Source organism: Levilactobacillus wangkuiensis (assembly GCF_016861605.1).
Classification (GTDB): Bacteria; Bacillota; Bacilli; order Lactobacillales; family Lactobacillaceae; genus Levilactobacillus; species Levilactobacillus wangkuiensis.
The window spans coordinates 173,015-230,685 of sequence record NZ_BOLM01000004.1; the positions used below are offsets into that span (position 1 = coordinate 173,015).

Here is a 57,671-nt window from a genome sequence, read left to right on the forward strand (position 1 = left end):
CCTTTTTCAGAGCCGGCGATGGATTGGAAGATCAGGCCGGCAGGAGCACCGCGCCGAATAGCTTCCATTTGCGTCGTCACATGAGCTAAGACGGAGCATTGCGTTGGCACATCCCATTGTGAACGGAATTCTTCGAACTTGTTCAAAATCTTGGTAACGCTGTCAACTGAGTCATCGTTAGGGTTCAACCCAATAACGGCATCCCCAACACCCCAGCTAAGACCTTCCATAACACCAGCCATGATCCCATCGATATTGTCGGTTGGATGGTTCGTTTGGAGCCGTGAGGAGAAGGTCCCTGGGCGACCAATCGTCGTGTTAGCAGTCTTTTCAACGTGAATCTTCTTAGCGGCAACGACCAAGTCCATGTTCGTCATCAGCTTGGTAACGGCTGCGGCCATTTCGGAAGTCAGGCCCCGACGAACGCGCTTAATATCGTGGTCCGTGGTGCTATCAGACAAGATCCATTCACGTAAGTCTGAAACTGACCAGTTCTTGATGCTATCGAAGATCCGGGTGTTCACACCGTCAATAATAATCCGGGTAACTTCATCATCCTCGTAAGGCACAACTGGGTTGTTGTAAATATCGTTCAACGTTAATTGTGCTAAGACAACCTTCGCTGCAACCCGTTCCGTGGCATCACTTGCGGCAACCCCGGCCAATTCATCACCGGACTTTAATTCGTTAGCTTTAGCCAAAACTTCTTTGACTGAGCCAAAGCTGTATAAATGATCAGATAAATATGTTTGTAAAATCATTCTGCTGCCTCCTTTGCAAATAAATTGCTTTTGAGTTTCTTATCCAAATACAAGCGTTTTCACAATTACTGGTAAGACTTCACCGCCAGCAACAGGTTCCCCGAGGTCAATGTAATCCCCATTTTCTACCTTGACGCTATCGATACAAACAAACGGATAACGGTCTGGTAACTTGGCGAATAAACTGTGACCCAGCGCCTTGGCCATGTCTTCATGCACCATGATAATCAGTGGCTCATGCTTATCGATTAGGACCTGTGCGCCCTTCACGATTCCGGCGGCGTACCGCTGAATATCGTTAAAGGAAGGACTGTGCTTGCCGGTAAAGGCTAATGCAACGTTACTTAACTCGTTTTGTACTTTGTACCAGTTGATCTTTTCTTCAACCGTCTTGGCTAACTCGTCCTCTGCTAGATCCTCATCGCTCTTAGTAATTTTCAGAATCGGTAAGTTCCGGAGAGGGAGGATGCCATCCGTGTAAGCAATCGTGCTCCCGGTGACATCCGTTGTGTGTGAGCCAGCACCCACAACGGTTGCGCGAATCGTTTCAACTGATGGGTAAATCGTCTTGTCCTTGAAGATGCGGGAATGCCGGACGCCATAACCGAGAAGCAACCCAATGTCTCCATAACGCAAGACATCCTGTGGCAACTCTTCGTTTAAGCAATCGGCCACCCCACCAGAGAAGGTGACACCGTCAATCTTGTGTTCCGGATGTAAGGCATGATTGGTGACAAACATATCGAAATAAGGACTCTTGTCCCCAACGCCAATACTGTTCTCCAATACGTTAACCAGCACATCAATGATTGGCTGTAATTGGTCGAGGTTGACGCGCATCCCCTCGTGGACGTCCAGCTTCAAGTCTTGGATCAGCTCCTTAACCTTCGGCGAGATATAAGTAATTTCTTTCGTGCTAGGGGTAATTTTGATTAACCGACCACCGATATCGAAGCAGGCCGTATCCAGAATATCTTCATCACTGAATAATCCCAGATTACTGGTCCCACCACCAATATCCATGTTGACCACGTTCCGCCGTTTCTTGCGGGCTGTGACGTTGGTCCCGGCACCTTTCCCAGCAATGATGCTCTCTAGGTCTGGTCCGGCCGTTGCCACCACGAAGTCACCGGCATAACCACTCAAGGCTTGCGTAACAGCGCTTGCATTTTCTTTCCGCGCCGTTTCACCTGTGATAATGACGGCACCCATTTGAATATCACGTTTGTCGATGCCCGCTGCCTGATATTGATCAGCTACGAATTTAGTAATCGCATCCGCATCGATTTCAGTCTGCGTAGCAAGTGGTGTGAATATGATGTCGCTTTGAAAGATGACCTCTTTTTTTGAAATATTGATTCTGGGGACTGAGAAGGCTGCAGCAAAGTTCTTCACCGTTAACCGAGAAAGAATCAATTGCGTGGTCGACGTCCCTAAATCAATGCCGACACTCAAAATTTGATCATCTTGCATATAACCTCCCTCCTTTCCAAAAAAATGGGGCTCAAAATCAAGCCACTTTTCCCGTGCAGAAGCCAGTGCTCCCGTAGAAAAAATAGTTTGATCTTAAGCCCCATTGCTTTTGCACAACGTCAGTGTTGTGTTTTTTGATCAAATGAGAAACAAACATCGGTACCTTGTGCCGACGATTCAATTTTCAAGCGACCCAACAGCTTATCCTTCACATAGCTCCGGATAATCGTTAAGCCCAAACTACCAGCCCGCGTCTTGTTGAGGTCGAAACCCACGCCATCGTCGGTAACTCGTAGGGTAATAATTTCTTGGTTTGTGGTTCCCGTGATAGCCACATGGCCGCATTTAACGCAACCATTAGGGTACGCATGGGAAATCACGTTTTGTAATAGCTCATTAATGATAATGGAAATCGTCACAACCTGTTCACTATCCACCGTGATGCGCGGATCAATTTGCAACTGCACATCTAACTCTTGATTGTCATCGTTGAGTTGTTTGAAGTGGGAAATCAACAGATGTAAAGCGGATTGGAGACTGGTATGATCGCCCAACTGTTTGGACATCAGTTCGTACGTTGACGAAATCGCCATAATGCGGCTGATGCTCTCGTTAAGTGCCTTCTTAGCCTCATCACCTTCCAGCCGCCGCTGTTGAATGCGGAGCAGGGAGATAACTGACTGGAGATTATTCTTAACGCGGTGATTGATTTCGCGAATGGCAACGGACTTGGAGATGATCTCAGCCTCTTTGGCTTTGACATCCGTCTTATCTTGAATCAATACCACCAATTGTTGGTTACTCTCATTCCAGAACTTCCGCTCCGAAAAGAAGTAGTTCAAGTAATTAAAATCAAATGTTATGGGCTGCTCTTCTTCACTGAGTCCTTGTAACTGTGTCAGAACATCCTTGAACCGGGACCCGTCTAACGATAAGTTTTCGTAGTCCAACCCAATGATGTTCCCAATGTAACCGACCTTCTTGTAGAGAGCCAACGCGGTATGGTTAGCCAAAACTAACCGTCCGGTATGGTCAAATCCCAAAATGGCATCCGCCAGCTGATCCGTAATCGTCGTGTCTAGCCGACCAAACATCTTAATGGTTGCTGAGACGTCAGAGTACCGGCTCTGGGTATCCTCACTTTGAAAGTCATCCAAAACGTCATGAGAGGCATCAGATTCAACGATAGTGACCCCAATTGTCTTCTTCTCATGCATGATGGGAAAAATCCGTTGGCGAATCAATCGTTGTTCCTGCGTTTCCGCTAGGAGATCCATCGAAGCCAACTTGGTTTCTAAGGTATGAAATACCCCGGGTTCGTTGGTTCGTAAGGCTTCTTTACCTGTGACTTTGCGATGATACAATGATGGGACATCTACTGGCAACTTGTGATAAATCACAACCGCCTGATTGTTATATTGATTGCGAACATCGATAAATACATCTGAGTTTCGATAGGCTGGCGTCTGCTCAATCTCTTTGGTTTCTGCCAAGAGCGTCGCAACGTCTGACTGATCTAAATTCGTATATTGTTGACACAACTCTTCGAATTCACTCATTAGGCATCCATCACAATCAATTCCGCAATCGCGTTCATGGACTGCCGCTTACTCATGCTCAAGTTCCGAAGCATCTTGTAGGCAGCATCTTCTGATAAATTGTTCTCTTCCATCAGAATCCCTTTGGCCCGCTCAATAACCTTCCGTTCAGCTAGCTTTGTATCCAGGTCTTCAACCTTTTTAGTAAGTTGTTGATCCCGTTTACCACTAGCTAATCCGACCTGAATAGTGGTTAATAAAGATCGTTCTGAAAGGGGTTTCACTAGATAGCCGACTGCACCAATGCGGCTGGCGGTATCCGTGTCTTCCTCATCACTATAGGCGGATAGGTAGACGATTGAGCGCGTTAAATGATCTGCCAAAATTTTCTTACCGGCCTTTAAGCCATCTAAGATGGGCATCCGAATATCCATAATTACGAGATCAGGCTTCTGTTCTTGACAAACATCAATGGCTTCAAAGCCATCACTACCCTCACCCACAACCTGGTACCCGGCCTGTTCAACAATGTCCCGGATATCCATGCGCGTGATCGGTTCATCATCGACAATTACAATACGTTCCTTCATGATAATAGCTCCTTGTCGTCATAATCATTCTTAAAAGTGACTATCACTGATTAAGTCATACCACACTCTCTACTATTAACAGTTCAGCACGAGTGCCTACTTCAAGATAGAGTTCCAATGGCATTATAAAGCGATTATCATGGGGGTGTCAATGTTAGGAAAAGCTGTCTTCCAAGATGCTCTTAACATCTGCGGCAACGGGAACCCGTGGATTCGCTGAAGTCGTCCGATCCTTTAAAGCCGCTTCCGAGATTTCATCCTTCGTTGATTCAAATAATTCTGAATCCAGACCATATTCTTGGAAGGTTGCTGGCATCTTTAACTTCCGTCTGAGTTGCACGATGGTGTTAATCAAGCTACGAACCGCAATCTTTGGATTAGCAACTTGAATGCCAATCAACCGTGCCAGGTTAGCGTATTTAACTGCAGCCCGGTTTGGTTTTTCCATGATGCCGGCATCCATCTCTGCGTTGTACGAAATGATGTGTGGCATCAGGATGGTGTTTAAGCGACCATGGGGAATGTGATACTGAGCACCCGCAGCATGCGCAATGCCGTGGTTCAGTCCCAAATTGACCATGTTGAAGGCCATCCCAGCAATACATGAAGCATCATGCATCTTTTGCCGTGCTTCCATGTCCGAGCCATCCTTGCTAACACGTTCCAGGTAAGTAAAGACCATCTGGAAGCCCTTTTCAGCTAATGCATCTGAGAAGTCGTTGGCATTAATGGAGACGTAAGCCTCTAAACAGTGCGTCAACACGTCCATCCCGGTATCTACCGTGATATTCTGTGGTGCTGAGGCAACCAAGTCGGCATCGAGTAACGCCACCTTAGGTAAGATGTCATCCGTCACCAGCGGGTACTTGATACCCTTGTCACTGTTCGTGATGACCGCAAAGTTGGTGACCTCAGAACCGGTCCCACTCGTTGTTGGTACGGCAATCAAGTCAAGGTCCGTTTCACCCTTCGTCATTTGCTTCAGGATGAACTTCATTGCTTTGGTGGCGTCAATTGCTGAACCCCCACCAACGGCAACCAATAAGGTAGCCTTGAACTTCTGTAATGCTTCAATTCCAGTCACAATCTTCGTCACTGGCGGATCGGGTTGAATGTCGGAAAAGACTTCCAGTTCGTTTTTACTTTCCAAATGAACCGTGATCTTATCCAAGCTTCCCGACTTCACCATAAATGGATCAGTTACCACAAAGATCCGCTCTCCACTGATATCTTCCAGACCCTTCAACGAGCCATCACCAGTCCAGATCTGAGTTTTAAACTGTATTTTCTCCAAACTCCCAACCTCCTTTACAACCATGCTCCGTAAATAGGCCTGAAAAAAAGATGCTTAAGAACACACAAATAAAGTGTGTTCCTAAGCATCATTGCTTTTATGTACGCCATTGTACGAATTTTTTCAGTTTTATTTACAAAACAAATATAGCGCTTACATAAGTGTTTGTCAACAAAATCACAAAAAAAGACCGCAATAAAATTGCAGTCCCCCGCAAACGCCATTGTTTACGTCCGAAATAGCACGCCATTGTGCATTTAATTGAACTTAAAGACATTCCACCTATTCCTCGAGGTGAAATGTCACACAAGTAGCCTAATAGAAAGATCTGACTTATAGCAGAGAGCACCCTGCTAATCACAGTGGCGGGACCGTATCGGGTTTACACCGATTTCCATCTAATTAAGTACTTCTTGTCAATTAGTAACTTAAGGTTAGCATACTTCACACTAACTTGCTACTAATTAGCTAATGAAAAACTTCCTTGCCATGTTCATAAAAGACTTCTGGCGTCCCCGTCCGGTAATTGATGACCCGGGCTAACGCGTAAAAGTAATCGGACAATCGGTTCACAAAGACCAGTAATTCTGGTGGCAACGTCGTGGACCAGGCCAACGTAACAATTTGTCGTTCAGCACGGCGGGTCACCGTCCGACAAATCTGGAACAGTGCTGATTCTTTACTCCCACCAGGTAGAATGAACCGAGAAATTTCAGGTGGCTCATCCTGATAGACGTCAATGCGTTTTTCAATCCAGTCCACGTACTTCGGGTCGAAGCGCATGTTATCCCAGTTCAACTTCGGGTTCGCAAAATCCGTTCCCAGGTCAAACAGGCAATGCTGTAAGCGCGTCAATTCAGCCTTAAGCTCAGTTTCCTTGTCGTCAAGTTCTGCAATTGCCAGACCTAAATAAGTATTGAGCTCATCGATGGTTCCGTAAGCCCAGACACGATCTGAATCTTTGCTGACCTTGGCGCCATCGACTAGCCGGGTCATCCCTTTGTCACCAACACCAGTGTATAGCTGCATAGTTACTCCTCCTTTACAAAAAGAAGGCACCAAATAACCCACTCATCGATGAGTGACTTATTTGGCGCCTTTGCCAAGTTCTCAAAATCAGTATAGCGCTTACATTATTTTAATTCAACACCCAGGTGCGTGGTTTTAAGGTAAACCTGTATCTTGACTCATCGTCCGCTGACTTCTTTTCCTAACAACGCAAATAAGGTGAAGCCAGCATCCCTAAAGATAGCAGCCTCACCCTATTTAACGAACAACTTTGCGGATTCATTTAGTCTCACAGCTGAGTTTAATACCCTTCAGTCGTAAAGTACCAGTGAACCTTATCGCCATTCTTAATTGCTTTCTTGTTGGCAGCCTTGTCAATAAACTTGCCATTGACGCGGTACTTCCAACCACTACCGACCTTGACGTCGTTTTGTGCTAAGCCATTCACGCTGCTAACAAAGACGACGGCACCATTTTGGTAATCCAGTTTCAGTTTGGAGGACTGAAGTACGGTAAATGCATTTGATTGACTGTTAATGGTGACGTTACCGTCAAAGAAGGTCTTCTTGTAGCCAGTGACTACTAAATGGGCCTTCTTGGCCGTCTGCGTCTTCTTGGCAGCTTTCTTAGCTGCTGCGTGATGCGTTGTGGTCGTAGCAGCCCGCGACTTGGTTGCCCGCCGATGAGTAGTCGCCGAACTGGCTTTCGCTGCTGAGTTCGCCTTAGTGGCAGCTGCCTGGCTAGTTTGATGGCTCGTTGCTGCGGCTGAGCTGGCATTAGATGCGTGATGCGTCGTTGCAGCCTTTTTCGACGACGAACTGGCCCGCTTATGATGCGCCTTCTTAGCTACTGAGCTGCTAGCCTTGCTGGTAGATTGGGCAGACGAGGAGCTACTCGTCGCAACCGTATCCGGTGCCGAGGTCGCCTGACTCTGATGACTTTGTTGTAGTGCGAGTGCCCCGCCAATCACCAAAATCGTGACGACGACCGCCGCGATGATCCATCTTGTCTTCTTCATGTTGACTACTCCTTAATCCAACGCTTATTTGAACGTGTAAACTAACTTCTTGCTGTAGTTCCCGTTGTTGGCAGCCGTTGCAGCTAAGCTAACTTGACCGTAAGCCAAGACCATGCTGTAAGCATCCTTCACGGAACCATCGGCCTTAACGTAACTGAACATCGTCTTCAATGGCGTTGCGGTTTGGCCCTTCTTTAAAGCCGTCTTGTTCACAAACTTGAAGGACGTCTTGGTGGTTGATAAGGCTAAAATTCCTTCGGCAGTTGAGTTGGCGTTAGGATTTTGCTTGCCCTGGTACGTGTAACCAAAGGCGCCACTCTTGTAGATGTTCTTCTTCAGGTAGCTACGACCAGCAATTTCGGCCTTCGTAACCTTTTTGTTGGTGCTCTTGCCCATCATTAAGGCGTTCACAGCAGCGGCAGTGGTATCGCTGTCGACACTGGCAACGGTGTTGTTGTAAGCCCAACCCTTGTTAGATTGTTGGCTCTTAGCAATCTTCAAGCTTAAGGAAGACTTGGAGAACTTCGCCTTGCTGGGCTTCTTGAAGGTCTTATTGGAGGAAACGGCAACCAGCGCTTGGCTTTGAACGTTAACCGTTTGCTTGCTCATGGATTGCTTGTACAACGTGTTGACCAGGTTCAAGCTCTTCTTAGCGCCGGCTGGCGTGTACTTGGTTGGGTTAACCCCAATGGCTTGCAGGCCGATAATGGCCGTGGCCAACGTTGCGGGATCACTCTTGCTGGACACAATCAGATTCTTCTTGACCAATTTCTTGTTAGCCTTGGTAAATTTGTAGCCCTGCTTCTTCAAGCCTAACAGGAAGTCGGAGTAACCAGAAGCGGCACCCGTCGTCTTGAAGTCAGTCTTGCTAAAGATTTTGGCAGTGCCGTTCACACCGTCTTTATTTTGTTTCATCATCTTTTTGGCATATGTATACATCGCCTTTTTCTTGCTCGTTTGCGAGCTCTTGGAAGCGACTTTGATGCTAGCGGCATTAACATCCATAACAGGTACAACTGCCCCTAAAGCCATTACGGCGGTCAATGAAGCTGCGATTAACTTATTATTCAACATGAATATATCCCCTTTTATAAAATATTGTATTTGGTAATCAAACGATCCATAAGCTTACGCCATGGTTGATACAAAAGCAGTAAACTAATCCCGTTCGTTGCGGCATGCATAGCATCAAACATGAGGCTGGCTGCAAACGACAGGAAGAAACTGGCGGGACGTAATGGCCGAACGTAGGCCAAGGCGTACCAGAGATCCATGATCCAGCCAAACCAGAGGCCCCACAGAGTCCCCCAGACGACCATCACCCAAAGGTTATTTTTCAACTGGGTGCGGCCGAGGAGTCCCGTAGTCAGGCCCATAAGCCCCCAAGCTAACATTTGCCAAGGTGTCCACGGTCCTTGACCCAAGAACAGGTTGGAGACCAACGCCATCATCGACCCGGAAACGAAGCCGAGCTCCGGTCCCAGGCTGACGGCACTGACGATGACCACAAAACTAGTCAACTGCACGTTGGGAATTGCGGCTAAGGGCACGCGCCCCATGACGCCCAGGGCCACAATGACCGCCAAAAAGACTAACAATCGCGTGCCCATTTGCCGTTTCTCAAAGTGCCAGTAGGCTGGCAAGAGACTGCAGGCCAGGCAGGCAAAGCTAAAAATCACAAAATGATGCCCCTTTAGCAGGAGCATCCCCGCTAACAGCACCAGAATTAATCCCACCGGCACAACCAGATTCCAATTGTTTTTCCACCATCCACGCTGTACGATTTTTCTCACCTCCTTAATCGGTTATCTGTGTGACGTCTTGACTAAACAATGCAGTTGGCACCTGTTGCCGCAGCAACCGGTTGACGGCCGTCGTGGATAAGAAGTTCTCCGTGAAGAACTGGCGGGTCGGTTGTGGCTCTGTCAAACACCCGTTAAACATGAACGTGCAGGTGTCAGCAAATTCCGCACAGAAGTCCATATCGTGGCTGGCCATGATCAGGGTCAACCCGGCTTGGTGCTTCTCTTGCAGGATGCGGCCCACCAGCAATTTGGTTCCCGGATCCAAGCCCTTAGTGGGTTCGTCCAACAACAGGACTTGGGGCCGTGTGATCAGCGCCAAGGCTAAGCCCAGAAGCTGCTGTTGACCCCCACTGAGATCAAATGAATTCTGCTCGGCCACCGCCTGCAACTGGAACGTTTCTAACGCCTTTTGCACCCGTTCGGTCACGTCGCCAGAAGCCAGCTTGGCTTGGGCCGTTAACTCCTCAGTGACCGTGTCGCCGTTGAACTGCTCCGTGGGGTTCTGTGACAAATAACTCAATTGCCGCAGTCGATCACGATTCTTCATCTTCCAAATAATCTGATGATTCAAGCGAACCTTGCCGTGTTGTGGCTTGCGCAGGCCCGCCAGCACCGTTAACAGTGTCGACTTGCCGGACCCATTTTTCCCAATGATGGCCAGCCAACTCGCCGGTGTCACGGTCAGGTCCAGCTGATGCAAAATATCACCAGTCGTTGGGTACCGTAGTGAGACATGTTGCGCCTCGAAGTGCCAGTTCGCTGGCCGCGCAATGGACTCGGGTTCCGCTAACGGTGCCGCTTTAAACCGCCAACCCCGCTGGGTAATCAACCGCCGACCAGCCGTCACGGTCAACGGCAACGGCGCCGCATCCAAGTGGTGCGCCAGGAAAAACTGCGGCACGGCCGGGACAAATGGCTGGAGTTTAGGTGCCGCCTGCATACGCTGCAGACCGGTCGAGACATCTCCGTCGTACGTGAGGTGCCCATCTTCCAGGAGGACCAGTCGATTGGCTAGAGCCAGGACCCGGTTCAACCGGTGCTCCGTCAAGATGATGGTAATCGCCAGTTCATCATGCACCTGCTGCAAAATGTTCAAAAAGTTTTGCGCCGTCGTCGGATCTAACTGGGCAGTGGGTTCGTCCAGCAGAATCACCTGGGGCTTCAACGCTAAGACTGAGGCCAGATTCACTAACTGGAGTTGTCCCCCAGAAAGGTCCTGAATCGGCATGTGGAGAAACTGATTTAATCCTAAGAAATTAGAGACCTCGGCGATGCGACTGTTCATTTCAGCCGTTGAATAGCCGAGATTTTCTAAAGGAAACGCTAATTCCTCGATCACCGTGGCCATGATGGGTTGGACTTGCGGGTCCTGAGCGACGTAGCCCAACTGTTGGGCACTGACGTTACTGGTGAGGTCGGCCACCGGGGTTCCCTGATACAGCACATCGCCACGCTGTTCACCAGCCGGCTTAAGCTCCGTCTTCAACTGTTTCAGTAAGGTGGTCTTGCCACTTCCGGTCGCCCCCACGATGGTGACGAACTCGCCGGCCGCAATCTTCAGGGAGATGTCTACCAGCGTTGGCTGCGTCTGCCCGGCATATGTAAATGATAAATTTGAACAGTTAATCAATTCTCGCATAACTTATATCCCCCCTCACCGACTAATGGTAATCCCACAAACGCTAGCAATGGGAGGAGTAACCAACCATCATGACGCCCGAAAATGGTAAATTTGGTGACGTCGCCGGTCCAACCAAGCCCTTGAAACCGGAAAACCATGGTCAGACTGAAAATGACTAAACTACCAACAATAAACCAGCCGTCCATGGCCTGCCACCGAAACGTCTGGTAATGACTGCGTTTCTTAGCACCAAAACCGCGAGCCTCCATTAAGACCGCCGTTTCCATGGCTGACGAAACGGAATCAATCAATAGGATTCGCAGCAACTGCCCGGTTTTCTGCAACCGCTCGCGCCAACTGCCCTCATTCAACACCACGTTGCGGGTCTTCTGGAGCATCAAGAGTCGGCGGAATTTCTGGGTAAACAGGTTGACCATTCGTAGTGAAATCGTCAGGAGCATGGCCAAACGCGGCACGACTGGGAATAGCAGGTAACTCAGCTTGGGCGTGGTGATGACCCCATTGAAGAGCACGAACGCCAGAATCATGCCACCCAGCGACAGGGCCATGGTCACCCCGTACAGCGTGGCGGTCTGCGTGATGCGGAAGGTCCAGCTGCCCAATTGCCATGACCACAACGTCTTGGTTCCAGTCTGATTTAAAATCACGTTAAAGGCAAAAATCATCAACATCAATGAGCCGACACCCTTTAACGTTCCCCAAACCTTTTGGCGACTGAAGTACCAACTACATAAGACGGCTAACCCAACAAATAAAACGCCCGTCACTAATAAATGGTTAAACACCAGTAAGAGGACAAAGAGTTCAACAAAATAAATGGTCGCCGTCAGGGGGTGTAAGCGACTAAAAAAATTCAGCTCGTCAAAGATCCCGACTCTCATGTTTTCTCCCCACCCATCCATCATGAAACCGTTTTCTAGTATTCTATGATAGCATCTCAGTTATTTCACAATCCCCAATATCTTGTTAAGGTTATCCTTTTTAATACTACGAGTTGTGTTTTATTGCTATTTTTATGTTTTCTTGTCGCTACTGGGTGAAATTATACCAGGAATGTTCCTGTCGCGTTTACCCAGGTCGCCTAAACTGCTCCCTTGACGACCGCGACGCCCCCATCAGGTCGCCCTTTCCCCAAGTCACCTTTATTTTCATTGCACGCAAAAAGCCAGCATTTCCCCCGCTGTTGCGAAGGAAATGCTGACTTCTGGTTAAGGTTATTTTGAAATGGTGCGCACGATTTGCTCACTGATTAGCTGGAGGTCTCGCTGCCTATCGCCCATAATGCCGGGAGCAAAGTTGGACTCGATGATGAAGCCCATCAATTGGCCGGCAATGATGCGGATGATTCCTGGGGCATCGATGTCGTCCCGTAGCTCACCCGTCTCGCGAAACATCTTCAGAAGTTCTGCCAGAAAATTAAAGTCGTCGGCTGCCAGTAATTTGCCAAACAAGTCACGCATTTCCTGACTGATCATCATTTCCATGGCCAGAATTTTAATTGCCTCTTTATTGCCCGTTATGAAGGCATATCTGTCGTGAATCATGAAGCTTACCATCTCTGGCAAGGTCTCACAGGCGCGGATACCATCAAAGAACTCATCCCGGTAATGGGGAAAGAAGTTTTCCATGACGGGTTCCACGATAGCTAACAGAAGATCCTGTTTCGTGTGAAAATACTTGAAAATGGTGGCCTGGCTGATGCCCGCCTTTTCCGCTACCTGAACGGTCGAGGTGCCATCGAAGCCCTGCTCCGAGAAGAGCGCCAGCGCGGCCACCAGCGCAGACTTCTTACCCTTTGGCATTTTTTCATGTTCTAGCCATTGGCGGTAACTACTAAATACATCCGGTTCCACACCCTTCACCCTTTCTAACTCTTTCGAACGTGTCGTTGTCTGTGCCTCCGGGTGCGTGAAAATAGGCCGTGACGCTGTGGGCGGACGCCCGGAGCCATAGTGCGGTCTCCGGACTTACTTTGAGCCGCTGTGCGTCTCAAAGATACCAATTCCCTAAGCGGCATAGCCACTAAGGGAATTCCCACGGCTGAGCCTATTTTCACCCACCCTGCGGCTTTACATCTGTTTGGCCCGTTAGAACGGGCTCGCTACTGGTTCAACTCATTGTTAGTTACAATCTATATCCAATTCATTATACGCGATTCACAACTTAATCTCTCGTACTTTCCTAAACTTTCCGGTACCGCTTCATACCGATAATGTTCAAGAACGTCAGCACAACCAGGAAGACCAACAAGACCAGAATGTTCCAGCCTTCGTTAAAGATGGACGTCCCCCGCATGATGATATCGCTAACAGCATCACCGGAGTATTTCAATGGGATGATGTAGGAAATGCCTTTGACCCAATCGGCCATAGAGTCCAGCGGAATGATTCCGGAGAAGAAAATCTGCGGAATGACGACCAGCGGAATGAATTGCATCATTTGGAACTCGGAGTTGGCAAACGTTGAGAGCAGAATCCCAAAGGCCAGGGCGACTAGCGCGAGAATCAGGTTGATTACAACCACACTGACCATGTTGCCGACCACTTCCATGCCGAGCAACCAAACCGTAATCAAAACGATGAGCACCGTTTGAATCACGGCCAGAATGCCATAGCTTAACATGTAGCCAAAGACGATGGACGACCGCTTAACTGGGGTTGCCAGCAACCGATCCAGAGTTCCCGTCGTCCGTTCCTTTAACAGCGCCATCCCAGAAATCAGGAAGACGAAGAAGAACACGAAGAAGCCCATTAGAATTGGCAACATTTTGGCAAAGTAGCCGGTATTCTTATCCCCATAAACGTAGTGATTGGTGATTTTCGGTGTCTTTTGGCTGGTACTCTTGGTGGCCGTGGTCGTTGACTTGGCCTTAGTCGCTGCGGCCTGCTTGGCAGCGGCGGCATTCCCTGTCGCGGCCGTGGTGCTAGCCGCCTGTTGCTTTTGCATGACCATCAGTTGCGCTTGAAGCTTGGCCATCCCGGTCGTGCTCTTCTTCAGCGCTGACTTTAATTGGTCAATGCTGGTAGCGGTCACGGCATTCTTAAACGACATTTTAACGGCAGCCGTCTTGCTAGAGTCGGTGTTGGCATAGGTCAGCTCGTAGTTATTACCAGTCTTCTTGATGATGGCATCAATTTTTTCATCCTGCAACGCCTGTTTAGCATCCGCCTTGGTGTCGTAGGTCTTCACGTCAACGTGCTTGATGTCGCCCATTTCCTGATTTAATTTCCGAGTGACGGCGACGGTTCCCACGTTCACGTCCGTGGTTGAGTTCGTGTTAAAGATCACACTCATTAGCAACATGATCAAAATGGGGGCGACAAACATTAACGCTAACGTTCGCTTATCGCGGATGAGTTCCTTCAGCACCCGATTCATAATCGCAATTGTTCTCATTATTCAACACCCTCCGCCTTTAAGAAAACGTCCTCAATCGTGTCCGCGCCGTACTGTTGCTTCAATGCTGCGGGCTTATCAAATGCCATGACCTTGCCGCCTAGCAACAGGGCCACGCGGTCGGTCAGCTCTGCTTCGTCCATCACGTGGGTCGTAATCAGAATGGCCCGCCCCGCATCACGAATCTTCCCCAGCTCTGCCCAAATTTGACGCCGGAGAGCCGGATCGATGCCGACCGTGGGTTCATCTAAAATTAAGAGTTCCGGATTCCCCAGCAGCGCGATGGCTAACGACAACCGCCGCTTCATCCCCCCGGAGTAACCAGCGACGCGCTTCTTCAGGTCAGCTGTCAAATCAACAACGCCAGCGGCATGGGCAATCTCTGCGGCCATACTGGCCTTTGCAATGCCCTTCATCACGCCGAAGAATTTTAAATTCTCTTCCCCGGACAGGTCGTCGTACAACGCATCCGTTTGGGCCATGTACCCAATCCGACCAAGCAACTTTCGGTCGGGCATGACGGTGTCAAAAACTTTGGCGGACCCGCCGTTAGCAACTTCCATCCCCAAGGCCACCTTGATGACCGTCGACTTCCCAGCCCCGGATGGCCCAATCAACCCGACGATTTCGCCAGCGTTAACGGTTAAATTAATATCCTTCAAGACGGTCTGGTCACCGAATTTCTTGGCTAAATGGGCTAAATCAATCATTGCTTGTGCCATAATAATGCCTCCCAAAACAAATTTTATGTTAGGTGAGTGATTAATCACTTACTCAATAAAGTGAGTATATACTCACCTCTGGCTTTTGTCAATAACTCTGAGGGAATTCTATCATCTTGAGAGGCCACTCTGACGGCCATCCCGTGTTTCCCTAGCGATTTAGCTAATTGTGGGCAGCAAAAAAAGTGGTCAACTTTCATCGTCGACCACCCGTCTAAAATCAGCTAACTTAATGAACCGCATCCCGCAGTGTCAGGCCACTATAGTCTTCCATCTCCGCCGTCGTCGGGTAGCCGCCCAGCTTCATGACTTTCTCGCCCACGATGGTCACGGGCAAGACTTCAATCCCGTAGTCCGCAATCAACTTGGCAACCTGCTTTTCTCGCACGAACGCCTGTGGATTCTGGGCTAAATTCCGCCGCAAGACCCGAACGTTATCGCTGTGATTGATCAACTTGGTCTGCGCAGTCAGCCGAATTAAGTCCGGATTGACGCTAGGGCCACAAACCCCTGTCGGACAGCAAAGCGCTTCTTCATAGATATTGATTTTTTTCATTTCGCTTATCTCCTAACTTTTCACTGGTTGGAGTCGCTGCGTTTCAAAATTGGCTTGCACACCAACCACCGCAAAGTGGTCAGCCGCGGCCGTGGCAACCCGGTCGATCCAGGGTTGCTCATTTTGGGCCCGGACTTGGAGAAACGGGCTCAATTGACCGTTGGTTCCGAGCAAGCTCTGATTGACGACCCACCACGTGTGGGCAATCTTCGCGCGGTCTAGGTCCCGTTGTAGCCGGAGTGTTTCGTACACCGGTGTGGCTTCTGGCAAGGTCACCATGATGGTTTCCGTCTGCTTCGGGTCCTGTAGCCGCGGCAACAACCGCGTGACTGCGGCGGGAACGGCCCCGGTCGTGCGTTTGACCTCGGCCGCATAGCTCTCCGTCGATGACAACAGGAGCAGTGTGTGCCCGGTTGGCGCGGTGTCGATGACCAGCACGTCGCTGTCGTCTTCGTCCACAATTTTGGCAAAGGCCTCGAACGTTGCGATTTCTTGGGTACATGGCGACTTCAAGTCTTCCATCACGTAGTCGACGTCCTCACTGCCCATGTCCTGTTTGGCTTGGGCAATCACGGTTTCCTGGTAGTCCTTGAGCACCTGTTGCTCATCGATGTGGCTGACCTGAATGGCCGGGTCTAACTGAAACCAGCTCAGGTGATCCGCGGGGTCGGTCGTGGTCAAATGCACGCGTTTGCCTTGGCGGGCCAGCTGTTGGGCCACCTGAACGGCGATGGTCGTTTTACCCACGCCGCCCTTACCCATGGTGAAAATGATGCGCTGATTCTGTAGCGCTTGCACAACGCGGTCCAGTCCCGGATAATCGGTTGCCGGTGGCGCTTCCTGGGTCAATTTTGGCTGTTCATCCGCCAGTAACTGACGCAATTGGGGCACGCCACTTACGTTGTAGGCGCGCAGGGGCACCTGCCAAGCAACGGGTAAAATATTAAACGGAATCGCTGCCAGGTCGGCCTGTTGTTGCTGATAAAGCTCTGGCGCCGCGGCCTGCTGGTCGGCGGGCAAGACGCCATTGATCACCAGTTGGTGATGCGTGATGCCCAGTTTGGCCAGCTCCGTGACCGTTCGACTGGCCTCCTGAAGCGTCGCCCGTTGTGGCCGCGCCACTAGGATCAGCGTCGTCTGTTGCCCATCCGCCAACACCTGGGTGGCCTGGTGGTAGCGTTCCTTCTCCTCGCCTAGCCCGGACAATTGGCCCAGGCAACTCGTGCCCAATTTATTCTCGTCGAGGTACTGGCTCCAAGCGGCGGGCAGCTGCAGCATTCGCAACGTGTGGCCGGTCGGCGCGGTATCAAAGAACACGTAATCATAGGTTTCGTTAACGGTTTGATTCGTCAACATATTCGCAAACTCATTGAAGGCGGCCACCTCGACCGTGCAGGACCCGGAGAGCTGTTCGGCCATGTTGGTCAGTGCCGCTTCCGGTAAGACATTCCGGTACGGACCAATCACGCTTTCTCGGTACGCCGCGGCGGCTTCGGTCGGATTGAAGTTGGCCACGTCCAGGTTGGGCACGGTCGCCACCGGCTGAAGATGATTGGTCAGCTCACCGGGGAAGATGTCCTGGAGATTACTGGCGGGATCGGTACTGATCAGGGCCACGCGTTTGCCCTGGTCTGCCAACTGAACGGCGGAGCTGGCCGCAATCGTGGTCTTGCCGACGCCCCCCTTGCCCGTGAAAAAGAGGTACTTGGTTAAATCAAGTTGATTTTGAACGTTTACCATGGCACTCACCCTTCCTTAGTCGTTGCCGGTTCCAGTTCACAAACGCAGCGCTGGTCGCTGGACAGAAGCGTCGTGGTCTGTTGGAAAAAGGCCGCCGCAAAATCTTCGCTGAGCGTGTAATGCTTCCATTTACCTTCTTTGTAACTGGTCACGATGCCCGCATCCGCTAGTACCCGCATGTGGTGTGACAGGGTCGGTTGGGTAAAGTCGAAGTGGTCCAAAATGTCACACGCACAGAGCGTGCCCTGCGACAATAACCCGATAATTTTCAAGCGATTCTCGTCGGCCATCGCCTTTAGCGCGGCCACGTAAGCTGCATCATCCATTTGCTCGCCTCCCTATTCGTGCGTCTAAATGTTAAAAATTGCTGGTCGTAGTCATCCCGTTCCCGACGGTGGGCTCAAGTTGGCCTGCTATGGGGACCGGCTCCAGCCTGAGGAGCGGTCTGGGGCCTTGCCTTGAAATCTCGCTGAGGTTCACGAGTTTCCAAGGTCATCCCGCGCTCTAGGCTGAGAAAGGACCTCAGCCAATACCGCCGACATAGCTGGCCAACTTGGCCCACCTTTGGTCACTGACATAAACCGGTAATTTCTACATCAAGTCACTGAATATTTAATATCTATGTTAGTTCAAAACTCATATTGACGTTTGTCTATATGATTATGATAACGCTTTCATAAGAACTCGACAAGGACTCACCCTCGCTATCTTACAAACTGTCCTCTAACCCGTCAGAAACCAAAAACACCCGCGCCGACAAAACAATCGGTAGCGGGTGCTCACACATTTATCTTTAGGTTAGCTGACCATTGTCATCAGCCGAAACGTGCTTACTAATAAAATCTAGCAAACGGAAGGTCAACGCCTCAGTCTCAACGGATTCATCGTGGTCGAGGATTTCTTGGGGCGTCTGCTGCAAGACGGATCCCGCCGCGTAATCGCCGTCGTTGACCACCATTTCGCGCACATTGTTGGGCTGCGGTTCGATGTGAAACTGTAGACCAATCACGTTGTCGCCTAGCAAGAATCCCTGATTTCGCAGATGCTGACTGGAGAATAACAGCTGGGCGCCCTGGGGAATCTCAAACATCTCCTCGTGCCAGTGTAAGACTTCCAGGCTGGCGGGAATCCCCGCAATCGCCGTGCTCTGCCGCGTGACCGGGGCCCAGCCCACTTCCTTAGCCGGGGCCTTTTTAACCGGGTAACCCAGCAATTTCGTAATCTGTTGGGCACCGAAACACACGCCGAAGATTGGCTTGTGCGCGGCTAACAGTTCTTGGATCAATGCGCGTTCTGCCTTGATCCACGGTTGATTGTCGTTAGGACTCATCGGTCCGCCTAGAATCACCAGCAGATCCGTTTCCGCCGCGGTCGGTAATTTGCCATACGTGGCCGGATGATAAGTATAAAGTTCATGACGGTTGGCGTTGGCCCAACTCGTAATGGCGCCGGGGCCCTCGTCGACCGCATGCTGTAACACGTTGATACGCATGAAAATCCCTCCTATAGTTGTCCTAACACTAGACACAGGATTGATTGGTCAGACCTTGACGCCCCGCTAGTTCTTGCAGTTAAACATTCATGGGATAGTAAACTTCGTTGCTAAAGTACCGTGGTCCCCGTTGCTTGGCGAGCTGCTTCGTCCGGTAGTAGTGTGCGCTGGTCCAGATGCCGGCACCGCCAGCCTGACTCAGGACGCTGATTTTTTTGCCATGATAGGTCTTGGTCATCACTTTGTAGTAATCGCCATCCCCCATGATCTGATTCCAGCCACGAACGTTGATCCATTGGGCTTGGTGCGCGGTTTTGTTTGTGACCGTACTCCAGGAATAGTGTTTCTTAAATTTCTTCGCGCTTAACTTGTGATGGTGAATGTGCGCCACGTACTTGGCCGCCTGCCCATCGTAATACGTCAGGCCAGAGATTCGCTTGGTACTAAACGTCAGCGTGTCCATCTTGCCATGTTCATAGTGGTACCACGTATGCCGGTAACGTTGCGGCACCGCTTTCAAAGTTGTCTTAGTTTTCGCCTGCGCCGCCACCGGTGTCCCCAGTGACACGCCCCCGACAGCCAACAGCGTGACGGCGGTCGCAACCGCCAGCATCATCTTTTTCATGTGTAAATCCTCCCCGAATAAGAGTGGGTCTGGCCCGTCTCTATGCCCTTAATTATACGCTTCTGGGCGGTTTTTCAAGCGATAAAATCTGGTGAAATTGAATTTGTAACAATTGAAGCGTGGGTGGGCCACTGAACATCATTTAGTCCTTCAAATCAGCATTTCTACAAGTAATTGACTACCGGTTGCAAACGTCGCCACTTTCGACTAATCTAAGTCGTAATCAATCCACTAATTAAGGAGTGACTCCATGGAAAACTTACTCATTCTACGGGCGGTAAATGCCGGGACCCGGCACACCGTCAAAATGGCCGACCTCCGTGACTGGCTCACGACCGCTGGCTTGCAACACGTGCAGACCTATCGCAATAGCGGCAATGCCTTCTTCACGAGTGCCCGCTCACGAGCCGACTGTTCTCAGTTGGTGGCCGATACGTTAGCGACACACTTAGACTTCACGCAACCCTTTGGCCTCTTCACCCGCGATGAGCTTCTTAGCACCTGCGCTCAAGCACCCGCGTGGTGGGACGGTCACAGCAATCGCCAGCACATGCTGCTATTCAAATTGACCACCTATGTCCCCGACCAGGACGCCTGGCTGATGAACCAGCTGACGCCCGTTGACCACGTCGTCTGCACACCGCAATTTATTTTCTGGACCGTCGACGGTCAACGTGGCTTTCAACGGTCCTTCTATCGTCAACTGATTGGGACGCCATTTTACCAGCAGACCAGTACCCGTAGCTATTCGACCGTTAAATATTTCATTCACTACTTTACCAAATGACCATGCTATAATAAAAACGACTTTAACGTTTAGAAAGGACTGACCCCATGGACTACCTACTCCTCCTGCGTGGCATCAACGTTGGTGGCAAGCACCGCGTGCCAATGGCGGACCTGCGTGATTACCTGACGGCCGCTGGCTTTACCCACGTGCGCTCATATATCAATAGCGGCAACCTGTTGGTCACTAGCGACCGGCCGCAAGTCGACTGCGAAATGGCTATCCAGCACGTGCTCACCAGTCATTTTGACTTTCCCCTACCGTTTCGCCTGTTAGCCCAGCCAGAATTTCTCATCGACCTCGCCCAAGCACCCGCGTGGTGGGGCGCTGACGACCAGCTTCGGCACAACGCGCTTTTCAAGCTAAATGACTACGCCAGTGCCAATGACGCCTGGCTGGTCGACCACGTCACCGCGGACTACGACCAGGTGCTGGTCACGCCCAACGTGATTTTCTGGACGTCGACGCTCAAGCGCCACTTTAGCCGCTCCTTCTATTCAAAAATTATGGGCACACCGCTTTACCAGCAGACCAGTACCCGCAACTACAACACGACCATGAAACTCAAACAACTTTTGGAGGCTTCCCATGATTAGACCCGTTGTTCACGACCAAACCCGTTTAGCACAAAAGAGCCGGCCCGCCACTAAGGCCGACGCCGCAACCGTTACCGACTTACTCGACACCCTCAAGGCCAACAGCGAAAACTGCGTGGGGATGGCCGCCAACATGATTGGCGTTAACCTGCGGATCATCGTGGTCGACATGGGCATTCTGCCCGTCGCCATGATCAATCCGGTCATCACCAAGCAGGCTGGTCCCTTTCAAACCAGTGAGGGGTGCCTCTCGCTGACCGGCGAACGGCCAACAAAACGGTTTAAGACAATTGAAGTTGACTTCCTTAATCAGGCCTACCAGAAACAGCACCAGACCTTCACCGGTTTCGTGGCGCAAATTATTCAACACGAAGTCGATCATTGTAACGGTATTATTATCTAAAAACCTAATTGACCGTAAAAAAATAACCCGGAGAAATCAGTGACGATTTCTCTGGGTTATTTCTTTTTGGCCGTTAACTTTAGCCAGCCCCAACCAATCAAGGCCAGGTTAAAGATCATAATCAAGGCCCATAGCCACAGGTAATCGCTGATGAGTGCCGGCACCTGAGCGTGCCACAGCGCCAAGGTCATGCCAACAATCAGGACGGCATTGATTACCAGACCAATGCGCTTGGCCTGCCGCTGTTTCGCAAAGGCCGTCGCCGCAATAATCAGGAGCATCATCGCCACCATGACAACATTGGCCTCGCCCCAGTCAAAGTCGACGCCAAAACTACTCATGGTGGATGGCTGAAGCGAAATAATCAGAAGAAACATCAAGCTCCCCACCGCATTTAACAGGGGGACACAGCCGTAGAGTCTTTGCATGATTGTCACCCTTCCGTTGTGATTGCCTCGACTGTAACGGAGTTTGAACGGAAAGTAAACCAATTCGCTGGGGGTAGGTTGTTTGGGATTACAAACAGAGTGCGGAGCTAGCCGTTTAGGTTCTGAGCATTAGGGAGACCTGGGGCTTCTGTTCGACAACGTCGGGCAGGAGTCACAGGTCTTTCTAAGCGCAAGGACCTGGCTAGCGTAGCACGTTTCAGAAACTGCCAGACTTGGGATTGAAAATGCGGGCGCTTAGCTGGTGAGCATTAACGTCACTAAGTGAATGACCCCGGGCTTGGGTCGTTTGCTTAGTGGGGTTAAGCACAACCAGCTGCCCACGGACGCACGTTTCAGAGGCTGTCGGACTTGGGATTGAAAATGCGGGAGACCAACTGCACTTGAGCATTAGGGAGACCTGGGGCTTCTGTTCGACAACGTTGGGCAGGAGTCGCAGGTCTTTCTAAGCGCAGGGACCTGGCTAGCGTAGCACGTTTCGGAAGCCGCCAGACTCAGGATTGAAAATGCGGGCGCTTAGCTGGCGAGCATTAACGTCACTAAGTGAATGACCCCGGGTCTGGGTCGTTTGCTTAGTGGGGTTAAGCGCAACCAGCTGCCCACGGACGCACGTTTCAGAAGCTGCCGGACTTGGGATTGCGAATTCGAGAGACTCTTTCAACAATCGTATTTTCCACTCATTCCCAACAAAAAAGGAACCCAGAAGTCTCCCTCCAGGTTCCATCAAACTAAGCTAAAAATTCTTTCAACTTCGTACCTAACGTTGGAAAAATCAGAATCTGCTTCTGCTGGAAATCCTTGGCAGTCAAGCCCAAGCCGATGACGCTCACCAACTGGTTCATGTCGTCCGTGGCCGTTTGACTGACCTCGGCCGCGCCCACTAGTCGTTGGTCGTGGTCAAAGACCCCAATCAGTTCGGCGTCTTGATCATTGGTCCCCGCATAGGCAAAGTCTGGGGACAAGCCCATTTTCTTCAAATGGTATCGGCTATCTGCGGTCGCTTCGGCCACTGGAACCCCGACTTGTGCCACTTGTGGAAAGGTAAAGGACCCCGTGCCCGTGACCGGGTAGTGGATGGGTTCGTCGTCAGTCGCGGTTAAATAGGCACCCTCGAACTGGGCAACCGGCGTGAGCTTCGGCGCAACTACGGGTGACTTAGCCACCACATCGCCGGCTGCGTAAATGCCAGCCACGTTGGTTGCCAAATGGTCATCCACGATGATGCCCTGCCGATTGGTCTCGACACCCGCCGCTGCCAGATTTAATTTAGCAATGTTCGGACGACGCCCGGTCGCGTCAATCACGTAGTCGGCCGAGTAGCTGTCGCCTTCCGCGGTCGTTACGCTAAAGTCCGTTCCGGTCTGCGTCACTGCGTTAACGGATTGGCCAAAGTGGAATTTAATCCCCCGCGCCTGCATTTGCTTGACCACCACGTTCACGTGTGGTTGGTAGAACGCGCCTAAAGCATGGGGTGCGTGCTCAACGATTTCCACGCTGGCACCCGCTGCGCTCAGCACCGTGGCCAATTCCATGCTAACGTAACCCCCACCAATGAAGAGGACGCGCTGCGGCAACTCGGCCAGGTCCAACACATCATTGCTGTTGTGGGTGAGTTCCTTACCCGGAATCGGTAATTGATTAGCCGTTACCCCAGTCGCAATCACGATTTTATCCGCCGTAAATTGTTCATCGTTGACTGCCACGGTGTGGGCATCGACAAAGCTGGCCGTACCCTGACGCGTGGAGACCGTTTCCGAATCAAACGCCGCCTGTGCATTCGCTGGGTATGGCGCAAAGGTAGCCTTCTTCGTTGCCATCAGTGTGGGCCAATCGATTTTAGCCGCCGTCTGAATGCCTCGTTGCTGAAGCTGTTGGGAGATCAGGACGGACCGCACGGCACCCTCTAGGAAAATCTTGGGTTCGCAACCGTAATTGGGGCAGGTCCCGCCAAACAAGTCGTTATCCACAATCAGCACGGTCTGAGAACTGTGGGCTTCCTTCAACGCGGTCACGAGACCGTACGCAGCTGGGCCACTACCTAAAACAATATAATCAAATTTTTGAGTCATCTAAGCACCTAACGCTTTCTTCAATTCTGCAGCAAACAACGGCTTGGGCCGAGCACCCACCAGGCGATTGATCACCTGGCCATCCTTCTTGATCAGGAAAGTTGGAATCCCCTGAACGTTGAATCGACTGGCAGTTTCCTGGTCATGGTCCACATTGATCGACGTGAAGGTCACCCGTTCACCAAATTCTTCGCTGGTCGACAAGCTTTTCAAAATTGGGTCCATCATCTTACAAGGTGGACACCAGTCGGCCCGGAAGTCGACAACGGTGACGCCGGTATTGGTTTCATTTTCAAAATTATCATCGTGGATTTCTTTAATCATATTAAGTTCCTCCTGGTTATATACCCCAATAGGCATTCATCTATTAATTAGCCAGCGTTCTAATCATTAATTTCATCATCAAGGCTTCTAAAACGTTGGTTAATTAACAACGAGACTCAATATACCCCCTTAGGTATATTTTAGCAAGCTTTTTTGCTTACTTTTTATAAAACGGAACGCAAAAACAGCGCTAGCACGCGAATGCTGGCGCTGAATTATTTTTTTACTGACACAACTGATCAATCCAATCAAACAACTCGGGTAGGTCATAATCCCCGCTGTGCGGCGTGGCCCACGGCATGGCGAAATCGACGTCATACCCCCGGTTACGAAGCTTCGTCGCCAGAATCATCGGAATGGCAAACGAGGTATCCCGGTCAGCGGCGCCGTGGCGAATCCGCCAGTGCGGGGCGACCTGCGACTGTTTCTTCAATAGATAGGTCAACGGATTAACCGCAGCTACCAGGTCGGCATCGGCCAACTGCGCCGGCACCGTCGTGTGCTGTTGGGCAAACGCCGTGAAGTGGCGGGCAGGCGTCAAGCGACTGCCGAAGAGGTCATTTTCAGGATTGTTCACCGCCAACGCGTCAAAGGCGGGCACGCTCTTCATTCGGGTAATGGCGCGCAGGTACTGGGGCCAGTCGATCCGTGTGACCGTGTGGCCTTTGACGATGGCGCCGGCATACTTGGTCACATCTTGCCCGGCATCTAATGCGCGCTGAGCGGAGGCCGTCAGCACGTGAATGATTTGCGTTTTAAAGCTGCCCTCACCTGCTGCGTCTAATGTCAGTGGGTTTCCCACCTGATCCGTCAACGCCAAACGATTCAGATACGCCGGAAAGGCCGCACTTAACTCCGGCGATAGGCGTTGCTCGTTGGGGGTCAGCTGGCCGTGAACCGGCGTACAAATTTTCCGACCGGCTTCGACCCGAACTCTCTGACGGTGCCATTGATTGATCCCCTTAAATTGCCATTCGTAGGCGGCATCGGCGTGCTCCAGGTTGTGAATCGGGCAGTAGGCCGAGACGGCAAAGATGTCGTCGGTTGCGGGAGCGGCGCCCAACTCCTGTAGGCGTGTTTCAAAGAAATCGGCGTTGCCACTAGCGCCCATCAACGCTGACGTGGCGCCGCCCGCGCTGGTGCCGTTGGTGATGATACGTTCGGGGTTGCCCGGTAACCAACCGGCATTGAATTTCACGTAACGCACGGCGGCCTTCATGTCCACAATAAATGCTGGGGCCTTCCCTGTATTCTGGCCTTGGCCATCGGTCGACGTGCGGCCGCGCAAGCCCGCTGAAACCACGACGTAGCCCCGTTGTAAGGCCTGCACAATCGTGTCACCGCGGCTAAAGGCATCCGGATTCCCCGGAAAATCACGCGGCCCGGGTAAATAGCCCCCCACGGTATTTGGCATAAAAATTGGCGCCGTCACCCGCTGATAGCCGTTGACCGTGCCACCATGGAAGTAGGCCTCCGGCACAAACACGTTCAGCTGTTGAATCGGGTCGACCGGCATCCTCACGTAATTAATATCCATGAACGCCCGGTAGGCCACCTTTTCGGCACCAATCGTCGCTGTCGCCGATTGGCCCTGAGTCTCATCGAATCGCAAACCTGTTGGCATCCTCATTCCTCCATTTCAAGTCATCTTCGTTGGCTCTACTTTAGTGGAAATGCCGGTCGGACGCAATTCATTTGCCGAAACACGTGGTTAATTACGCGGCAGATTCTGATTTTGCGTTTGAATCAAGGTGATGAGTTGCCACCGCTCCGTGGGCAACGGCGGCCGCGCGGGACTATCTTCGGGGCGACACACCTTGGTCGGCCAGCTGAGTTGATAGTCCAGGGAGAGCTCGCTGAACAGATTCAGCTGATGGCCCCGATAGCCTTTGACATAACTGTTCACTCGACCATTAAAGTGGATTACATCGCCCCGTTCGAGCTGACCCAAGCGTTGGAAGCCCTTGGTCAGGTTGAACCAGAGATGGTCCGTCAATAATTGCTCGGTCGGAATCAACCGCACCTGCCGCAGTAAAATTGTCGGCTCCTCCCCCTTGTACCCCGACTTGATGCCGTACCGCTCAAAAATCCCCTTGAATGGGTGTCGCTCCATGTTCCCTAACTCTGCCAACTTCTGGCGCTGACTCGGCCGTGCCTTCATGGCTGTCGCCCCCTTTTAGGTTAACTCCGTAATTAATCGCCAAATGTTTTTTTGAATTAAAGATAGTTTGGTCGCACCCTTTACCAACCCAGCGACGTTCACCAGCCGTTGGCGCTGTAATCCCGCAACGCTTGCACCTCCCCGCAACCTATTTGTGAAATTAGCGAGCCATATCCGTTGTTGTAAGCGCTATCATCAGGTAGAATGACTAAAGGAATTTCACAAGTACATACGACCCGAAACCATTATTTAGTTCAATGAAAGCGAGCGATAACTATGCAGAATTTGTCCCGTCACATTTCGTTTCCCCGCCTCCTGATTTTGGGTGCGTCCAGCGTCATCGGCAGTAGCTGGATCTATACCAATGGGATTTTCTTCGATAAGTACGGCGCCGGGGGCGAAATCTTCGGCTTCATGCTGGCCACGTTCATCACCGTGCTGGCCTCACTGTCCTTTGCGGAGCTCTCCTCCATCTTTCCGCGGAGTGGCGGACCCGTGGTGTACAGCTACCTGGCCTTTGGCAAACGCTGGGGGTTCGCGACCGGTTGGGCAATTCTGGGCGCCTATTTGAGCGCGCTCTCCTTCTACGTGACGGCGTCGAGCATGTTACTGGCGACGCTGGTGCCGAAAATTTCGACGGGACCGGGCTACACGATTGCCGGGGCCCACGTTTCGTTGATGGAACTGGCGATTGGGGTGGCGTTCACCCTCTTCATTTTCGCGTTAAATATCCGCGGCACCAAGCTGACAGCGGGCGTCCAGGCGGTCCTGTTCATTGGCCTGGTGATTTTGGGTGGCGCGCTGGTCGTCACCGGCTTTACGCAAGGGAGTCCGAAAAACTTCTGGCCGGCCTTCGCTACTGGGAGTGATCCGCTGGCCAACGTGGTGCGGTTCGTCCTGCCAGCCATGACCTTTTTGACCGGGTGGGAGGTCGTGACCATTCTGGCTGAGGAAGCGGCAATGCCGCCGCGGAAAATTGGGAAGGCCGTGGTCGGCGCCATCCTGCTAGCGGCCAGCTACTACATCATCGTGTTGCTGGCCAGCGCGTGGGTCTACCCGTGGCAAAAGACGGCGACCTTCAGCATGGGCTCCATCACGGCATTTACCGAAGCAGGCTTCCCGCTGTTGGGAACGGCGGCCTACCTGATTGCCTTTCTGGGCCTGCTGACCAGTTTCATCGGCCTGTTCACGGCGGCACCTCGGTTGATTTTGTCGTTGGCGCGAGCAGGCCTGTTGCCACCCAAGTTTGCCGAAATTAATGAAAAACACAATACGCCGGTCAACGCGACGGTGTTGGTTCTGGTCTTTGCGGTCGGCTTCGGCTGGCTGGGTAAGGGCGCGATGACCTACTTCCTAGACCTCGGTGGCTTCTTCGTGGCCATGGCCTGGGCAATCACGGCGGTCGCCCTCTGGCGGATTCGCCGGACTTACCCGACGATCAATGGTGGTTTCCGGCTGAAACGCCTATGGCCCAGCCTGCTGGGTGGCCTGTTGGCGGTCACGATTGCGGTAGCGACCCTCTATCCCAAATCACCAGTCGCGCTGGCCTGGCCGACAGAATACATCATGCTGGCGGTCTGGATTGGCCTGGGCCTACTGTTCTACGCGCTCGGCCGCAAGGAACACCAGCCCAAGGATCAGGCGCTCCACCATCTGTTGGGCGAAAAAGAATTTCAACGTTTGAAGGATTTGAAAAAATAGCCAAAAAAGACGGCCACCTCGCTATGGGGTGACCGTCTTCACGTTCAATTTACTTGTCCTGATCCTGTTTCAATAGCTTTAGCAAATCGCGATCCCGCTGCGCCACAATTTCAGCGCCGGCATCCCCGTCCCAGTCAAAGAACCCGTGGCCGGTCTTGAGACCGAGGTCATGGTCGGCCACCTTTTTCGCCAACGCGGGGTCTTCGCCCTGCGTCGCGCCGAGGTCAGCGTAGAGGTACTTGCTGATGTTGTCGAAGATATCTAGGCCACCCAGGTCGGCGCTGGCAACGGGCCCGACTAGGCTCCAGCGACGGCCCAGGCTGTACTTGATAATATCATCGACGGCCGCGGGTGAGGCGATGCCGGCGTCGATGATGTGCAGGGCTTCCCGCATGACGGCCAGCTGGATGCGGTTGCCGACAAAGCCTAGTGACTCGCGCTTCAGGCTAACGGCGTGCTTGTCAATGTGGTTCATCAGCGCCGCCGTCAGGTCGACCGTAGCTTGGTCGGTCTGCTTGCCGGGCACGACTTCAACCAACGGCATCAACTGTGCGGGGTTCCAGAAGTGGGCCACGACAAAGCGGTTCGGGTGCTGCAGGACCGACTGAATGGCGGTCGGACTGAGTCCAGACGTGTTGGTCGCCAGAATGGTCCCCTCGCTGACCAGGGACTCAACGCGTTGCCAGACCTGCTTCTTGACGTCGAGGTCCTCGATGATGGATTCAATTACGAAATCGGTGTCGGCCAGGGCAGCGGCGTAGTCTGTCGTGGGCGTGATGCGGTCCAGGATGGTCGCGTCGTCTTCGTGTAGTAGACCGGCCTCACGGAAGGTGGCAAGGTCATGCTTGATGGCGGTCAATCCCTGTTCAAGCGCGGTATCACTGGTGTCCAGCAAGCGAACGGGATACCCCTTCATGGCAAATTGTAGCGCCGTGGCGTGCCCCATGGTCCCCGCGCCGATGTTAGTAATGATCTTGATATCTTCTAGATTCATTTGAAACGCCTCCAAATAAGTTGTTAGTTGGTTTGCGTTCTCTTTCTGCTCTCTGGGTTTAGTTTAGCATGGATTGGACTACTCATCGTCAATTGCATCAAAAATAACGGAATGAACTAACGCAGCGGTACTCTCAATTCTGCGCTTCATCGTCGACTCATTGTAATCGGTGTTTAAATACGGTTTGACTTTGTTTGCCAATTCAAGCTTGTCGTCTAACGAGAGTGCAACCGTTCTTTTCTTAGGATTATCGAGGAAAAACTTGAAGATAATCCGGAAAGGCTGATGTTGCAATAGCAGCCCAATCAACGACAGTTTCCCTTCATTCGTATCTAGTTCCCGTAATAACTTCCGCCCACTATGATTAATGACATAAGTGTTTTTCACCTTTGTACATAGCCCCAAATACCAAACTAAATTACCGTAGTAGTCTCCTTGGCGTTCTGCGTAGCCAAAGACACTAGCAATATCTTGTTTGTGTAAGCCTTGACTATCAATATCATCATCGTGATAAGCATCATTTAGTAGACTGAGCGTCTTGACCAACTTAATGTACGAATTGGCTTGTGGGAAGACAATTTCAACAGGTTCAGTAACAACTTTGCTGGTCTTATAAATATCAACAACTTTTTTCTCAGTAATTGGTGAATTATCCAAGAATCTAAACGACCTCTGCCTAACCATCTGAATGGTCGAGTAGTTATGGGGATCGGTAAACTCGTACTCATTAAAGTAGTAATTTCCACCAAGTAAGGATAAGAACGCCGGACGTACAGGCTTTGTGACTCCTCGGTGATGAATCACATAATAAGGATAGTAGAGCTGGCGAACTAAGAAATCGGCTTCTGGTACAGCTTTGGCTTCAATAATAACAATTGACTGATTGTTCTCAAAGGTTGCGTCAATCTCAATTTGCGCACCGTTCACAGTTAATTTCTGTGGCCGATCAACCCCAATATTAAACTCCATCGGACCAGACCCCATCCGTCCATGCAGTACGGGCAAGAACTGGCTACCACCATCATCCAATGCCTTGTTTAGCATTCCGCTGGAGAAGGCCGCGTCAATATAGGTATTCTCTGATGGAATGGTATCCGGCGAAATGGTCTGAATATCTGGAAAGCGAATCAGCTCTGGCTGTTTAGTCTCATCAATCGCCAAATTGGCATAAGCATTGAATCTTCCCAAGCGATACGTATAAATCCCATCAACATACCCTAACGGCATAATGTTGATGTAATGTTTAATATCCTGTACACCTGCTTTAAACGGTGTTGGTAAGCTGTAAGAACGGTCAAACTTAGCCAGGTTACGGACATCTGGACCATTTATCTGGTTACTAAAATCCTTTAGTTCTGGAGCAGTGATATCAAAATACCCTTTTTCATCAACGGACTCTGTAATTTCATTACCAATCGTATCGAATATCCTTTGCCACACATCATTTTTATTTGCTTTATTCGTTCCACGTGCCATATAAACTCCCTTTCATCTTCAGATCTTTAACTTTCTATACAGTATAATCCAAAAATCACAGTGAGATAGTTATTTCGTAACACATACATACTAAATTACAACGGAAACTAATTGTTGGGTTTTATATGGTAAGTGTATACTATACTGAAGATAAGGAGATGGAAGATTATGAAAACTGGAGGAACAGGTGGTGCACACACCAATCAGACAGGTTTGAAATTTGAAAAGCAAACTGACCTTGCCTTCCGAATTAACAAGGAACTTAGCAATAAATATTTCTTAAAGCCCCACATCTTTAAAAATAATAATAAAAATAAATCCAAATTACTAAGCTTTGATCTTTACCGAATCAATGGCACAAAACGAATTGGCATCATTTCAAAAAAGAAACAATTTTACAATGTCTTGTCTGAAACTTATGGAATTGAAAATAAAGATCATAAAAACTGGGAACCGGATGAAGCCTTCTTCAACGAAGAAAGAAACACTGTTTTCATAGTCGAGAAGAAATGGCAATCACACACAGGGTCAGCTGATGAAAAAGTTTTAGGCTTTGTAAACAAACGTAGAATCTATCAAAGTATGCTCAATAATTATATAAAAAATGGCGAACCTAAACCAAGCGTTGAATTTTCAGCGCTCTTCAATTCTTCCTGGTGGTTACACGGGGCAAAAAAGGCAAACGTCAACATTTCAAATGAGCAAAGATATCAAGACTACTTTGATAGTTTACGAAGCGATGGTATCAAAATATTTTTCGATAACTACGATTATTGGTGGTTTGGCCTATAAACCATATTTAAACATGCTAAGCTCTAGACCACCAGTTATTCAAATTATACCGGCAATGTATATAAACATATCTCTTACTCAAATTAGTGCCAAAAAGCATGTCTTTCAAAGTCATGCTTTTTTTGGTAAAATAAAATTCAAACATACGTTCTCACGACACCATTCACTCGACACCTTATACTTATTCTTAATATCTAAAATAAATATTCTGAGGTGGCTCGTGAGACAACCATTCTATCAAAATAGCCTAATTCGCTTATACCAAGGTGATTCGCTTCAACTCATGCAAAAAATGGCAGATAATAGCATTGATGTCATTGTTGCCGATCCACCATACTTTCTTTCCAATGGTGGATTTTCAAATCGTGGGGGAAAGAAAGTTAGCGTAGATAAGGGTGCTTGGGATCAAGTTAATGACAAATATGCAACCTCTGAAATTTTTAACGATTTGTTCTTGAAGGAATCTAGGCGTATCCTAAAGCCTCATGGTACCATCTGGGTATTTGGTAGTTTACACAACATCTATGAGGTTGGTTACTTGATGAAGCAACATGATTATCGTATTCTGAACAATATCACTTGGCAGAAATTAAATCCGCCACCGAACCTTAGCTGTCGAATGTTTACCCATTCTACTGAGACAATCATCTGGGCCAGAAAGTTTGCTAAGCAGAAGCACTATTACAATTATGACTTGATGCGTGAGTACAATCACGGCAAACAGATGAAAGATGTATGGTCAACACCTGTTATTAAACAATCAGAGCGCAAATTTGGACGCCACCCAACGCAAAAACCACTTGCAATTATCACCAGAATAATTGAAGCCTCAACTACCGAAGAAATGCTAGTACTTGATCCATTTGTCGGTAGCGGAACCACAGCTGTTGCCTGCCAATTACTTAATCGACACTGTATCGGAATTGATTTGTTACCGGAATACCTAGAGATCGCTAAGCGACGTATCCACAATGAAGAAGGAGCCCTATTTTAAATGTGTGCAACAAACTCAGAGTTAACCGAGATATCTCCCATCATCAAATGGGCCGGTGGTAAGAAAAGATTAGCGCCCCTAATCGAGGAGATGGTCAGTCAAAAATTTAATTTAGCTGACATTGACACCTACGTAGAGCCCTTTGCTGGTGGCGCCTCACTTTTTCTCTACCTAGCAACTAAGTATCGATTTAAGAAGCAAGTCATTATGGACATTAATCCAGAACTAATTAACTTATATATTCAAGTGCGAGACAATCTTCAGCCATTAATAAATGGCTTAGACCAGATTCAAGATGCGTACAATATCTTATCCGAAGAGCATGACTTAGCCGAGAAGAAAGCCTACTTCTACCAAATTCGAGAAGACTTTAATCACTCACTTCTTTTAGCCCAAGATAGTTCTAGTGAGCTCGGTTCCGAGCAAAATATCGAACAAGCAATCCGTTTTATTTTTCTCAATAAAGCTGATTTTAATGGTCTTTATCGGGTCAATTCAAAGGGCACTTTCAACGTTCCTTTTGGTCATCGAAAACAGCTCAATCTTTTTGATGTTGATAATCTATCCAAGTTCTCAAACCTCCTACAAAATACTGAAATTCTACTTGGAGACTACCGTGACACGCAACGTTTTGCTGGTCCTAAAACCTTCTTTTACTTTGATCCCCCTTATAGGCCACTTAGTGATTCCGCCAGCTTTACTAGTTATGCAAAATCAAGCTTTAATGACGATTCTCAAATAGAGTTGGCTACCTTTACTAAAGAGATTACGCAATCAGGCGCACACTTTGCTTTAAGCAATTCCGATCCGCATCAAAGTGATCCAAACGATAACTTCTTTGATGATCTATATGCTGATTTTGATATTCAGCGCATTCAAGCCGCTAGAATGATTTCAGCTCGCTCAAAGGGACGTGGGAACGTTTCTGAGTTATTAATAATCAACTAATTACTGGGTATACCAATGAGTTCACTAAAAGATGCCACTGTCGATATGACAATGGCATCTTTTAGTGAACTCATTTATTACCTACAGAGCATCACAATCTCACTTATCTCATCTGAGCTATGAAGTCCTCATTATCCTGGAAGTACTCATTCATGCTATCCAATATTTGCCTTTTATCATGAATGCCATACTTAGCTATATCTTGATAACAACTTTCAATTCCGCCTAACATATACTCATAGAAAGTTGACACGTTCGGTAGTGTTGCATATTTTTCACCATTCTTATTATTAGCAAAGGCCATATGATTCAACACTTGATCATATGGCTTATCTAGATTATCAAGTATTGTGAGTAGACCAAAGGCGTCATCATAGTCCGGACCCCATTTATTATAAGAAACTCGTGACAGCGTCCGACTAATTCCACTTCCATCATCGGTGACCAAAGGAATTCTATTTTTCTGCTCAAGACCGCGTAATGCCAGCATTGTTTGAATCTTGACGATACTTAAATCATCCTCTGCACTAAAGAAAGTATAAACTTCATTGTACTCTTGTGCATGATACTTAATCGTAATATCTGCGCTTTTCATATCTTCCAAAATATTGTCTCCTAACTATTAATAAATTCGCGAAGATCTGCCAAGTTAATACTATCAACTTGGATTCTATCATTGTCATCAACACTTAGCTGATAGGCACGACCAACATCATTCGAAATATTATCAAAAAGTTCCTTGCGTAATTGACGTTTAAATGACAAAAAAATTAACTGATCGAACTTTGTTAATATTTCCTTACTACTCAGATCGATATAATGTTCATCCACGTTCGACAAGGCTGCATCCATAATTATTCCGTTTTGAACACCATCAAATTCCGAATGTTCTTGAATAGTCTGTAACAGCGAACTTAAAAATGACAAATAAACTAACACTGTTTGACCGGTTGAAGGAACATCGGTTATTTCAGTCCATTGATTTACCTCACCAATCGTTTGTTTGCGATATAGGCTCAATTTATACTCCGACGTTAAAGTCACCTTATACTCAGGACCCATTACATTTCCCACAACTGTTTTCAAATTATCCTGGATGGATTTTATTGCAATGCTTTCCTTTGTAGCGAACTCAGCTTGCACTTCATCCCGAAGATTTTGAAGACCTCTTTCTGCACTGAAAACACGTTGATTATAGTCCATATCCTTCTGCATCTTTAACATAATTTTACGATTTTTGCTAATTTCCTGTCTTGAATTCTCAATTTCAGTTCGATAGCGCTCTACTTTTACCTTATAGTTTCCAAGAGTTTTTTCCAACACATTTATATTCGTTTGCAAACTCTTTCTATTATTTTTCTTCTCCTTTTCTTCAACACTTTTTCCAATGTCTTCTTGCTTAATTTCTAATCTTTTAATTTCATTAAGATATCCAATTCTTTTCTCGATAAAGCTCTCAAATAAATCAAATTTTTGAGTTCCATCCTCCTTAGCTCTTCTTAATAAAGTATGTATATTTGATACATGAAAGGAATTATCATTCGGTAAAACCACCAAATCTTGAAGATGCCGATGTATTTCAGAACCATCTTCAACCGGCCGACCACAAATACAAATCTTCCGCTCAAATATTTCTTTTATGACGCGTTCGTATAAGCCGTCGAAGAAAACACTTTTTTCCTTTGATTCCTTTCCGCGATCTCTAAACTCCACAAATGATTGAAAATGTTTAGCTAACTCAATCTCATAATATAGTTTTTTTGCTACCTTGCTTTCCTTCGACAGACTATTTTTCACCTTCTGGTTCTGTATCTCAATATTTCCCGCAACAGAATCCAAATCTTTTATGAGCGCTTTAATCTCATTAGCTTTACGTTGCGTCTTCCTTTTATCTTCAATATCAGTCGACAGCTGTTCAATATATTTTTCGTGCTCAGACTTTTGCTTTTCGTCCTCCGAAATTAAATCATTTAACTCATTTTCGCGTTCTAGATAATACTTACTCTCCTCTGAAGCTGGTCTTTCCTTAGCTTTTATTTTCCCAATTATAGAACTTTTATGTTCGCTATCCCCTAAAAGTTTCTGTGCCCGTTCCAAACGATTTAAACCAACGACGCCAGTAATTGATTCTTTTAATGAATTTTGAAATTCTTTTGAATTTATTGGCTGTTCTACTCGCTCTCCATCAAACATATAGATATGTGCCAATCCTAATGGCATCATTTCCTGTATTCTAACACGAGCCTGCGACTTATCGATTTCATGATAAGCAGTCGCTCCTCCATCCTCCCACAATTCGAAATTGCTTTCTTTATTCTTTGCTCCAACCTTCCCTTTACGTTTAATAAAACCAATTTCCCTAGTGGCATAATATTTTTTATTTCCTTCAGAAAAGTAAACAGTTACAGAAACTGTTGCAGATCCTCCTTCTGTAAGTTCTGAGCTGATAGTTCGGTTTAACAATTTTTCCGGAGCTGGTAGTTTAAGCACATTAGCACTTTGTCCAAAAAAGCAAAATCTGAATGCTTGGAGTAAAGTCGTCTTTCCAACACCATTCTCAGCAATCACAAGTGTTATTTTTCCATCAGTACGGTCAAAATTCAATGTAATCTTCCCATAATATTGACGGAAATTTTGAATAACTATTTTATTAAATATCATATTCCCTAGCCACCTCATGCACAATTTCGGAAATTACCTGAGCATCAATTATTCTTTGTTCACTATATAACTGTTCATTAACTTTCTTTAACAACAGCTCCCTTATTTTTCCTCTTTTTCCTTGTTCTTTCAAATCCTCATCTTCAGCTTTTTCCAATCTAATCTTCCTCTCCGATACCATATTTTTCAAACCATTCACCATATTCTTTAGACAACGCATCATAATTTATTGCATCTTTGGCATACTGATACACACGTTTCAACTCCAGATGATTAATCGAGTCATAACCATCCTCATTTGATAAAGCCACCATGTCGTACAATATCGCTTTGGTCTTTCCTGGAGATGTTCTTAATAATCTTCCTCTACGCTGGATACATTCCCGCGGATTTCCCGAACTAGCTAACACAATCCCTGTCCTTATCTCAGGGATATCTACACCCTCATCTAAACATTTAATTGCAACCAATGTTGCCACATTACCCTTTCTAAATTGCTCGATTCGCTGTTTTCTTTCATCTCCATCTTCACTTTGCGTATATTGAGCAGCCACAATATTATTTTTACTTAACATTAAATTTACAGCATTGAGCTGCCTGAGATCATCATCTTGATTTGCTTCAACTGTACTACTTACTTTGGTTGCACCACAGTAAACAAGTGTATATTTCAAAGGACCTATACTTTTAAGGAGTGCCTTTAATTTGACCAGCTTATCACTCGCACCATAAATAACTCGGGCCCGCTTGAATAATTGCATTTGCGCCGCCTGCGACAAGTTCTTCATTTTCACTTCGTCATCATTGCCCATCATTTTTACAAGTTTATGTGAAATCTCACGATACTCGCTCAATTCACTCTCGGTTAAAGTAACTTCGATAGGATGATACTCGTATGGTACCAAAAATCCATTATCAATAGCTTTCTTCAATGAATACGACGCAATTACGCCATTAAAATAACTCATTAATTTCTGAGTTAGCTCCTCTGACATGTATACCTCTGGGGTAGCTGACAAACCCAACCGCCACTCAACGCTTGGTAAAACACCTAATATCGCATCTGTGGCTAATCGATGGCACTCATCGGCTATAAAAACGTATGAGTCCTTCAGTCTCTTCAACTGCGCTTTCATCTTGTCAGACTTAAATGAGGCAATGGTTGCTATGATTACAAAACTATCAATGTGCTCTTCTTGCCATAGTTGCCGCATGTCTTTCAATTTTACATGCCACATTGGGTTTTCTGAGAAACATTTTACAGTCTTAAATTTAAGACTTTCGAGTTCCTGTTCCCACTGATTGACCAATGATTTGTCAGGAACAACTAAAACAAAAATGCCTCTTTTTTCAATGTTCAAGTATTTCTGCATACACAAAATTGCAGTTTTAGTTTTTCCTGTCCCAGTTGCAAAAGAAATTATTCCCTTCTTGCTTTCAATCCATTTTTGGGCCGCCTCTAATTGGTAATCTCTGGGGGTGAAATTTAACCCTTGTTCACTCTCATGACAACGTTCTACATTCCTCTCTCCTTTTAATTTTCTATATAGATCATCATATGTACTATTGGATTCTAATGATTTAAAAACTTCTTGGTCAACACACTCTTGTAAATCCAATGTATCATACTTCTTTATTTCTCCTTGCCAAAGTTTAGTAAAATTTTGCTCAAGATCATCAGTAAAAGCCTTTTGCCCACCATCCCAGGACTTCATTACCATAAATGATTCGTAGTTTAGAGATACTGCTGAAGATGTTTCATTATTTGATCCTTCAAATCCAATACTATTATCACCAGCATCATAAAATATGCCAAACTTGTCGTGAAAGAGTCCAATATCACTTGTAGGCTCAATAACTCTTACTTCAAGATAGTCATCTGCAATTAATTTATACAATAATTCGGCTGAAGTACTCGTCTTTTCATCGGATTTTTTGAATACACTGAACAGCTCTGTTATAGATTGTTTAATTATTTTTGTAGGATTTGTAGCTTGAATTAGGGCACGACCATCCTCCATAGATACCCATGGGGAAATGACCAGTCGCATTTTTCCACCATGCTGAATAAAACTTTCTAATCCCATAATATATTCCACCAAAATCGATGAGGTAAAGTAACCTGAGGCACGATCATACCTTTTAGCAACCGCCAGTATAGGATCGTAAAATTCACTAATAATATCCTGTTCAGGACTTGTATACCTCACCCCAATACCATTCATTTCATCAATAAAGCTTGCCATTTGATTTTCCTCTTAACTAGTTATCAATTTCATAATTGCTGACTCCAATTATACTACACGCCTTCGCTTCAAAGGATACCTATCTTTTTTATGTTCTCTCAGAATTAGCATTACGTACTAGGAAATACACTTAAAAACCAACCCTACCTAGTTATCCGCGCCTTACTAAATTGTTTACCTCAAAGTCTAAAAAAATTCACGATTAGCGACCATACTGAGCGCAACTTAAATTGGGAAGGATGATTCTGATGCAAATCTTTGATGTCACCGATGAGCGCTTTCGCCCATACGGCCGAATCGTTCACGCTGGTGACCTGGATGAACTGCTCACCAACCTCGCTGCCGTTCCCTATCCTGCTGAAAAGATGAAGGCCGTGGCCAACAAGACCTCCCTCGCCGATACCAAAGCGGCCCACCGGTTAGAGCAAACCTTCTTCGGTGGCCTGCCGACCGAGACCGGCTACTGCATCGGGCACAATCACCTTCTGAACGGTCTCGAATTCCACAGCAGTTCTGAAATTAATCTCGCCGCCACCGACCTGGTCCTGCTGTTGGGCAAACGCCAGGACATTCATGACGACCTGACCTACGACACCGACCAGCTGGCAGCCTTCCTGATTCCTAAAGGCACGGCCATCGAGATCTACGCCACCACCCTGCACGGTGTGCCCTGTGAGGCGCCCGGCCAGGATGGCTTCCGTTGGCTGGTTATGTTACCAGCCGGCACCAACCGCGACCTGGAATTTTCCGTCAACCATGACGACCCCCTGAATCGGCTTCTCTTCAAGACCAACACGTGGCTGATTGCCCACCCGGACGCGTCCATGGATGGCGCCTTCGTGGGTCTCGTCGGCGAGAATCGACGCGTTTAATCCAAATTTCTCAATAAAAAATCGTGAACTGAATGCATCCCAGTCCACGATTTTTTCTATCTCCATTTATCAAAATTCTAATTCAACGTTCCTTCAATCGTCGCCACATCGCCCTGCCCGTCGCGTTCCACGATGGCCGTGATGGCCGCGGTAATCCCCCGAACGTCATCCGCCAAGGACAACGACGGTTGGCCTGGCCTAGTCGTCACTTGACTGGGGAGAAACGGAATGTGCATGAAACCCGCCCGCAACTGCGGAAATTCCGTGGCGCGCAGGTACTGGACCTGGTACATGATGTGGTTGCAGACGTAGGTCCCCGCCGTGGTCGACACGCTACTCGGCAGCCCCGCCGCCCGAATGGCCCGGGCCATCGCCTTGACCGGCAGTTGGGTGAAGTACGCCGCGGCCCCGGCCGCCTGAATTGGCTGATCAATCGGCTGTTGTCCAGCATTGTCCGGAATCCGCCCGTCATCCAGATTGATGGCGACCCGCTCCGGCGTCAAGGCCGCGCGCCCACCGGCCTGGCCAATATTTAACACGACATCTGGTTGTTCCGTCAAAATGGCCTGCCGCACCACCGTCGCGCATTTGCCAAACACCGTGGGAATCTCCAGCTTCACGATTGCCGCGCCCGCAATCTCATCCGGTAGCTGCTTGACCGCAGCAATCGCTGGATTCATGGGCTCGCCGCCAAATGGATCAAATCCTGTGACTAAAATTTTCATCTAGTTGGCCTCCTTATTATGAGTATTTGATGAGAATTATACGCCAGTTCAGCCAAAATTGTGTAAAAAACTCAGGCAACCGACACAATGTCCGGCTACCTGAGTTTTAATTGTCTTATTTCACAGCGTCAATCACAAACAACCGTGAGCTAAAGTCCGCCGACTCCTCGACACCCTCGGTTGAAGCCAAAAGATGCGGAATGAACAGCCCAGCGTGCATCAGCTCATCGCCGTAGTATACGTGCTGGTCACCAGCCACCCGATACTGTTGGTCGGGCACCAGTCCCCGCAGGTACAGGCGGTTATAGGCTGGGTTCGGCCGGTTTAAAATTTGGTAGCGCGCCGCAATGGCGTGTTGGCCGTCGGAACTGACGACCGCCCAGCTGCCCACGTTGCCATCCCCGGTAAAGGGATTGTCGATCCGGTAGAACGTGCCTTGCTGGAACAACTCGCGGTGTTGCTTGTAGAACGCCACCTGTTCCTTAATGGCCGCCTTCTCCGCTGGCGAACATTTTGTCACGTCCAGCTCGTACCCCAGGTCGCCAAAGTAGGCCACGGCCGCCCGCGTTTCAATCGAGGTGATTCGCCCAGTCTGGTCGTTTGGTACGGCCGAGACGTGCGCGCCCATCATCGCTTGCGGGTACCCGTATGAGGTGCCGTACTGAATCCGCAGTCGCTCGATGGCATCGGTATCGTCGCTGGTCCAGGCTTGGGGCGCGTAGGCCATCATGCCCAGGTCGAACCGGCCACCACCGGAGGCACAAGATTCGAACAGGACTTCTGGATAGTCCGTGGTCAACCGCGCGTACAGCCGGTAAACGCCCAGCATGTAGCGGTGCGTGAATTCCAGTTGCTGGTAGGCCGTCAGCGTGGCGCTGTAGGCTTCCGTGATGTTCCGGTTCATATCCCACTTGATGTAATCCAAATGGGCCTCCACAATCAATTTACTAATTTTGCCATACAAGTAATCGACCACGTCCGGGTTGGCCATGTCGAGCACAAATTGGTTCCGTCCCGGCGTCTTTTCCCGGTGCGGCGCCACGACCAGCCATTCGGGATGAGCCCGGTACAGGTCACTATCGACCGAAATCATTTCCGGTTCGAACCATAAGCCAAACTTGAGGTCCATGCCATGGATCTGTTCGGCCAGGTGGGCAATGCCGTTCGGCAACTTGGCGGCGTAAACGTCCCAGTCCCCTAACGACGTGGTGTCGTCGTCCCGGTGGCCGAACCAACCGTCATCGAGAACAAACATTTCAATTCCCAATGCCTTAGCATCGCTGGCAATCGCCGTCAGCTTAGCTTCATCGAAGTTAAAGTAGGTGCCTTCCCAGTTATTGATCAACACGGGACGGGGTTCTTGCGCAAACCGCGGATTGACCAGGTGATGCTGGTAGAAGGTCCCCATCTGCTGGCTCAGTTGATTCAGGCCGGCCGACGTGTAACTCAGGATGGCTTCCGGCGTTTGGAAACTGCTTCCCGCCGTCAGATGCCAGCCAAATTCCGTCGGGTTGATACCGGTCAAAACCCGAGCGGCCCCGTAGGAATCCACCTCAATTTGATCCAAGAAGTTCCCGGAGTAGACCAGGTTCAGGCCAATCGCTGACCCCTGATCTTCGGTCGTTTCGGGTCGTGCCAAGGCGATGAAGGGGTTCTGTTGCGGACTGGATGCGCCCCGCAGGCTACCAATGCTCTGGGTGCCGCTATGTAACGGCGACCGCACCAGATGGCGCTCCCGGGCCCAGCTCCCAGAGAACTGGAGCAAGTCGTACTTGGCATCCGGTAGGTCCAGCTGCAGGCTCAGGGCGCGGTCCAGCATCACCGTCTGCTCGCCCTGATTGTCGAATTTAGCACTCCGCACAATCACGTCTTGGTTGGGGAATACGGCGTAGCTCAGCGTCAGCGTGACGCCATTGACCGCATCCTTCAGGGTCACCAGCAACGTTTGGGCGCCGTCTTCCGAATCATCAAAGGTCGCTGGCAAATCAACTAGTCGCTGCTTACCATCAATAATTTCATAATCCTGATACTGAAATTCACTGATACGGCTGCCATCCGGTCCGGTAATCTGAAACGCCGGGTCCCGATAATCGCCCTTACCCAGGCTAGCAAATTCCTGCTTCAGCGTTTCCGGTTGAAAATCTGGTTTATCCAACCGCCAGGCCGGCGCGGCCCCGTGAACCTCGCGGACCATCAGCTCAGGATAAGCGGCTTGGTCGTGGATGCGTGGGCCGTAGTACAGTTGACCCAACTCCCCATTTTCCATCACATGAAAAACATAACTACTGTGGGCCGTTTGCAGGTGAAATTGGTGCTGGTTAACTAAGATTGACATAATTGTGCTCCCTTCAATTGTTTTAACCTCTGTACATATCGTAGCATATTTTGTAAGCGTTAACATCCCAAACCGAACAACGCCTGAGTGACCCAACAATGACCACCGTCGTTCAGAAATCGGTCCGGTTCCCGCTAGCCAGCGTCGTATCAGTGGACAAGTTGCCCACTAAATGCTAAGCTATTTTTCAGCGAATTGTGGCGATAACGCTGTTATATCAAGCATTCAGCGGTAACCGTGACCACTCGAAGATAAACGTAATAGGCGCTTTGCACACCGGAGGAATAATTTTGACAAACGAAACATTTTTACTGAACGCCATTCAATGTGCCTCACTAGACCAACTCATGGGTTTGATTGGGACTTACTTAGAACAACCCGTCTCCATTGCGGACCAATCCGGCACGATCATTAGCCAGAGTCCGGCCGCAATCACCCAACCTGATCAGCCACACACCCGGACCCTGTTAGATTCCCAAGCCCTACATCCCTGGTACCTGGTCCGGTCGCAAGCTCAAGTCATCCCCGCAGACCAACTGCAGCTTGTCTTGCGGGTCATCAACAGCTTCACCGACCGGTACGCACTCAATCCCAATCACCGTGAGGTCAACGCGGTGCTGGCACAGCTCTTACAGTCGCCCGCCCAAACGGATACGCATCTGCTCCGGTCACTGATCACCGACAAAATTGTCTGCGTCACGGTGGCCGCCGAACCGGGAACCGCCAAGCCGGCCGAGCTGGTGACCGCCCTACAGACTTTAGCGGCGCCACTGCCCCTGACCGAAACGCCAGCCGGCTTGGTCCTGCTCCTGTCAGCCAGTCATCTGCCCCAAACCCAGGCCGTTTTGACCAAGCTGGGCAAACAGACCCATCACGTTTTCTTCATTTCCGAGCCCTACGAAGATGTGGCCCAGACGCCAGAATTTCTCAGCATCTGTCGCCAGGCCGAACAGATTGCGCGGCGCTTAGGGACGGTCACGGTGCTCAACCCCACGCAAAAGTACAACATCTACATTATTTTGGACCACGTGGATAACGGCGCTCTCTTGAAAAATACCATGTGCACGCAGCTACTCACGTTACGGCACTACGACGAGGCCCACCACGCCGCGCTTTTCCACACGCTGGCCGTCTATTTGGAAAACGACTGCCACGTCACCAAGACCGCGGCCAAGCTCGACTTACACCGCAACAGCCTGGGCAAGCGACTCACCAAGATTCAAGCCCTGATTGACATCGACTTTGACAATCCCGACCGGACCTTTGGCATGCGTCTCAGCTACCGGCTGTTCAATTACCTCGCACTCTAATCACGAAAGGAACCTGACTCATGGCATTAACGCAACTTAACTTGGGGAGCGAACTGGGCCTAGAGGTGCTCCACCAACGCTGGTACGCCTTGATTCTGTACCAACTTGACCCCGCTCCCACGGATTTCATGGAACTTCGTCGGACCGTCCGCGGCATTTCCACGTTCAACCTCTTGCTCCGGCTGAAAAAACTGACCGAGCTGGGCCTGATTGAAACCATCCCCGAGGACGACTACAGTTACCGGCTGACTACTGACGGCGCCACGTTTCACGCGATTTTGACGACGCTGGAGGATTGGGGCAATCTGCAGCTGACGCGGGAACTTTCTCGCTAAATTCCAGTTCAACATCCCATTTGAATACGCCAAAAGCGGTTGGTAAATCACATGCCAACCGCTTTTTTGACGTCATTTTTACTTGTCACTCTCGTCCTTGTTCCAAGTCTTTTCCAGTTCATTCACAATTTCCGCATGCTTTTCTTCAGTAATCTTGACCTTCTTCAGGAAGATGAACGTCCCAATCAGCACGGCAATCGCTGGTCCGACCACCATGATCAGCTTAAAGGTCATGACGTTGCTGGCGGTAATGTCGGTCACTTTGGCATTTCCAGACATCCCGGCAAGCACGGCCGTCATCCCGGTAATCCCAGTAACCACGGCGCCGGCACACTTATCAATCAGCGGACGCACGGAGAGAACCAGTGATTCGTCCCGGTGCCCCAACTTCAGTTGCCCGTATTCCACGATATCGGTGAAAGTCATCAGCACAACCAGGAAGATCAACGGTTGTGGCAGGTTAAACAGCGCACCCGCTAAGATAACCAGCCAAACGTTCTTGTCGGCAAAGGAGAACAGCGCCAACGCCACTAAGAGAATCACGATACATGAGACAAACACGTTCCGCCGCTTAAATTTCTTGGCTAAGGCTGGGAACATGGAAACGGCCAACAGACCGATCACCATGTTGGCCATCCCCAGAATGGAGAACATGGCCGCGTGACCCAGCACGTAGGTGAAGTAGTACAGCATCAGGGAATTGGTCAGGTAAGCGCCCATCCCGTAGAGTAGGTAGGCAAAGGATAACCACATCAATTGATCATTGTGGACTAACACACCGAGCACTTGCTTGAAGCCAGTTTCTTCCTTGTTTTCCCGCAGTGGTGATTCCACTTCACGGGTCCCAAAGCCAATAGAAAGCGCTCCCAAAATTGCGATAATGGCAGCAATGGCGGCATAGATAAACCACCCACGGGAGTCCCCGGTTCCCCCTTCATTACTCTTAGAGAAGAAGAGGATGACCGGAATAATGGTCACGGTCACGATGGTCCCACCTAAGGTTGAGCCAATCCGCGCAATGGTCGCGGTCTTTTCCCGTTCCAGGGAATCGAAGGACAGTGCGGGTAACATGGACCACAGACCGATATCTTTGAATGAGAAGAAGATATCCATGATGATGTAAATAAAGGTAAAGACAAACAGGTACATGAATGGACTTTCCGTCAGACCCCAGAGGTTACTGAACAGAAGCATCATGCAGACCCCGGAAATCAAGGTCCCAATGATCACCCATGGCTTGAACTTTCCCCATTTGGTATTCGTCTTATCAATCGTGTTCCCAATGAAGGGGTCGATGAACAGTTCGGCGATCCGCAGAACAAAGATGATGGTCGTCATAATCCCGATCATCCGGTTGTTGGCGGCGGTATCACTGCCGTTGAACAAGTGATTGGTCACGAACATAATAAAATAGCTATTCATGACTTGATTAAATAAATCGTGACCAAAGGCCCCAAAGGCATACGTGGTTCGCGTTAAAATTTTATTTTGGTTGACGTTTTGTTCCATTTCCATGCTTTCATCCTCGATTCTATCAATTAATTACAGACGCCGATAAGCGGGTAAACTACGCAATGTTACAGGCAGGTCCACTTCAGCCGGACCGGTGATGGTTGCGGCGGTCTCGTCCGTCACGGACTGCCACTGCCCTGCTGGGAAATACACGGACTTGGTCGTCGCGTGGGCTTCCAAGACTGGCGCTACCAGTAAGGCCGGGCCAAGCTTAAATTGGGTCTTCAGGTAAGCTTGGGGCGTCTCTGGATGGTCATAGGCCATCGTTTGCACAATAGGTTCCCCTGTCTTAGCGGCGTGTTCCGCTAATTTAATAATGGTGGGTGCGAATTGCTGATGCAGGTCAGCCGTTTGCCGACAAATGTCTAGGTGCTCCTGATCTAAGACCCGCCACGGTGCCAGGGAGAATTGCATCATTGGCATCAACGCGGAGCACTGTGCCGAGCGCACGATGAGCTCTTGGTCGAAGGTCTCGAGGGATTTCAGACTGCCAATCTCCCCGCCACCGATCATGTCCGGACAACTGAAGTAATACCCCATCAGCCCTTGTGCAATGGTATCCGGAATCAATTCGGACAACCCCTGCTCGCCCCAGGCGAATTGCTTATCCTGTAAGCGGTTTACCAGCGGTGCGCCTTGATTCTTGTAGAGGGCCCGGAATTCATTGTAAGGGAATTCCTTGCCAAACTTGCCCCACAACTCAGTCTGCTGGACCGGGGATAAATTCATGTGGGACACGTCATCGTCCCGGTAGAAGTAGCTATCGCCGGCATCTAATTTGAACCCGTCCACCCCAGTGGTTTCCTGGAGATTTTGCAGCGTTTCCTTGAACCACTGATAGGTGGCCGGATTGCTGAGATCCAAGATGGCGCTGTAGCCGTTCCACCATTCGCGAACGACCGGCTTGCCATCTGGGCGTTTCAACAGCATATCCCGGTCCCGTAAGTCGCGGAACTCTGGTGAATCTGGGCTGACAAATGGGCAGGCCCAGACCATCACTTTAAAACCCAAAGTATGTAGCTCCTGAATCATTGCCGGGGCATCCGGGAACTTACGCGCCGAGAATTCCCACCGACCATAGTAATCCGCCCACAAATCATCGATCATGATGATGCCGGCCGGAAAGCCATTAGCCACAATGCTGTGTGCATAAGCTAAGATGTCGGTCTGGTTCTGCTGGTACAACAGCTCCATCCAGGTATTCCACTGGGGAAGCTCGAAGAACTCTTGTGGTGGCAGACTGCCTAACTCAAACGTATGCTGAGCCAGCCACTGCTGTGACCCCTTGAGACCGTCATTGCCCGCAACTAATTTGACATGGTCCTGCGTGACAACGCTCAAGCGGTCCCCACTAACTGTCAGTGAAAATGGCGTCTGACTGGTCAAGACGCGACCCTTGGACGAAACGAAGGCTGGCGCCACCTGATTGTACGTTTCCAGGTGGAACAGGTCTAACTTGTACGAACTCCCTTTGGTCAAGGGATACTGTGAGCCAGCAAAAATGTCGCCCCCATACCACTCCTCTCCGGTTAAAATTTCAATTTGAAGTGGTTGCTTTAGGTTGGTCGTTAATTCGTTGACAGTGATCATCACAAAATTCCTTTCCAATGCTAATTTTTAAAACCCGACTCCGCACACATCATATCGAATGAACAGGCAAAATAACAGTAAAGTGAATCGCTTTCATTTGACCCCCTAAGACATCCCCACCCCTAATTAGTTAAATCACTTACTTTACCGGTCTAAAACGAACGCTATGTATTGATTTCGTATGCTTTCTGTATCATTTTCATTAACCCTACTGACTTTGTAAACTAGGTCGGTTATGATGAAAACGTACCTGAAAATTGAAAATGACTCGACACGTTCAAGATGAAAGGCGGAATTTTCATGAAAATGCAACAACGCACCTGGACCCGCAAAGCAGCCGCGATGGTTTCCCTCGCAGCCGTCACTTTACCCCTGATGACCACGGTCGCCCAAGCCAAAACGGTGACGGACAACCTGGCCCCACAAGCTGCGCCTTACGGCTACTTCGTGGACACGTACCAAGCCAACGTCAGCAAGAACACGACCCAGCAAAACAACCCGGTCGTGGGTGAAATGGCTGAATTCTCTACATATTGGGCAGACGGCAAAAAGTTAAATGAAGGCCTGTTGGCCCAAAACGTGGCCAAGGCTGCCGATATCACTCAGCATAGAAACGATGCCGAGGCTGAACGGTCCTACCTCACCGACCGGCGGGACCTGCGCTACAACCTGATCTCCGGCCTGGGGCCTTACGCCACCGCCTTCGTCAAGAACGCCGACGCCCAAACCGATTTCACCTCGATGCCTAGCGAACCGCTTCCCGCCAACGCCCCTTACAGTAAGGTCAACTGGGCCTCCACGACCTCAACGCTGGGTCCCCTGGTCCAACTCGTGAACACCACGGCCCGCTCCCCATTCTCCGGCACCGGTGTCGTGAAGCACGTGGTGAAATACGTCCGGCCTTACCGCCAGAGTGATCAAGTCAAGGTCGTGCCCGCCCTGTCCAAGGTCATGGCTGCTGCTAAGGCTGACGACTACGACTTCCCTAGTGGTCACACGACCGCTGCATTTGAAAGTGGTCTGACACTGGCCTACGCCGTGCCTGAACGCTTCCAAGAACTGCTGACACGTTCCTCCGAAGTTGGCTACGACCGGGTTCTGGCTGGCCGACACTCCCCACTCGCCGTTATGGGTGGCCGGATGGTCGGGACGGCCATGACCGCCGCAACCTTGAACGATAGCAATAACCGCGACCTCATGAAGCAAGCCTACCAAGTGGCACACTCCGATGCCCTGCTCGGTAGCAAGGACACGACCGCCACAGATACCTTCAGCGATTACCAAACGAACCGCGACGCCTACCGTTTCCGGATGACTTACGGCTTCAACCAAACCGGCGACACGACCCAAGCGATGCGCGTGCCGAAGGGTGCCGAAGTTCTGCTGGCCACTCGCCTGCCTTACTTAAGCGATACCCAACGCCGCGACGTGCTCTACACGACGGGCATGCCTTCTGGCTACCCCGTGATGGACGACGCTGAAGGCTGGGGTCGGTTAGACCTCTTCTCTGCTGCCAATGGTTACGGTGCCCTGAACGACAACGTCACCGTCAACATGGATGCCAAGCAAGGCGGCTTCAACGCTAAGGACAACTGGCGTAATGACATTGCTGGCCAGGGTCAACTGACCAAGCAGGGCTCCGGTCGTCTGGTTCTGAGCGGCCACAACAGCTTCAACGGTACGACTTTGAAGGCCGGGAAGTTGGAACTCGCGAACGCAACCGCAGCCGGTACCGGTAACGTTAAGTTGTCCGGTGGTGTGCTGCAACTCAGCACGGCCAAAGTTACCGTCAAGGGCAACTACCAACAAAAGGCGGGTCAACTGAAACTGGCCCGTAACGCCCACGTCACCATCAAGAAGACGGCCAAATTGGGTGGCACTTTGAAGCTGACCAAGGGGAGTCTCAAGAGTGGCACCAAGCTCCTGACCTTCCACAAACGGACGGGTAAGTTCACCCACGTTTCTGGTCTGCCTAAGGGCTGGCACATCAGCTACACCAAGCACGCTGTTAAACTCGTTAAGTAATTTTATCTAAGTATGACAAAGGGACCGCAATGACTGGTATTGGCCAGTTGTTGCGGTCCCTTTTGTATTACGTGTCCTTTACTTTTTAGTGTTCATTGTGATCGACAACGATTAGCTCAATCTGCCTACTTGATCACTTGCACCAACTTGGCGTTAGCTGTGACATACCCGTTGGCAACCTTATAACGCTTGGTTCCATTGCGACTGTAATCCCAGCCCTTAACCGCCAGCTTAGTTCCCTTCCGGTAGTGCTTAAGCGGATGCTTCAGGTTAACGTCACGATAACGATTGACCGGGGTCTTGGTCTTAATGGTCTTAGGCATCGTCACCCGACCACTTTGAACCAGCTTCCGATTAGCCGTAATGTAGCGGCCATCCTTCAAGACATAACGCGTTGTTAAATTGTGAGTGACCTTTTGAACGACTGTCAGCGTCTGACCTTGACGGTAGTGTTTGGTCCGCCGGCTAAGATTTTTGCTCTTGTAGGCATTCACCCCACCAGGCGCAATGATGGTAATCTTAGCTGGTTTCTGTTGGTAATAGGCCGACTGCACAAACGCTGACTTGGTCGTTACGTAACCCGTTTTGCCATACGTCTTTGACTCATGGTTAACGTCCTTAACCAGGTAACGCGGTGTGCCCTTCGTCGATTGTGCATAACCAACGACTTCAAACATTGGCCGATAGATTCGTGGTTGTTTGGTGTACCAAGCTTGCCGCGTCTTGGTAGAAAAGTTTGGCGTCCGGTATAAACCAATCTTCTTTATAGCGTAGATGACAGTCGGACGTTTACTCGTTGGTTGATTAGTTGTCGCTGAACTGGATTCGCTGGTGACACTGCTTTCATTAGAACTATTTGCACTAGCACTATTCGAACCACTAGTATTCGTATCAGTTGTGTCTGTCATCCCCGCGATGGGAATCGTGTAGATTTGGGTGTAGGTAGCTCTGTTACTTGCATCAGTAACGGCAATCCGAATTTGAACCTTTTTCGCGCCTGCTGGAACATTGATAACTAGCGTATCATTATCAAGAAAATTATCAGGAAGCTTATCAGATGTGGTTGTGCCGCCACCAGGTACCGGTACCGTAAAGATCATGTCAGGGGAAGACTCAATAGCGCTTAACATACTTTCATACAAATCCTTTGGCGCCCTAATATAATATTTTGGCCCCTGAACTTGGTATTGATCTCCCTTAGCAATTTGATTCGTATCTAAAACATTAATTTCACTAAGATCTAATTTTACATCAGAAAATTCAAGAGTGTCTAAAGAATATTCAGCGATATTTTGCGGATATAATTCCCCAAAAAGTGTTTCTGAGCTATCTGAGTTTTCTTCATTGTGTCCATCAAAGTAATCTGGAATTCCCTGATAATATCTAATAGCTAAAGCACACCCTGTCAGTGAATCACTGGCATGACTATACTCAGTGAATACTGAGTACGGCACCTTAATAGTTGAATCCTTCATTGCCACCGGATCAAGGGTTTTCCCTTTGCCATCAAGGGTTAACTCACCAGCATCTAATGCCTGAATTTTGTCAGCGTTTTGGTCCTTTTCCTTAAAATCTGTCCAAGCAGTAAAGTCATTTAGCGAGTTACGATTGAGAATTAAATACTGAATTGTTGGCACAGCTGACACTTTTGAATCAATAGTACTTATGATCTCTAAAACGTTGTTCAACCCATCATTATCTGTTTTCTCATCCGCTTCATGATTACTTATGCCGTCGTTAGAGAACCCCAAGGCCTCTAGCTCGGACCCAGTAACATTATCCGTTAACAAAGCCGTTGTTATCGCAGTGATGTCAATTTTGCTCAAATTAATCTGATTATTTAAAAGCAGTCCGTTAAAATACTTTTCCACCTTCAACAATGATGCGTAATCCGTCAATTTATCCGAAATAGTCACCGTTAACTTGGCACTTGCGACCTCAGCCAGCGTGGAATCTTTCGTGAGCGGCTGGCCATAATTGGTTCCAGCTTTCAGAATCGCTGCTTTAACAATTTTGGCGTTCGTATCACTGTCTGGTAACGCATCATCTATTGTCGTCCCGCTATCAACTGTCGTGACGCTTGCCGTCGCATCCGTCGTCGCTGCCATGGCTGTAGAATTAGCGGTCAAACTAACGCCGCCTACACTAGCCAATGCCAGTCCCATCATTAATAAAGCCCTTACAATTTTTCTCCGTATTTTCATAATCTCCCTACCTCCAACCGAATCAGACTTTTCTTCCCCTGAAACTAGAACGTCACTAGCACCCCATTACGAACCGGCTTAAAAAATGCAAAAAAAAAACGGTTTTCGTGTTTAACCTATCCGCCCAGGTACTGTTTGTAACTTGACCTAACTATACCATTTTATTCGAACCATTTAGACCTTTTTTCACAAAAAAGACTCGTGATGAACATTCAGATTCTACAATCTGACAATTCATCACGAGCCTATGCACTTATTCCTTAAATTGAATCCGAACGTAATCCCGGTAAATCGGTAAGCTAGCCATCAGTTCCTGGTGCGTCCCGTTACCGCTAATGTGGCCGTCCTCAACGAAGTAGATGTTGTCCGCGTCCACGATGGTGCTCAACCGGTGGGCAATGATCAGCGTGGTCCGGCCCTTCATCAGTTCCGTCAACGCTCGTTGGACCATGGCTTCGGACTCGGAGTCCAAGCTCGCCGTGGCTTCATCCAACAATAAGATCTTTGGGTCTCGCAGGAAGGCACGGGCAATCGCCAGTCGTTGGCGTTGACCGCCACTTACCTTGACGCCCCGCTCACCCACCTGGGTATCCAGGCCATCCGCCATGTTGTGCACAAAGCCATCCGCAGAGGCCAACTGTAAGACGTGCCAGAGTTCGTCGTCGCTATAGCTTTGGTCCGCCCCATAGGTCAGGTTATGCCGGATGGTCCCCGCCATGATGGCCGAGTCCTGACTGACATACCCAATTTGAGACCGCCAGTCGCTCAGGTTAAACGCCTCAACGTCCTCGCCGCCAATGGTGACCCGTCCCTGTTGCGGATGGTAGTAGCGTTCAATCATCCCAAAGATGGTCGACTTCCCGCCACCGGACGGCCCGGCAAAGGCCACGACCGTGTTAGGTTTCGCTTCAAAATTTACGTCCCGTAAGACCGGTTGCCCGTCATCCTCGTAGGCAAAGTCCACGTGTTCCATGGCCAAGGTCTGGTCGGTCACGGACTGGGTTGGCCCACTGGTCAGGCGTTCTTCTGGTTCTGCCAGTAAATCCCGAACCCGTTCGGTCGAGCCGTTGGCCTTGGACAGGTCCGTAAAGAACCGCGCCAACGTACCGGCTGGGCCGATGATTTGGAAGAGGTACATCAGGAAGGAGAACATGGTCCCCATCGTCATGGTGCCGGCCGATACCCGCGCAGCCGCGTAGGCCAGGACCCCGACAAAGACCGCCAGCATGGCCGCCGTCATGGCGGGACCCGCGATGGAATCGTAAATGGCTTCCTTCAACCCAATGCGGTACAGGTCATTGATCTGGGTCGCCCCATTTTGCGTTTCGTACCCCTCAGCGTTAGACGACTTCACCAGTCGAATCTCACTCAGCGTTTCGTCCGTGGCGCCGCTAAACGTGGCCATGGCGTCCTGCCGTTGATGGCCAATTTTCCCGGACTGCCGCATGATGGGAAACATCACCAGCATGACAACGGGGACGGCGACGAACATGATGGTCGTCATCCGCCAATCCATCAGGGCCATAATCACTAGCGCCCCAACTAGTTGGAGTAAAGACGTGACCATCTGGGGAAACGAATTGGCCAGCAGATTCTTGATCTGCATGGTATCGTTGACCAGCCGCGAGGTCATTTCCCCGGTCTTCACGTTGTCAAAGTAGCTGACCCGCAACCGGACTAATTTTTGCCACAGGGTCTCACGTAACCGGGCCACGACATTTTCACCGAAGAACCCTAGAAGTGCGCCGGAGATAGCACTCACGACCGCACTCACAATAAATAACACAATCACCGTTATCAGCATGGGTTTGTTCAGTGCATGCCCTAGTCCGTTGATTAACGATTGGGCCAGCTTGGGCACCGCTAACTGCGCGCCCGTGGCCAGCAAGCCTAGCAACAGGCCGACCCACAACTGCCAATACTTCGGCTTCGTTTGCCGAATCAAGTGTAAAAATCCTTTGATATCAAACTTGCCAGCCGGCCGTTTGCGGGCGGTCGCCGGTGCTGCCATTCTGTGTTCCATCTCTCTTATGCCTCCAGCACTCTCTTAATTAGCGACGGTTGCTTACCAGCGGGGTCGCTGTCCCATGGGGCCCATACCGCGGTGGGGCCAGTTGTGGTGATTGGGCATGAATTCATCTAGTTTCAAATCGCCCACGTGGTGCGTCACCTTCGTCAATAGGTCACGCAGTTGCATTTGTTCTTCATCGGATAAACTGCCAAATAACTTTTCGGACCAATCATCGACGCGTTCATCATATTGGTCAAACATCTGGCGCCCCTGGTCGGTCAATTTAACAATGACGGCTCGCTTGTCGTTTTCACTCGGCACCCGTTCCACCAGTCCGGCATCCGCCAGCTTACTGATCCCGGCACTAACAGAACTGGGCCGGATATCTAACATCTCGGCGATATCCGCGTTGGTCAGCCCATTCTTGGCCTGATACAACAGGTGAAGTAGGCGCATTTGACCGCCCCGGCCACCAGGTCCCCCGTGGCCGCCCATCCCCGGCTGATGCCCCACGGACATGATGAAGGCTCGGTTCTGTAATAACTTGCCAAACGTTTGCATTAATTCACGACTTTTTTCACTCATCGAAAATGCCTCCTCGTTCTTGATGAGAATTATATTATCACGATAGTTAGTTTTTGTAAACTAAAACTAACTAGTTTTGAACTATTTATTTTTCCTAGGCAACACAAAAGGCCGTCCACGCCTGGACGACCTTGAATTTTGCAATTAAATTTGCGTGCCTAAGCCTTGCCCACAGCAAAGTACGTGCCCTCGGGATCCGGAAACCCAAAAGCCAGTTGGCCGTTGTCATCTACAATCGGTGTGGCCCCCGCCAGCTGCTCATGTAACGTTTCAAAGTTTTTACTGAAGAACATGAGTGACGGGACGTTGTCGAGCACCTCTGGCGAATAGGCCTGGATAATTCGGGTTTTATTCATCAGCCCACGTCCTTCATTTTTTGATTATTCTCAGTCTACCCGTTCGCCGAATCAAAAACAATTTAGGCAACTTGCCAAATAACCCTAGCTATTCCACCACAAAACAGTTATGATGGGTTATGCAGGTTTGCGCCTGCCTAGTTGCTCTGTACATTCCAGATGTAACCTATGGATCAACTAGTTGCCCTCATCTCGGATTGATGAGGGCTTTTTTGTGCGCTCAAGTTGAAAATCTGCGTTAATCTACTTCAGTCAATCGCCATCGCGTTCTCGTGCTTCATAGCTACCACACTCGCCAGTAACTTTTGCAGGACGCCCGCAAAGATGCCAATCACAGCGGCAATCCCCAATAAGATAAGGTTACCCAACAAAAGTCCCGGGGCATCTGCGGCCTGAACCCAGACGTAAACGACTGGTGATAAAAGGGCGAGTGTTGCTACAACACCGTACGCACACCATTTGATCCGACGTAACAGGTTAACGGCTGATTGCGAAAAAGCCGTTGCCGCGTCAATCGCCCGTAATAATCGATACGATTCCACGATGGCGGCGAACACAAACACCAGGCTCAGGTAAAGTCCTGCCCCCAGCAGCAAGCTCCAGCCACCAATCTTGGCGCTCACGACCCGGGTGACCACGGGCACCACGATGCCTGCCAATCCCAACACACCAATCGCTAAAATTGCCAAAACACCTTTCAAAAACCCCGTCTGAATTTTCATCCTGCCAGCCTCCTTTTGCCCATTATTATAGGCTGATTGTGCGATAGCCACTGCCTTTCGAGAAAATCCTAATTGCATCTTAAAAAACGCCAGTAAGGTCAATCCCTCACTGGCGTCATTTAGTCGTTAAGCTTAGCGATTCCACGATGCACTGTTAAAAATCCAGAACACGCCATACCGATCAATCACGGTGCCCATCTTGTTGCCCCAGAACTGCGTCTTGTATGGCACCTTCACGGTTACTTGCCGCGAGCCCACGACCCGCTGATACAGCTTGAGCAAAGCCGCTTCGGCTGTCGGATCCTGGCTATTGATATCCAGCATGACCGACACCTGATTGGAGGCCTGTGGTTGGTCGCCCGAGGCATCCGAGAAGCAGAAATTCAGGTCCATGATCTTGAACCCGCCGTAAATCGTGATGTCGGCTAGGTTCGTGTCCGGCGGGAGGTTCAACGCCTGGGCCTGTTGTTGATCCGGACTCAGCCGGTAAACCTCGGTCGCCCCAAAAACATCTTGGTAGTAGGCAACGGCCTCTTTCGCGTTGGCAAAGGAAAAATATGGTGTGGTTCTGGCATCCATCGTGAACATCTCCTTAATCGTCTTAACTTCATTAAACGAGTTGCCCGCCAAACTGTCAAGCAACATTACGTATTGACAGCTAACCCCATTTCGGCCAAACTAAACAGTGACTTAACAAAGGAGGCACTCTCGTTGGCTTGGCTCATCGTTTTATTCGCGGGCTTTTGTGGTGGCTTGGTCCAAGGCCTGACTGGCTTTGGCGCCGTCATCATCATGATGATTTTTCTACCAAATATTTTGCCCATCGACCAAAGTGCCGGGGTGGCCGGCCTAATGATGCTCGGCAGCGTCATCACCCTGGTCTATCGCAACCGACACGAGATTCGACTGACCCGCATCATTATCCCCTTCCTGGTTTACGCCAGCGTGGCAACTTGGTCGGTGCATCTCGGCCACGTCCTCGACGTCCACCTCTTGCGGATGTTGCTGGGTGGCCTACTAGTGGCCCTTTCCATCTACTTTACCTTCAGCAAGCGTCAGGGTGACAGCCAGTATCCCTGGTTCATCGCCGGGATTTTCATGATCATCTCGGGATTCTTCAACGGCCTGTTTGGGATTGGCGGCCCGCTGATGGCGCTCTACTTCCTCTCCAAGGCCCATTCGATGTCCCAGTACCTGGCGGACCTCCAAACATTTTTCCTGATTGACACCTTCTACATCACCAGTCTGCGGGTGGCCAGCGGCATCGTGACCCTCCACCTGGTGCCCCTGATCCTGATTGGCATGGTCGGCGCCATCACCGGGACCATGATTGCCGCCCACCTACTGAATCGACTGAACGTGACGACCATGAAGCGTCTGATTTACGTATTCATTGGTCTCAGTGGGTTATATTACTTATTTATTTAAAACAAAGGGAAGCAGCCAGCGCGGTTGCTTCCTTTTTCAAATGAAAAAGCCCGACCTAGTCGGATTCGACCGGATCAAGCTTCGAAGACTTTTTCAATTGACGGGCCAGCAACCAGCAGACGAAGACCATCCCCGTCGACAACAGGTAGCTGAACTTGATCCCGACCAGCTGACTGTTCATCGACCAGTGAATGTGGCTGGTACTGGTCAGACTGATGATGGCCACCAAGAGCGCCGTCCCAAAGGAAGCTGCCACCTGCCGCAACGTGTTGTAGACCGCGACCCCATCGGGAATCATCGGCAGTGGCAGCATCGACCAGGCATGCGTCTGAATCGGGATCAGGACCAAGACCAGTCCCAGTTGCCGAATCGTTTGCCCCGCAACCACGTAGACCATTGAGGCGTGACTCCCCGTGGCGCTCAGCATCAGCGAGCCGCTCATGTCGATGGTCAGGCCAATCATGACCATCCGGCGGAAGTTATATTTATCATAGAACCGTCCACTCAGCGGTGAAATGATGGCCGTGCAGACCGACCCGGGCAGGAGTGTCAGCCCCGAGACGAAGGCGCTTTGATGGAACACGTTTTGGACCAGCACCGGAATGATGATGGCATTCCCGTACATCGTAACCATCAGTAACATGTTGATGATCAGTGGTAAATTAAATTGCCGATAACGGAACACGTGTAAATTTAATAATGGGTAGCGCTTGGTCCACTGGCACTTGACGAACAAGCCCAGCAGAATCACGCCGGCCACCAGGGGCACGACGCCCTTCAGTGACCAGAACGCCGTCTCACCCACGTTGGAGAAGCTGTAGAGGGCTAACGTCAAGCCAAACCCGGACAGCAGTAATCCCGTTCGGTCGAGCCGTTGCTTGTGGAGTTCCCCCACGTTGCGCAAAAATTTAGGCGCCAAAATAACGTCGACCAACATTAATGGGAGCGTCAGGCCAAATAAGTATTGCCAGCTCAGGTGCGTCAGGATGACCCCCGCCACGGTGGGCCCGAGGACCGGTGCCAGGTTCAGCGCCAGCCCGACGATGCCCATCGCCGCGCCCCGTTCACTGGGTTTGGTCGACGTCATCACGACCACATTGACCAGTGGAATGATAATCCCGGCCCCTAGTGCTTGAATCATCCGGCCAATAATCAGGACTGGATAGAGCGGTGCTGTGGCCCCAATCAGGGAGCCGACGATGAAGATCAGCGATGCCGTTAAGTACAGTTGCCGCGTGGTGTAGCGTTTGATCAGGTACGCCGTGGTCGGAATCATCAGGGCATTAATCAGTAAATACCCGTTGTTGAGCCATTGTCCCTGGGCGGTCGTGATGTGAAACGCCCGCATGATAGCGGGTAAGGCGGTGGACATCAGCGTCTGGTTCAGCACACTGAGGAACGCC

Annotated in this window: 53 protein-coding genes and 1 riboswitch (2 of these 54 running past the window's edge); of the genes, 12 read left to right on the forward strand and 41 right to left on the reverse strand. The window is 49.6% G+C overall.

The annotated features are described in order from the left end of the window. The 19 genes from JUF13_RS04315 to JUF13_RS04405 form a co-directional block, all read right to left on the reverse strand. Positions 1 to 761 carry the 5' portion of an ethanolamine ammonia-lyase subunit EutB gene (locus tag JUF13_RS04315; RefSeq protein ID WP_203637921.1) on the reverse strand. The gene continues 604 nt to the left of window position 1, outside the view, so the window shows 761 of its 1,365 coding nt (coding positions 1-761); it begins with the start codon at positions 759 to 761; its stop codon lies beyond the left edge, outside the window. Between the two features lie 39 nt (positions 762 to 800). Then, positions 801 to 2,234, reverse strand: a complete 1,434-nt coding sequence (gene eutA, locus JUF13_RS04320; RefSeq protein WP_203637923.1) for an ethanolamine ammonia-lyase reactivating factor EutA — start codon at positions 2,232 to 2,234, stop codon at positions 801 to 803. 119 nt (positions 2,235 to 2,353) lie between these two features. Further along, positions 2,354 to 3,793, reverse strand: a complete 1,440-nt coding sequence (locus tag JUF13_RS04325) for a sensor histidine kinase (protein WP_203637925.1) — start codon at positions 3,791 to 3,793, stop codon at positions 2,354 to 2,356. After that, a complete protein-coding gene (locus tag JUF13_RS04330) occupies positions 3,793 to 4,362 on the reverse strand; it encodes an ANTAR domain-containing response regulator (RefSeq protein ID WP_203637927.1) in 570 nt (189 codons plus the stop codon). The genes JUF13_RS04325 and JUF13_RS04330 overlap by 1 nt, the downstream gene beginning before the upstream one ends. A gap of 154 nt (positions 4,363 to 4,516) precedes the next feature. Continuing rightward, complete coding sequence (locus JUF13_RS04335; RefSeq protein WP_203637929.1) at positions 4,517 to 5,656, reverse strand: 1-propanol dehydrogenase PduQ; 1,140 nt, start codon at positions 5,654 to 5,656, stop codon at positions 4,517 to 4,519. Positions 5,657 to 5,925: 269 nt separating this feature from the next. Next, a riboswitch (adenosylcobalamin (AdoCbl) riboswitch) is annotated at positions 5,926 to 6,079 on the reverse strand. Between the two features lie 45 nt (positions 6,080 to 6,124). Then, a complete protein-coding gene (locus tag JUF13_RS04340; protein ID WP_203637931.1) occupies positions 6,125 to 6,685 on the reverse strand; it encodes a cob(I)yrinic acid a,c-diamide adenosyltransferase in 561 nt (186 codons plus the stop codon). A 280-nt stretch (positions 6,686 to 6,965) separates the two neighbouring features. Continuing rightward, positions 6,966 to 7,682, reverse strand: coding sequence for a DUF4430 domain-containing protein (locus JUF13_RS04345; RefSeq protein ID WP_203637933.1), 717 nt, complete (start codon positions 7,680 to 7,682; stop codon positions 6,966 to 6,968). Positions 7,683 to 7,706: 24 nt separating this feature from the next. Further along, positions 7,707 to 8,756 (reverse strand): fucose-binding lectin II, encoded by a 1,050-nt coding sequence (locus JUF13_RS04350; RefSeq protein WP_203637935.1) that lies wholly within the window; start codon positions 8,754 to 8,756, stop codon positions 7,707 to 7,709. A 14-nt stretch (positions 8,757 to 8,770) separates the two neighbouring features. Next, positions 8,771 to 9,388, reverse strand: coding sequence for an ECF transporter S component (locus JUF13_RS04355; RefSeq protein WP_236002671.1), 618 nt, complete (start codon positions 9,386 to 9,388; stop codon positions 8,771 to 8,773). Between the two features lie 91 nt (positions 9,389 to 9,479). Then, a complete protein-coding gene (locus tag JUF13_RS04360; protein ID WP_203637937.1) occupies positions 9,480 to 11,126 on the reverse strand; it encodes an ABC transporter ATP-binding protein in 1,647 nt (548 codons plus the stop codon). Continuing rightward, positions 11,114 to 12,010: an energy-coupling factor transporter transmembrane component T gene (locus tag JUF13_RS04365; protein ID WP_203637939.1), complete on the reverse strand. Its 897-nt coding sequence runs from the start codon at positions 12,008 to 12,010 to the stop codon at positions 11,114 to 11,116. The genes JUF13_RS04360 and JUF13_RS04365 overlap by 13 nt, the downstream gene beginning before the upstream one ends. A gap of 333 nt (positions 12,011 to 12,343) precedes the next feature. Further along, the gene (locus JUF13_RS04370) at positions 12,344 to 12,931 is read right to left on the reverse strand and encodes a TetR/AcrR family transcriptional regulator (RefSeq protein ID WP_203638044.1); all 588 of its coding nucleotides are present in this window, start codon (positions 12,929 to 12,931) and stop codon (positions 12,344 to 12,346) included. Between the two features lie 379 nt (positions 12,932 to 13,310). Then, positions 13,311 to 14,525, reverse strand: a complete 1,215-nt coding sequence (locus JUF13_RS04375; RefSeq protein WP_203637940.1) for an ABC transporter permease — start codon at positions 14,523 to 14,525, stop codon at positions 13,311 to 13,313. After that, positions 14,525 to 15,247, reverse strand: a complete 723-nt coding sequence (locus tag JUF13_RS04380; RefSeq protein WP_203637942.1) for an ABC transporter ATP-binding protein — start codon at positions 15,245 to 15,247, stop codon at positions 14,525 to 14,527. The genes JUF13_RS04375 and JUF13_RS04380 overlap by 1 nt, the downstream gene beginning before the upstream one ends. A gap of 229 nt (positions 15,248 to 15,476) precedes the next feature. After that, positions 15,477 to 15,803 (reverse strand): arsenite efflux transporter metallochaperone ArsD, encoded by a 327-nt coding sequence (gene arsD / locus JUF13_RS04385; protein WP_203637944.1) that lies wholly within the window; start codon positions 15,801 to 15,803, stop codon positions 15,477 to 15,479. Between the two features lie 12 nt (positions 15,804 to 15,815). Continuing rightward, entirely contained in the window at positions 15,816 to 17,543 is a 1,728-nt protein-coding gene (gene arsA, locus JUF13_RS04390; protein WP_203637945.1) for an arsenical pump-driving ATPase, read from the reverse strand. 5 nt (positions 17,544 to 17,548) lie between these two features. Next, positions 17,549 to 17,869 carry an ArsR/SmtB family transcription factor gene (locus JUF13_RS04395; RefSeq protein ID WP_203637946.1) on the reverse strand — a complete coding sequence of 107 codons (321 nt, stop codon included), beginning with the start codon at positions 17,867 to 17,869 and terminating at the stop codon, positions 17,549 to 17,551. 467 nt (positions 17,870 to 18,336) lie between these two features. Continuing rightward, on the reverse strand, positions 18,337 to 19,035 hold the full coding sequence (locus JUF13_RS04400) for a type 1 glutamine amidotransferase (RefSeq protein WP_203637947.1): 699 nt from the start codon (positions 19,033 to 19,035) through the stop codon (positions 18,337 to 18,339). A gap of 79 nt (positions 19,036 to 19,114) precedes the next feature. Beyond that, on the reverse strand, positions 19,115 to 19,660 hold the full coding sequence (locus JUF13_RS04405) for a hypothetical protein (RefSeq protein ID WP_203637948.1): 546 nt from the start codon (positions 19,658 to 19,660) through the stop codon (positions 19,115 to 19,117). Between the two features lie 250 nt (positions 19,661 to 19,910). Between JUF13_RS04405 and JUF13_RS04410 the strand changes: the two genes are divergently transcribed. The 3 genes from JUF13_RS04410 to JUF13_RS04420 are packed head-to-tail and all read left to right on the forward strand — an operon-like array spanning position 19,911 to position 21,446. Further along, the gene (locus JUF13_RS04410; RefSeq protein WP_203637949.1) at positions 19,911 to 20,447 is read left to right on the forward strand and encodes a DUF1697 domain-containing protein; all 537 of its coding nucleotides are present in this window, start codon (positions 19,911 to 19,913) and stop codon (positions 20,445 to 20,447) included. A 47-nt stretch (positions 20,448 to 20,494) separates the two neighbouring features. Further along, positions 20,495 to 21,043 carry a DUF1697 domain-containing protein gene (locus tag JUF13_RS04415; RefSeq protein WP_203637950.1) on the forward strand — a complete coding sequence of 183 codons (549 nt, stop codon included), beginning with the start codon at positions 20,495 to 20,497 and terminating at the stop codon, positions 21,041 to 21,043. Next, the gene (locus JUF13_RS04420) at positions 21,036 to 21,446 is read left to right on the forward strand and encodes a peptide deformylase (RefSeq protein ID WP_125763566.1); all 411 of its coding nucleotides are present in this window, start codon (positions 21,036 to 21,038) and stop codon (positions 21,444 to 21,446) included. The genes JUF13_RS04415 and JUF13_RS04420 overlap by 8 nt, the downstream gene beginning before the upstream one ends. Positions 21,447 to 21,502: 56 nt before the next feature. Here JUF13_RS04420 and JUF13_RS04425 read toward each other — a convergent pair whose 3' ends face one another. The 5 genes from JUF13_RS04425 to JUF13_RS04445 all read right to left on the reverse strand — a co-directional run bounded on the left by JUF13_RS04425 (position 21,503) and on the right by JUF13_RS04445 (position 26,446). Then, positions 21,503 to 21,874: a hypothetical protein gene (locus tag JUF13_RS04425; RefSeq protein WP_203637952.1), complete on the reverse strand. Its 372-nt coding sequence runs from the start codon at positions 21,872 to 21,874 to the stop codon at positions 21,503 to 21,505. A gap of 746 nt (positions 21,875 to 22,620) precedes the next feature. Next, positions 22,621 to 23,961 carry a dihydrolipoyl dehydrogenase family protein gene (locus JUF13_RS04430; RefSeq protein ID WP_203637953.1) on the reverse strand — a complete coding sequence of 447 codons (1,341 nt, stop codon included), beginning with the start codon at positions 23,959 to 23,961 and terminating at the stop codon, positions 22,621 to 22,623. Beyond that, complete coding sequence (locus JUF13_RS04435) at positions 23,962 to 24,285, reverse strand: thioredoxin family protein (protein ID WP_203637954.1); 324 nt, start codon at positions 24,283 to 24,285, stop codon at positions 23,962 to 23,964. A gap of 223 nt (positions 24,286 to 24,508) precedes the next feature. Beyond that, positions 24,509 to 25,909: a subtype B tannase gene (locus JUF13_RS04440; RefSeq protein WP_225893663.1), complete on the reverse strand. Its 1,401-nt coding sequence runs from the start codon at positions 25,907 to 25,909 to the stop codon at positions 24,509 to 24,511. An 87-nt stretch (positions 25,910 to 25,996) separates the two neighbouring features. Then, positions 25,997 to 26,446 carry a hypothetical protein gene (locus JUF13_RS04445; protein ID WP_203637955.1) on the reverse strand — a complete coding sequence of 150 codons (450 nt, stop codon included), beginning with the start codon at positions 26,444 to 26,446 and terminating at the stop codon, positions 25,997 to 25,999. Between the two features lie 276 nt (positions 26,447 to 26,722). Between JUF13_RS04445 and JUF13_RS04450 the strand changes: the two genes are divergently transcribed. Continuing rightward, on the forward strand, positions 26,723 to 28,147 hold the full coding sequence (locus JUF13_RS04450; RefSeq protein ID WP_203637956.1) for an APC family permease: 1,425 nt from the start codon (positions 26,723 to 26,725) through the stop codon (positions 28,145 to 28,147). Positions 28,148 to 28,196: 49 nt separating this feature from the next. Here the strand turns inward: JUF13_RS04450 and JUF13_RS04455 are convergent, their stop codons facing one another. Together JUF13_RS04455 and JUF13_RS04460 are read right to left on the reverse strand one after the other, a co-directional pair. Further along, positions 28,197 to 29,141 (reverse strand): 3-hydroxyacyl-CoA dehydrogenase family protein, encoded by a 945-nt coding sequence (locus JUF13_RS04455; protein WP_203637957.1) that lies wholly within the window; start codon positions 29,139 to 29,141, stop codon positions 28,197 to 28,199. A 78-nt stretch (positions 29,142 to 29,219) separates the two neighbouring features. Further along, positions 29,220 to 30,617, reverse strand: a complete 1,398-nt coding sequence (locus tag JUF13_RS04460) for a type II restriction enzyme (protein WP_203637958.1) — start codon at positions 30,615 to 30,617, stop codon at positions 29,220 to 29,222. A gap of 168 nt (positions 30,618 to 30,785) precedes the next feature. Here JUF13_RS04460 and JUF13_RS04465 point away from each other — a divergent pair, with 168 nt between their 5' ends. The 3 genes from JUF13_RS04465 (at position 30,786) to JUF13_RS04475 (ending at position 33,351) form a co-directional block, all read left to right on the forward strand. Next, complete coding sequence (locus JUF13_RS04465; RefSeq protein WP_203637960.1) at positions 30,786 to 31,409, forward strand: hypothetical protein; 624 nt, start codon at positions 30,786 to 30,788, stop codon at positions 31,407 to 31,409. A 283-nt stretch (positions 31,410 to 31,692) separates the two neighbouring features. Next, entirely contained in the window at positions 31,693 to 32,403 is a 711-nt protein-coding gene (locus JUF13_RS04470; protein WP_203637962.1) for a DNA-methyltransferase, read from the forward strand. Further along, positions 32,404 to 33,351 (forward strand): DNA adenine methylase, encoded by a 948-nt coding sequence (locus tag JUF13_RS04475; RefSeq protein WP_203637964.1) that lies wholly within the window; start codon positions 32,404 to 32,406, stop codon positions 33,349 to 33,351. 103 nt (positions 33,352 to 33,454) lie between these two features. On the opposite strand, the gene JUF13_RS04480 is transcribed toward JUF13_RS04475, so the two are convergent. Genes JUF13_RS04480 through JUF13_RS04495 form a run of 4 tightly spaced genes read right to left on the reverse strand, consistent with a single transcriptional unit; the run spans position 33,455 to position 38,258 of the window. Further along, positions 33,455 to 33,955 (reverse strand): hypothetical protein, encoded by a 501-nt coding sequence (locus tag JUF13_RS04480; protein WP_203637966.1) that lies wholly within the window; start codon positions 33,953 to 33,955, stop codon positions 33,455 to 33,457. 11 nt (positions 33,956 to 33,966) lie between these two features. Next, positions 33,967 to 36,012, reverse strand: a complete 2,046-nt coding sequence (locus tag JUF13_RS04485) for an AAA family ATPase (RefSeq protein ID WP_203637968.1) — start codon at positions 36,010 to 36,012, stop codon at positions 33,967 to 33,969. Beyond that, positions 36,002 to 36,169 carry a hypothetical protein gene (locus JUF13_RS04490; RefSeq protein WP_203637969.1) on the reverse strand — a complete coding sequence of 56 codons (168 nt, stop codon included), beginning with the start codon at positions 36,167 to 36,169 and terminating at the stop codon, positions 36,002 to 36,004. The genes JUF13_RS04485 and JUF13_RS04490 overlap by 11 nt, the downstream gene beginning before the upstream one ends. A 1-nt stretch (position 36,170) precedes the next feature. Then, positions 36,171 to 38,258, reverse strand: coding sequence for a DEAD/DEAH box helicase family protein (locus JUF13_RS04495; RefSeq protein WP_203637970.1), 2,088 nt, complete (start codon positions 38,256 to 38,258; stop codon positions 36,171 to 36,173). A gap of 248 nt (positions 38,259 to 38,506) precedes the next feature. Here JUF13_RS04495 and JUF13_RS04500 point away from each other — a divergent pair, with 248 nt between their 5' ends. After that, a complete protein-coding gene (locus tag JUF13_RS04500; protein WP_203637971.1) occupies positions 38,507 to 39,130 on the forward strand; it encodes a DUF4867 family protein in 624 nt (207 codons plus the stop codon). 77 nt (positions 39,131 to 39,207) lie between these two features. Here JUF13_RS04500 and pcp read toward each other — a convergent pair whose 3' ends face one another. Together pcp and JUF13_RS04510 are read right to left on the reverse strand one after the other, a co-directional pair. Next, entirely contained in the window at positions 39,208 to 39,855 is a 648-nt protein-coding gene (pcp, locus tag JUF13_RS04505) for a pyroglutamyl-peptidase I (protein ID WP_203637972.1), read from the reverse strand. A 115-nt stretch (positions 39,856 to 39,970) separates the two neighbouring features. Further along, positions 39,971 to 42,190: an alpha-galactosidase gene (locus JUF13_RS04510; protein WP_203637973.1), complete on the reverse strand. Its 2,220-nt coding sequence runs from the start codon at positions 42,188 to 42,190 to the stop codon at positions 39,971 to 39,973. A gap of 290 nt (positions 42,191 to 42,480) precedes the next feature. Between JUF13_RS04510 and JUF13_RS04515 the strand changes: the two genes are divergently transcribed. After that, on the forward strand, positions 42,481 to 43,500 hold the full coding sequence (locus JUF13_RS04515; RefSeq protein WP_203637974.1) for a PucR family transcriptional regulator: 1,020 nt from the start codon (positions 42,481 to 42,483) through the stop codon (positions 43,498 to 43,500). A gap of 20 nt (positions 43,501 to 43,520) precedes the next feature. Then, the gene (locus JUF13_RS04520; RefSeq protein ID WP_203637976.1) at positions 43,521 to 43,835 is read left to right on the forward strand and encodes a winged helix-turn-helix transcriptional regulator; all 315 of its coding nucleotides are present in this window, start codon (positions 43,521 to 43,523) and stop codon (positions 43,833 to 43,835) included. A 78-nt stretch (positions 43,836 to 43,913) separates the two neighbouring features. Here the strand turns inward: JUF13_RS04520 and JUF13_RS04525 are convergent, their stop codons facing one another. Then, entirely contained in the window at positions 43,914 to 45,350 is a 1,437-nt protein-coding gene (locus JUF13_RS04525; RefSeq protein WP_203637978.1) for a glycoside-pentoside-hexuronide (GPH):cation symporter, read from the reverse strand. A 27-nt stretch (positions 45,351 to 45,377) separates the two neighbouring features. Next, positions 45,378 to 46,937 (reverse strand): glycoside hydrolase family 31 protein, encoded by a 1,560-nt coding sequence (locus tag JUF13_RS04530; RefSeq protein ID WP_203637980.1) that lies wholly within the window; start codon positions 46,935 to 46,937, stop codon positions 45,378 to 45,380. A gap of 300 nt (positions 46,938 to 47,237) precedes the next feature. Between JUF13_RS04530 and JUF13_RS04535 the strand changes: the two genes are divergently transcribed. After that, positions 47,238 to 48,962 carry a phosphatase PAP2 family protein gene (locus JUF13_RS04535; RefSeq protein WP_203637982.1) on the forward strand — a complete coding sequence of 575 codons (1,725 nt, stop codon included), beginning with the start codon at positions 47,238 to 47,240 and terminating at the stop codon, positions 48,960 to 48,962. Between the two features lie 125 nt (positions 48,963 to 49,087). Here JUF13_RS04535 and JUF13_RS04540 read toward each other — a convergent pair whose 3' ends face one another. The 6 genes from JUF13_RS04540 to JUF13_RS04565 form a co-directional block, all read right to left on the reverse strand. After that, on the reverse strand, positions 49,088 to 51,166 hold the full coding sequence (locus JUF13_RS04540) for a DUF5776 domain-containing protein (RefSeq protein WP_203637984.1): 2,079 nt from the start codon (positions 51,164 to 51,166) through the stop codon (positions 49,088 to 49,090). Positions 51,167 to 51,419: 253 nt separating this feature from the next. Continuing rightward, positions 51,420 to 53,189 carry an ABC transporter ATP-binding protein gene (locus tag JUF13_RS04545; protein WP_203637986.1) on the reverse strand — a complete coding sequence of 590 codons (1,770 nt, stop codon included), beginning with the start codon at positions 53,187 to 53,189 and terminating at the stop codon, positions 51,420 to 51,422. 42 nt (positions 53,190 to 53,231) lie between these two features. Continuing rightward, positions 53,232 to 53,762 (reverse strand): MarR family winged helix-turn-helix transcriptional regulator, encoded by a 531-nt coding sequence (locus JUF13_RS04550; RefSeq protein WP_203637988.1) that lies wholly within the window; start codon positions 53,760 to 53,762, stop codon positions 53,232 to 53,234. A 158-nt stretch (positions 53,763 to 53,920) separates the two neighbouring features. Continuing rightward, positions 53,921 to 54,118 (reverse strand): VOC family protein, encoded by a 198-nt coding sequence (locus tag JUF13_RS04555; protein WP_203637990.1) that lies wholly within the window; start codon positions 54,116 to 54,118, stop codon positions 53,921 to 53,923. A gap of 248 nt (positions 54,119 to 54,366) precedes the next feature. After that, complete coding sequence (locus tag JUF13_RS04560; protein WP_203637991.1) at positions 54,367 to 54,840, reverse strand: DUF2975 domain-containing protein; 474 nt, start codon at positions 54,838 to 54,840, stop codon at positions 54,367 to 54,369. 132 nt (positions 54,841 to 54,972) lie between these two features. Further along, positions 54,973 to 55,419 (reverse strand): VOC family protein, encoded by a 447-nt coding sequence (locus JUF13_RS04565; RefSeq protein WP_203637993.1) that lies wholly within the window; start codon positions 55,417 to 55,419, stop codon positions 54,973 to 54,975. A gap of 132 nt (positions 55,420 to 55,551) precedes the next feature. On the opposite strand from JUF13_RS04565, the gene JUF13_RS04570 reads away from it, so the two are divergent. Continuing rightward, on the forward strand, positions 55,552 to 56,268 hold the full coding sequence (locus JUF13_RS04570; protein WP_203637995.1) for a sulfite exporter TauE/SafE family protein: 717 nt from the start codon (positions 55,552 to 55,554) through the stop codon (positions 56,266 to 56,268). A gap of 55 nt (positions 56,269 to 56,323) precedes the next feature. Here JUF13_RS04570 and JUF13_RS04575 read toward each other — a convergent pair whose 3' ends face one another. Continuing rightward, a protein-coding gene (locus tag JUF13_RS04575; RefSeq protein WP_203637997.1) for an MDR family MFS transporter crosses the window boundary here: on the reverse strand, positions 56,324 to 57,671 show its 3' portion. It continues 41 nt past the right edge of the window; only the last 1,348 of its 1,389 coding nucleotides appear in the window; its start codon lies off the right edge, out of view; the stop codon is at positions 56,324 to 56,326.

Excerpts from the sequence above, each read along its gene's own strand:
- JUF13_RS04485 (WP_203637968.1), bottom strand. The coding sequence starts at position 36,012 with ATGATATTTAATAAAATAGTTATTCAAAATTTCCGTCAATATTATGGG.
- JUF13_RS04540 (WP_203637984.1), bottom strand. The coding sequence starts at position 51,166 with ATGAAAATACGGAGAAAAATTGTAAGGGCTTTATTAATGATGGGACTG.
- JUF13_RS04420 (WP_125763566.1), top strand. The coding sequence starts at position 21,036 with ATGATTAGACCCGTTGTTCACGACCAAACCCGTTTAGCACAAAAGAGC.
- JUF13_RS04375 (WP_203637940.1), bottom strand. The coding sequence starts at position 14,525 with ATGAGAACAATTGCGATTATGAATCGGGTGCTGAAGGAACTCATCCGC.
- JUF13_RS04545 (WP_203637986.1), bottom strand. The coding sequence starts at position 53,189 with ATGGAACACAGAATGGCAGCACCGGCGACCGCCCGCAAACGGCCGGCT.
- JUF13_RS04430 (WP_203637953.1), bottom strand. The coding sequence starts at position 23,961 with ATGACTCAAAAATTTGATTATATTGTTTTAGGTAGTGGCCCAGCTGCG.
- JUF13_RS04350 (WP_203637935.1), bottom strand. The coding sequence starts at position 8,756 with ATGTTGAATAATAAGTTAATCGCAGCTTCATTGACCGCCGTAATGGCT.
- JUF13_RS04365 (WP_203637939.1), bottom strand. The coding sequence starts at position 12,010 with ATGAGAGTCGGGATCTTTGACGAGCTGAATTTTTTTAGTCGCTTACAC.
- JUF13_RS04360 (WP_203637937.1), bottom strand. The coding sequence starts at position 11,126 with ATGCGAGAATTGATTAACTGTTCAAATTTATCATTTACATATGCCGGG.
- JUF13_RS04415 (WP_203637950.1), top strand. The coding sequence starts at position 20,495 with ATGGACTACCTACTCCTCCTGCGTGGCATCAACGTTGGTGGCAAGCAC.
- JUF13_RS04410 (WP_203637949.1), top strand. The coding sequence starts at position 19,911 with ATGGAAAACTTACTCATTCTACGGGCGGTAAATGCCGGGACCCGGCAC.
- pcp (WP_203637972.1), bottom strand. The coding sequence starts at position 39,855 with ATGAAAATTTTAGTCACAGGATTTGATCCATTTGGCGGCGAGCCCATG.
- JUF13_RS04455 (WP_203637957.1), bottom strand. The coding sequence starts at position 29,141 with ATGAATCTAGAAGATATCAAGATCATTACTAACATCGGCGCGGGGACC.
- JUF13_RS04395 (WP_203637946.1), bottom strand. The coding sequence starts at position 17,869 with ATGGATGATGCAGCTTACGTGGCCGCGCTAAAGGCGATGGCCGACGAG.
- JUF13_RS04345 (WP_203637933.1), bottom strand. The coding sequence starts at position 7,682 with ATGAAGAAGACAAGATGGATCATCGCGGCGGTCGTCGTCACGATTTTG.
- JUF13_RS04340 (WP_203637931.1), bottom strand. The coding sequence starts at position 6,685 with ATGCAGCTATACACTGGTGTTGGTGACAAAGGGATGACCCGGCTAGTC.
- arsD (WP_203637944.1), bottom strand. The coding sequence starts at position 15,803 with ATGAAAAAAATCAATATCTATGAAGAAGCGCTTTGCTGTCCGACAGGG.
- JUF13_RS04445 (WP_203637955.1), bottom strand. The coding sequence starts at position 26,446 with ATGAAGGCACGGCCGAGTCAGCGCCAGAAGTTGGCAGAGTTAGGGAAC.
- JUF13_RS04560 (WP_203637991.1), bottom strand. The coding sequence starts at position 54,840 with ATGAAAATTCAGACGGGGTTTTTGAAAGGTGTTTTGGCAATTTTAGCG.
- JUF13_RS04510 (WP_203637973.1), bottom strand. The coding sequence starts at position 42,190 with ATGTCAATCTTAGTTAACCAGCACCAATTTCACCTGCAAACGGCCCAC.
- JUF13_RS04520 (WP_203637976.1), top strand. The coding sequence starts at position 43,521 with ATGGCATTAACGCAACTTAACTTGGGGAGCGAACTGGGCCTAGAGGTG.
- JUF13_RS04460 (WP_203637958.1), bottom strand. The coding sequence starts at position 30,617 with ATGGCACGTGGAACGAATAAAGCAAATAAAAATGATGTGTGGCAAAGG.
- JUF13_RS04400 (WP_203637947.1), bottom strand. The coding sequence starts at position 19,035 with ATGCGTATCAACGTGTTACAGCATGCGGTCGACGAGGGCCCCGGCGCC.
- JUF13_RS04435 (WP_203637954.1), bottom strand. The coding sequence starts at position 24,285 with ATGATTAAAGAAATCCACGATGATAATTTTGAAAATGAAACCAATACC.
- eutA (WP_203637923.1), bottom strand. The coding sequence starts at position 2,234 with ATGCAAGATGATCAAATTTTGAGTGTCGGCATTGATTTAGGGACGTCG.
- JUF13_RS04355 (WP_236002671.1), bottom strand. The coding sequence starts at position 9,388 with ATGCTCCTGCTAAAGGGGCATCATTTTGTGATTTTTAGCTTTGCCTGC.
- JUF13_RS04465 (WP_203637960.1), top strand. The coding sequence starts at position 30,786 with ATGAAAACTGGAGGAACAGGTGGTGCACACACCAATCAGACAGGTTTG.
- JUF13_RS04495 (WP_203637970.1), bottom strand. The coding sequence starts at position 38,258 with ATGGCAAGCTTTATTGATGAAATGAATGGTATTGGGGTGAGGTATACA.
- JUF13_RS04500 (WP_203637971.1), top strand. The coding sequence starts at position 38,507 with ATGCAAATCTTTGATGTCACCGATGAGCGCTTTCGCCCATACGGCCGA.
- JUF13_RS04405 (WP_203637948.1), bottom strand. The coding sequence starts at position 19,660 with ATGAAAAAGATGATGCTGGCGGTTGCGACCGCCGTCACGCTGTTGGCT.
- JUF13_RS04530 (WP_203637980.1), bottom strand. The coding sequence starts at position 46,937 with ATGATCACTGTCAACGAATTAACGACCAACCTAAAGCAACCACTTCAA.
- JUF13_RS04470 (WP_203637962.1), top strand. The coding sequence starts at position 31,693 with ATGCAAAAAATGGCAGATAATAGCATTGATGTCATTGTTGCCGATCCA.
- JUF13_RS04380 (WP_203637942.1), bottom strand. The coding sequence starts at position 15,247 with ATGGCACAAGCAATGATTGATTTAGCCCATTTAGCCAAGAAATTCGGT.
- JUF13_RS04555 (WP_203637990.1), bottom strand. The coding sequence starts at position 54,118 with ATGAATAAAACCCGAATTATCCAGGCCTATTCGCCAGAGGTGCTCGAC.
- JUF13_RS04565 (WP_203637993.1), bottom strand. The coding sequence starts at position 55,419 with ATGGATGCCAGAACCACACCATATTTTTCCTTTGCCAACGCGAAAGAG.
- JUF13_RS04550 (WP_203637988.1), bottom strand. The coding sequence starts at position 53,762 with ATGAGTGAAAAAAGTCGTGAATTAATGCAAACGTTTGGCAAGTTATTA.
- JUF13_RS04330 (WP_203637927.1), bottom strand. The coding sequence starts at position 4,362 with ATGAAGGAACGTATTGTAATTGTCGATGATGAACCGATCACGCGCATG.
- JUF13_RS04325 (WP_203637925.1), bottom strand. The coding sequence starts at position 3,793 with ATGAGTGAATTCGAAGAGTTGTGTCAACAATATACGAATTTAGATCAG.
- JUF13_RS04450 (WP_203637956.1), top strand. The coding sequence starts at position 26,723 with ATGCAGAATTTGTCCCGTCACATTTCGTTTCCCCGCCTCCTGATTTTG.
- JUF13_RS04475 (WP_203637964.1), top strand. The coding sequence starts at position 32,404 with ATGTGTGCAACAAACTCAGAGTTAACCGAGATATCTCCCATCATCAAA.
- arsA (WP_203637945.1), bottom strand. The coding sequence starts at position 17,543 with ATGGTAAACGTTCAAAATCAACTTGATTTAACCAAGTACCTCTTTTTC.
- JUF13_RS04370 (WP_203638044.1), bottom strand. The coding sequence starts at position 12,931 with ATGCCAAAGGGTAAGAAGTCTGCGCTGGTGGCCGCGCTGGCGCTCTTC.
- JUF13_RS04535 (WP_203637982.1), top strand. The coding sequence starts at position 47,238 with ATGAAAATGCAACAACGCACCTGGACCCGCAAAGCAGCCGCGATGGTT.
- JUF13_RS04525 (WP_203637978.1), bottom strand. The coding sequence starts at position 45,350 with ATGGAAATGGAACAAAACGTCAACCAAAATAAAATTTTAACGCGAACC.
- JUF13_RS04440 (WP_225893663.1), bottom strand. The coding sequence starts at position 25,909 with ATGCCAACAGGTTTGCGATTCGATGAGACTCAGGGCCAATCGGCGACA.
- JUF13_RS04425 (WP_203637952.1), bottom strand. The coding sequence starts at position 21,874 with ATGCAAAGACTCTACGGCTGTGTCCCCCTGTTAAATGCGGTGGGGAGC.